This is a genomic window from Bacillus sp. FSL E2-8868 (genome assembly GCF_038005505.1).
Lineage (GTDB): Bacteria > Bacillota > Bacilli > Bacillales > Bacillaceae_G > Bacillus_A > Bacillus_A mycoides.
In genome coordinates this window covers 1-57,671 of sequence record NZ_JBBOTI010000001.1, presented here as the reverse complement: position 1 = coordinate 57,671, position 57,671 = coordinate 1, and the positions used below count along the sequence as shown (strand labels likewise).

Below are 57,671 nucleotides of genomic sequence, written 5' to 3'. Positions count from 1 at the left end.
TTACCATTTATCGCTTCAGTTGTAACGGAATAATATAATAAAGTGAAACCTTAATCAGTGGGATTTTTGTCCATCCCCAATGATTATTGGCCCGCAAATAGCGGGATCAAATAAGCTTCCATGCATTATTGGTGGAAGTTTTATTTCTATCGTAATTTATAAAAACAAAGGGAGAGATGAAGAATGACAAAAACAAAATTTGAAAAAGTACTCCTCATCGTAAATCCGAAAGCAGGGCAAGGCGATTTACATACGAACTTAACAAAAATCGTACCACCACTTGCCGCGGCTTTTCCTGACCTACATATCCTTCATACGAAAAAACAAGGTGATGCAACAAAATATTGCCAAGAGTTTGCTAGTAAAGTAGATTTAATTATCGTCTTTGGTGGTGATGGAACTGTATTTGAATGCACAAACGGCTTAGCCCCTCTTGAAACTAGACCTACACTTGCAATCATTCCAGGCGGAACTTGCAACGACTTCTCTCGCACACTTGGTGTTCCGCAAAATATTGCAGAAGCAGCGAAACTCATTACAAAAGGACATGTAAAACCAATTGATGTCGCAAAAGCAAACGGACAACACTTCTTAAACTTCTGGGGCATTGGACTCGTATCTGAAGTATCAAACAATATTGATGCAGAAGAGAAAGCAAAGCTTGGTAAAATTGGTTACTATTTAAGTACCATTCGAACTGTTAAAAACGCTGAAACATTCCCAGTAAAAATTACTTACGACGGACAAGTGTATGAAGATGAAGCTGTCCTTGTCATGGTTGGAAACGGTGAATATCTCGGGGGTATCCCATCCTTTATTCCGAACGTAAAATGTGATGACGGAACACTTGATATTTTCGTAGTCAAATCAACAGGCATTCAAGCGTTTAAAGATTATATCGGAAAGAAACTATTTGAAGACTCAAATGAAAATGACATCTTCCACGTCAAAGCTAAATCCATTCATATTGAAACAGAAGAAGAAAAAGAAGTAGATACAGACGGAGAAAGCTCGCTTCATACACCGTGTCATATTGAACTATTACAAGGACACTTTACGATGATTTATAATCCTAATATTGTGTAATGAAAAAAACGAGTGATATCACTCGTTTTTTCTCTTCTAATCTAATTATATCGTTGTATAATTTCTTGTATTTCTTTCACTCTCTCCAAAGTAATTCCATTTCTTTGTTCTATCGCTAAAGGGTGATTGGTTGGCTCTAATTCAACATACGGCGCCATTCCAACTTCTCTTATATGTATATTTGTCTTTAAATTTAGTGTTTCTGGATAAACTGGTATTTCTACAGATAACCAGCCAAAATGAGGATCGCTATTTTCTCGCCCTCTTTCATCCCACTTTTCTAGTACTTTATCATAACTTTCTTTACTAAGTGAGACCCACAAAGCCCAGATGAAATTTTCGTGGTAATCAATTATAGGAAGTTCTAAACACCCTCTAATGAAGTAATGTTCATCGTCCATTATGCAAAGATCTGATGTTAAATGGAAGTGTCCCTCTCTTTCATGAGGTGCTACCTCGTAGTAATAATATGGTGCTTCACTTCCATAACATAAAGGGAGTGTAAAGCGATTCATTTGTATCTTTTCTCCGGACTTTCTTCTTCTTTTCATCTTTTGTTATTCTCCTATTTTTTATATAAATTTAACTCTCAATATTATCTAAATGAGTCTTATAATATTCATAACACTCTACTATAGTAGGAAGAATCCCTCTTTCTAATCTATCTTCTCAATTTTCCAAACTAAATTAGCCGGATCGTTTTTCTCCAAAAAGGTTAACATCCACATAGTTTTCCCTTTATCGTTCATCAACATCACTTTATAGTTTAATTTCCAAGCCACGTCACTAACATGATTAAACATTTTATACATGTCTTCTTCTCTAATAAGTTTTTCTTTTCTAATTAACCTTCTAGTTCTATACTCCCTTATTTCTAAGTAAATATCAGCATAAGCCACTTCATGCTGACAAATTATACTACATACATATTTTTTATTTGGACTACTCTTCTTTATATATGCCAGTTCATTTTTATAATCCAAATCCAGTATCTTATTGTATGCTTTTTCTAACGCCTCTATATCCCAATCATATTTCACAGCTAAATTCTTCATTTCAGAGTGTACAATACGAAGAGCTAATTCTTTTTTCTCTCGATTTGATAAATACGAAAAATCCTTTTCACTCCCATAATCTACAAAAACATTAATATATTCAGGGGAAATCTGATATTCCTTCTCCCACTGATTTAATAATGAAATATCATCCACACAGTGAATCAAGATACCTTTTTCATAGTCCGTTCTTAACTTTGGCATATGTCGCCAATATAAAGAAGTAATACAGCTCGTTTCTTTAAAAAAAGATATTTCTTCATCGTAGTTGCTTGAGGATGTTAATTTTAATATCTCTATGCTACTTATATTCTCTTTTCTTTTTAGAAACATTAATTGGATATCTCTTATAATTGGCATTTACTCTCTCCTTCTTAATACCACTACGATTATATAATTAATTCTCTAGCACCAACTAATCAATTTCAACCCAGCCCATTCCCATAGAGAGAAATAAAAGCCCCACTACAAAAAAGAGCGCACCAATTAAAAAGTAGAATGGTGCTCCGTGCAGCGGATCACTAAATAACCCTAGAATATTTTGTGCCACTACTGTCCATTTATCTTTCTTTGAATCTTTTTCTTTTATTTCTTTTACAAACCTATAAATACTTAGGCCAATCAAAAGGATGCCTATTAATAGGCATCCTACTATGATAAGAATTTCCAAATATAACACTCCATTTAAACCTTGCTATGTACACCCTATTTTAACTAAAAAAGCGAAAGAGAACAGCATTTTCTCTTTCATTTTTCTGAAATCGCAATGTGATTTTTCAACGTAAAAAATCCAAAACCATACAAAGTGATTTTGGATTTTTTATAGTTAAAATGTTACATTGCATTTCGAACAAAAAGGAGCAGAATTGCCTCTCCTAATTTTCGCATCACATTTTGGACAATATACATATCGTTCTTCTATCTTTTGTCGCTCTATCCTATGTAAGGATACTATTCTCATACTACACATAAATCCAATTAAAATAAGACTAACAATGAGTAGCATCATTCTTGCCCCCTCCCACTACACTTTACCATAAAATAACAAAACCGATTCCTTCATTAAGAATCAGTTTTATACTTACAGTCCTAACTTAGCCTTCGCCCCATCAGGAATTTTATCTATCGTTACTTGCACTTTATCACGCAAGAACTCGCCTCTAGTAAGCACATGCCAGTACGAACCTTTTTGTAATTCATCTACTCCATCGATTGTAACTTCTTTTTCCTTACCATTTTCATCATAAGCTTTCACTTTATATTCACGACCTTTATCTCCACCTAACTCTTTGCCATCTGTATCAATTATTGAATAATAATCCTCTATATCAAGAAAGGGATTCATTTGATCTAGCTTAGCGCTCCCATTTAATAAATATACCGCTCCTGCCATGATGACAAGTAACGATGCAAGGATAAATCTTTTCATCTATATTCCACCTTTCATTATGTTTTTCTATAGGACGTTTCTAAATATAGAGTGTATTTCTTAATAAAAACTTGTACGGTTTCTTAACATTTTCTTAAACTAAAAGGGAACTATTAATTAGCAAGATCAAAAAAATAAAAAGTGACCCTTTACACCATTATTGACATTTTTACACCATACAAGAGAGGAAGATGTATGATGGACAAGCAAGAATTTATTGGATTAGTCAATTCAAAATTAAAACTCATTCGTGTTGAGAGCGATTTATCACAAGATAAAATGTCAGAAATTATTGGTTTATCAAAGAAAACATTAGTAGAAATTGAAAAGGGTAGACGCACGCTAACATGGGCAGGCGCAGTTTGTGTCGTAACACTCTTCGAACAGAGCGATACAGTCCAAATGACATTCGGGGATGATGTGAATGAAATTATAAAAACGATCGCTTTTACACACTACAATACGAACTTCCCGAAGACTTTAGGAGGAAAAGTATGGTGGCGACAAATAAAAGAATTAAACGGTTACCAAATCCAACAAAATATTTTATCACAACATTATAGAATTTTAGATACAGAAGACCGCAGAATATGTCATTCATTCGAATTGGATGACATTGAACAAAGATTTACGGAAATGGCAAACTCGTCTCAATAAAATAAATTTCGGAGTATAATTCAAATGAAATAACAGACAAATATCACGATTTTAAATACGTTAATCATTAGCACCTTAGTATTTAATTTGTTTATTTTCACATCGAGAATGAGCTTTTTACCTTGGTATATTGAAGATGGATGGGGATATTTAGGATTATTATTTACATCCTTTATTTTCTTACTTTGCTTCTTTCAATCTTCGAAGCTTCATAAAGATGGAAAGTTAACTACGCTACAAAAGTTCATTCCACTTGCTTCTGCCGCACTTTCAATCTTTGTTCTTATCACTCCATCAAGTGATTTTATGACTATATTAGCCAATCTGATCAATACAATCATATTAACAATTTATATAATTGTATTTCAGACAATGCCTAATGTAAGCAATAAGAAGCTATTACATTAAAGGGGAGAGTTATTCTACAAAATAACTCTCCCTAAGTATAAACCTCTATTCTACTTACTCATCACTGTATTTCTTCTTTGCTTATACAAATAAGCACCACTCGCAATAACAAAAACAATCCCGCCAAAATACGCGCCATACTTTATCGCAACTGCTACAATACTTTCAATATGTTGTCCAAATAAAGAACCGAGCACAAAATAAACAAGTGTCCAAACGAACCCTGTCGTATAGGAATATAAAGCATACGTCTTAAATGACATGTTATTCATTCCAACTAAATACGGCACAATATGTCTTACAACAGGTATGAAATAACTTGTAACTAACGCATAATGACCGTATTTTTCAACCATCTGTTGCGATTTTAAAAGATATTTTGCTTTTTTCTTTTTCATTAGCTTATCAAGTACTTTCGTACCAAATACTTTTCCTATTATATAACCTAAAGAAAGCCCTGATACAACGCCTAAATATGTTAAGACAAAAGCGGGAATTACATTTAATATGCCTAATGATGATACGAAACCACCACTCATTACAATCATTTCATCTGGAATCGGCATACCGATAATACCAAGCCATAAACAAAAAAATAGTGCCCAATAACCATACTGCTCAATGTATGACATTAATTCATGTAGCTCCATTATGCATATGCTGCCCTTAGCTCTTTTTTACAGCTAAAGACGTAAGCTGGTGGGAAATTGAACCACACTTTTTCTAGTGTAATTTCAGGGAAGAAATGCTGTATAAATCCTTTTTTCACAAGTGAATATTGGAATGTAATAAATTCTCCATTCTCATGTATCGTTTCCATTACACTGTTTAAAATGCGCTTTGAAACCTCTTCTGGTAAAGAAGTGAAAGGCAATCCCGATAAGACGTAATCAATACATTCTATATTCAATTGTTCCATATACTTCTTTATATTTTCCGCTGAGCCGTGTATAACAATCACGTTCTGCTCATCTTTAAATTTTCTCTTTAACTCTTTGAAAAATACTTCATTAATTTCAATAAGAAGAAATATTGTCTCCTTCTTCTTTCTCTTTATAATTTCTTTCGTAAAGGCTCCTGTACCAGGCCCTAGCTCTACAATGCATTTCGCTCTATTAAAATCAATTACATCTACCATTTTCTTTGCTAATATCTTTGAACTTGGCGCAATCGCACCAGTATGTTTCGGATGTTTAATAAATTCATTTAAGAATGTTATGAGCTGCATATACTCTCTCTCCATTCGTTCAATAGTTTTCAACTTGTGTTTAAGTATAACTATCGTTTCTTAACAAATATTGAGGAGATTTCTTAAGATTTTATGAAGATGAAGGAAATCTTCATCTTTACTATAAACAAACATAAAAAATTGAATTCCAAAGATAAGCGAATCAAACATATACAAATAAGTCAGCTTGTTTATTTACCATGAATGATCATGTTCCTACTCCGATTTTGTATAGCGAAGTTACTATTTTTATGTTAGAATCCTCTAAGATATTTGAAATTAGTATAGAAATCATTTTTGGAGGCTTTATGAATAATCAAAACGATAATAAATCAAATGCATTATTTGCAGCTATACAAATAGTGCTACCACTTTTATTACCTATTCTTGTCCCTACATTTTTAATAGTGGGAATGAAAAAGTGGATGCCCGATGAAGTTAAGTATCCAAGCATAATATCATTGTTCGCATTATGTATGGGATTTTTCATAGTAGGAATTCTCTTCTCTATTGTTTTACGTTTATGTAAATTATCTGAGGAAAAATTAAAGGAATTAGGATTTTTAGGATTTACACTTTCGGCTGTTAGCACATTTCTAAGTTTTTATGTAGGTTACTTTTGGTTGGCAGACCTTAACTTCACATCAGTTGAATTATCACCTCATGCCGTATTAATTTTCGCTATTCTATGTACCTTGCTATTGGAAGGTATTTTTAAAGTAATGGACATGTTTGATAGTTCGGACGAAAATAAAGCTCACGTATAGACAAAAAAGCATTCGACTAACATGTTAGTCGGATGCTTTTTTACTAAGATAAAACAACTCTTTCATTACTTCGCGCTCACAATCTTATAATAAGAGCGAACTGTTAAGAAGTAATATCCGATATAAATAACGCTGTATACTCCGATACTAATTAGAAGCGGAATCATAATTTCAAATGGTAGTATGTTCCCTAAACCTTTTAATGCAAACAAACTGTGTAGAATTCCGATTACTAGTGGAATTGCAAAGATAAAGCTCACTTGTTTTGCAATAGCTTTTTTCATTTCTTGTTTCGTTACACCGACTTTATGAAGGACAACGTAACGCTCACGATCTGCACTTGCTTCTGTTAGCTGTTTGAAGTAAATAATAGAACCTGTTGCTAGTAAGAATACAAGTCCTAAGAACATTCCGATGAACATCATTAGTCCAGTTGCTTCAAGTCCCATATGGAAACCAGTATAGAAGTCTCTAAATGGTGGTGCCATTTCTGATTCACTAGCTGGCATCACTTTTGTTAATTTTTCTGTTAATACTTTACTGTTTCTTTCATCTTTTACATCAATATTTTTTACAACACGTGTTCCAAATGCTTGCTTCGCCTGTTCATACATTTCATCTGAAACGACAACAACTAATTCACCTAAGTTCGTAATTGCATTATTATTTGCACCTTGGATCGTCAATGTCTTCGTTTCATTTCCAATTTGGAATACCGCTTTATTTCCTTTATATTCAGGGCTAAACTCATACCCTTCAATATAAGAACTATCATATATAAATGCTTCGCCAGTAGCTATATTCACTGTTTCCGCATCGATTTTTTTCGCAAGTTTGTTGAATTCAGATTGAGATATAAATTGATATTTCTCTGAGATACTGTAGTTCATATTAAAGATGAAATCGACTTTAGCTCCTTCAAACTTTCCTTTTACAGGAACCATCTCAACTTCAAATTGATCTTTTACAGGGTGATTCTCTTTCTCTTCAGCAAAAATCGCATTTACTTTCTTATCTAGTTCTACATCTTTCTTCTCATAAGAGTAGCTGTATGGTGCAACTGCTTTTGATTGTGTAAATGTGTTGTAATACATCGTAACTGACGTACCAACCGCCGTTAATGTTACTGCACTTAAAATAGAAATTGTCGCAAGTGACTTTGCATTTCCTTTAATACGATATAGTAACTGTGACGTCGTTATCATATTCATACCGTTATAAAACGATGATTTATTATTTCTTGCACGTTTCAATACGAATACTGTAAAGAACATAAATAGTAAATACGTACCTAATACTGTCGCAAGTAATATATAAAGTGCGACTGCCATAAAGTTTGCATACATAACTGCCTTCATAAACATTAACGCTAAGAAATAACCTGAGCCGATTAAGAAAACTGAAATTAACGCCATAATTACGGATCCTTTTGGCATTGCTTCTCCTTCACGCTCTGCGCGGAAAAGTTCAATTAACTTAAAGCGATAAATTAAACGATACCCTTGAAGTGATGTATATAAAATAATCACAAAGAAAATAATTGCTGTATCAATAATCGCAGCCATCGGTACTTCAAAATGAACATTTAAGTTTAATCCCATCATACTTACTAGTAGTTCAAGGAATAGTTTCGAAAGGACGCTACCGATCGCAATCCCGATAATTAAAGACATTAATCCCATTAACATATTTTCATAAAAGAGCATTTTACCGATCTGTCTTTTTCGGATACCAAGTAACGAATATAGCCCAACTTCTTTTTTACGTTTTCTTGTAAAGAAACCGTTCGAATATATAATAAACACTGCTACGAAAATGATTAGCATTACACTGGAAACTTGGAATGCACCGCTAATCTTTTTTGATGCTTCCGCTGCTTTTTCCATTTGTGAATTATATTGCAGTGCTTTAAATGTAAAGTAAATTACGATACTAAATATCATAGATGCAAAATATACAAAGTAGTCTTTAAAGTTCCGCTGTATGTTGCGGAGGGCAATGCTAGATAAGGTCATCAGCCATACCTCCAGAAATGGAAGACATTACGTCAACGACTTTTTGGAAGAACTGTTTACGTGTTAATTCACCACGGTGTAATTCTTTATATAACTCACCATCTTTAATGAAAATAACTCGTTTACAATAACTAGCCGCAAACGCATCATGCGTTACCATTAAAATTGTAGAATTATCATATTCATTTAACGACTTCATACTTTCTAATAAATCTGTCGCTGATTTAGAATCAAGTGCTCCAGTCGGCTCGTCCCCAAATATCATACTAGGACTTGTAACGATCGCACGCGATGCTGCGCAGCGCTGCTTCTGTCCACCGGATACTTGATATGGGAACTGACTTAAAATATGATCAATACCGAATTTCTTTGAGATTTCAAGAACGCGGCGATCAATCTCACTCGCTTTCACCTTTGATAACGCAAGAGGTAACGCAATATTCTCTTTCACCGTTAACGTATCTAATAAGTTATAATCTTGGAAAATGAACCCTAAATGATCACGGCGGAATAACGCTAGCTTATCATCGTTCATCTTCACGATGTCTTTTCCATCAATTAAAATCTCACCGTTCGTCGCATTATCAATTGTAGAAAGAACATTTAAAAGAGTCGTCTTACCCGAACCAGAAGGTCCCATAATTCCAACGAACTCACCTTCTTTTACTTGTAAGTTAATACCTTTTAAAGCTGCAAATTTATTCCCACCTGTGTCATATACTTTTTCAATATTTTTTGCTTCTAACACTGTTTTCATCTCGACATCCCTCATTTCTTCTATTCTCTATTTTCAACTATATACACTCTCTACTCTTGCCACTATCGATGTTTCTTACACAAACATGACAGTTATGTAAGGCACATAAGTAAAGACATCAGAATTTAACCTAATGTACTAAAGTACTTTGTTACTATAACATTGGGATATCATGCCATCCATTCATTCTCCTTACAGGAACATTACAATTTTGTAAGGTTAAAAATGCCCCCACAAAGTTGTGCATGAAATGTCGGATGGAGCTATTTCGTTCCTGATATTCTATATACAAAGGAGGTCATATAATGGATTCACTTAAAAATATGAATGCGGCAATGCAGTATATTGAAGACAACCTTACACACGAAATTGATTTTAAAGAAGTCGCAAAAATAGCTTTCTGCTCCGAATATCATTTCAAAAGAATGTTTTCTTTTCTAGCTGGCATATCACTATCAGAATATATTCGCTGTAGACGTCTTACCCTTGCTGCCTTTGAACTAAAAGATAGCAATGCAAAAGTCATTGATGTCGCTATAAAATATGGCTACAACTCACCAGATTCATTTACACGTGCATTTCAAAATTTGCACGGAATAACGCCTTCAGAAGCTCGAAGTACTAGTCGTTCTTTGAAAGCTTATTCACCAATGACCTTCCAACTATCCATTCAAGGAGGAAATGAAATGAACTATCGAATTGAAGAAAAAGGGCCATTTCAAATCATTGGTATACAAAAACGAGTACCGATTGTTTTTAACGGTGTAAACGAAGAAATTGCTTCTATGTGGAAAAGTTTAGACAGCCAATCAATCGAAACATTAAAGTCCCTTTCAAATATTGAACCTACCGGAATTATTAGTGCTTCTACGAATTTTTCTGAAGGAAGAATGGAGGAAAAAGGCGAACTCGATCACTATATTGGAGTAGCCACAACGAAAGATTGTCCAAAGCAATTCAAACAACTTGAAGTCGCAGCTTCAACATGGGCTATATTTGAAGCTGTCGGTCCATTTCCTGATGCATTACAAAATGTGTGGGGACGTATTTATTCCGAATGGTTCCCTTCTTCGAATTATGAACTAGCGGAAGGACCCGAAATATTATGGAATGAAAGTAAAGACGTATCCTCACCGAATTTCAGAAGCGAGATATGGATACCTGTTTTAAAAAAGTAATATAAAGGTCTAAAATTTTTCAAAATAAAGAAGCTGCTCTTCCTCTTTAAAGGAAAAGCAGCTTTTTATTTTATACTTCTTCTCGACTCGTTCTTATACAAGAAAATAGTAATAATCGCAAGCACTATAATAACTACCAAAGTAAATACTCTATAGTTCGAGATCGTAGCAGTACCGATTAAAAAGGCAGGTATAACAGCCATAATTAAGCCACCAAACATACCGACAAACGATCCTACACTTTGTTTTACTATTTGAGTTTCTGATACCCAATCATAATAACCAAATCGATTATTAATAAAAATCCCCCATACTGCCGAAAAGAATGAATATGTTATCGGTGTTATTACGATTAAAAGAGAACTCCAAATATCTAGTTTTAACCCTATTATTAGTAATACGGAACTGATAAGTGATGCAGGTATACTTAATGAAAGATTCATAAGTATTTTACTGTCATAAATCATCTTTGGCGTAATAGGTAACGACTTAATAATCCATACATTTTTTCCTTCTAATGACAATGACACACATGTTGTACACGTCATCGAAATCGCTGCTGCAATAGCAAATGGCGCAACCTTTTGCAACAGGGTCTCAATTCCAGGGTACGCTATTAATTGACTTGGTCCTACTACAACTATAGCTAGCGAGAAAGCTATAGCCATCACGACTCCCATTCCACTATTTATGACATACACTGTAGAAGAGAAGAAACGTTTCAGCTCTTTTTTATACAATGCGACCAATACACTTTCTTTTCTCATGCCATGAATCTCATAATTTGAAAGCATATGATAAGTGGTAATCTCTGTATTTATTTGCTTATATTTTAACGAAAGTATTTTTACAAAAAGATAATACCAAATAACTGATATCCCAACGAATAGGATGAAAGCTACAATATCAGCATGAACAATTGCTTTTTGAAACATGTTAGCTAATGGATACACTTTAGTTAGTTGCTCTGAAATAATTGCACCTATTCCGTTCATATCATTAAGACTATATTGAGCATTTCCGCTTTTTAGCATAAAGAAACCGAATGTAATAATTACTATAAAACTTAAAGTCGTAGTTATTTTATTCGTATTTTTAAATTTAGAAGCGATTGCCGTAATAGCAGCTCCAAAAATCGCTGCTATTGTTGTTGGAATTAAAGATGCTATAAACATACTGATGAACCACATAAAGTAAAAAGAAACTGATGGCCTCTCATGTATGCCATAAACAACTCCCATTGGTAGCATGATTATGATTGAAAAGATCGTATTCAGCAAATATAAATACAAAAACCTACTTGTAATAACTGTACTTACACGAATCGGTAATGACATTAAAAGATCGTAATCCTTAAAAGCAAAAATCTCTCCATTTGCCTTAAATATAGTGAAAAACAACGTCAATACACTGCTGATAACTAGTGCATAAACTGGGATAATTTCACTTATTCCTAGCTTCACCAACCCATATGCCGAGGCCCCACAATATAGCATTAACATGACACCAACTAAGGCAATAGATGCTGACAGTAAAATCTTATTCTGCTTCTTCTTTTTATCTTTTTCGTATTTAAAAGTATTTAAACCAAGCTGCGTTATCAAGCGGATTTTTAAAAGACCTAGACTACTAATATTCATTAGCAAGCTCCTTCATAAAGAGCTCTTCCAATGATCCTTCCTTTATTAAAGAATTCACTTCCCCTGAAAGTGCTAATTTCCCTCTATTAATCATCGCTATTTTATTACATAACTTCTCCGCCACATCTAAAACATGCGTAGAAAAGAAAATCGCACTTCCCTTTTCACAAAGCTCCTTCATAATACCTTTCAACACTACAGCAGCCTTTGGATCAAGACCGACGAAGGGTTCATCTAAAACTAATAATTTCGGTTTATGCAAAACCGCTGATATAATCGCCACTTTTTGTTTCATACCATGTGAATAAGAAGATATTAAATCACCTAGGTACGGTGTAATCTCAAAAGCATCTCCATACTTTTGTATCTCCTTTTCCCGATCTTTTGCAGACACTTTAAACACATCCGCAACAAAGTTTAAATATTGAATTCCTGTTAATTGCTCATATAAATCTGGATTATCGGGAATATACGCCATTACTCTCTTACATGCAATCGGATCCTTTTTTACTGAATATCCATCAACAAAAATTTCACCCTCTTCAAAATCTATAACTCCAACTAACGACTTAATTGTTGTACTTTTCCCCGCACCGTTATGCCCAATAAATCCAAAGATATCTCCTGCTTGAACAGTAATATTTAACTGATCTACTGCTTTCTTACCACCTTTGTATGTCTTGCTAAAATTTATAATTTCTAACATGTGATTTCCCCCAAACTATCTCTCGGATAAAAAACAAAATATTCAGATTATCAAGCTTTTAATTTTACTCAGCAAGTTTTGTTTGTTATCCTCACTGAGTATTAGAACCTGTTAACACATAAAAACTATAAATATATAATTTGATTAGTGTAGTTCAATCGCTTATTGCTTACAATTGCATTTCTTTTTTATACAAAACATAAGAATATAAATTCGTTATGATGACAGCAACTACTATAATTCCAAGCATCATATAAGATCTCCAATCAGCTGGCGCGAAAACACTTATAATCATAATAAGTCCTAAAGCTACAAATACTTTTCCACTAAATCGATGTGTTTTCCGCCATACTTCTTCATTACTTAACGTCCAAGGATTACGCATCCCAACGAAAAAGTTAGGCTTACACTGCGGTAAATAATTACCCATCACTAAAAATAAAACACCAACTAATAATTCTGGAACTCGATTAATGAATAAATTATATCCTAGTCCACTTGTAATAATATCTATATTTCCTACAAATAGTAGCAATAGTATCCCGTTATTCATCATCATAAAAGCTTTAGAAAATTTCTCGTAATTTGCTTTCCTTGGATCAATCTTTGGTATCACATTTAGAAATACATATAACGCAATCATAATTCCAACCATAGAAATCATTCCGTAAAGTTTAGAAGAATAGCCATCTACCTTACCACCACTCCAATGTGTCGCGATTGTATCCGGCAAATGTGGCCAAGCAAACGCCCATGCGATACAAGTTATAAGAACTAATATAATTGCAAAAAGATGTTTTTTCATTTCCCCTCTTCCCCCTTATTCGTAAACGTAAACACCCAAGTCAATAAATCTTGAAATACAGTTGTGTTTAAAGAGTACATAACGAATTGTCCTCTTTTTTCATCTTGGATAAGTTCAGCATTTTTAAGCGCATTTAGGTGATGAGAAATACTTGGCTTTGTCATATTGAACTGTTCAGCAATTTCGCCAGCTGTTAAATCGCCTTCTTTTAATAAATCTAAAATTTTTCGCCTTGTCGGGTCTGCTAATGCTTTAAATGCTTGATTCAATGTCTTTCTTCCTTTCGATAATTAGACATTTAGATATTTATCTAAATGTTAAAATATTTTCAGTTAATTGTCAATTGTATCCCTAGCCCTTTTTACTTTTTCCACTTTTGACCTATATTGTTTACTAGCTTATATTTCAACATAATGAAAAGACGAGAAACACATGATACACTATAGCTACAATTGTTTTTTTAGGAGGAATATACATATGTATAAAATTTTAATCGTTGAAGACGATCCAAATATTTCATCATTACTACAATCTCACATTCAAAAATATGGCTATGATGCTGTTGTTGCGGAGAACTTCGATGATATTATGGAATCGTTTAACGCTGTGAAACCACATCTTGTTTTACTTGATGTAAACTTACCAAAATTCGATGGTTTCTACTGGTGCCGTCAAATCCGTCATGAATCTACTTGTCCAATTATTTTCATTTCGGCACGTGCTGGTGAAATGGAACAAATTATGGCGATTGAAAGCGGTGCGGACGATTATATTACGAAGCCGTTCCACTATGACGTTGTAATGGCGAAAATCAAAGGTCAATTACGCCGTATTTACGGTGATTATGCACCAAATATTTCTGAACGTATCGTTGAAGTTGAAGGACTAAAACTATTCCCTGAGCGTCCCGAAATTCATTTTGGCGCTGAGCAAGTTCTTTTAACGAAGAAAGAGGCAATTTTAGCAGAAATGTTATTATCTAAATTCCCGCGTACAGCGAGTCGTGAAGATTTACTAGCCGCTCTTTGGGACGACGAAAGCTTCGTTGAGGAAAATACATTAAACGTAAACATCACGCGTCTTCGTAAAAAGTTCAATGAGCTTGGTATTGAAAATGCTATTGAAACAGTACGTGGACTTGGGTATCGTTTTAACGCAACTTGGAGTGAATAAGCATGAAGCTATTTTTACGTGATCATTTTGCATTTTTCCTACTATATGTATTAAACTTCGGAATCATTTTCGTTCTTTATGATGCAGTAGACGGATTTCAAAATAATAAGTTTTACTTCATCGTTTTAAGTTTATACTTATTCATCTGTTTCCTCGCTTATCGTTACGTTCGTAACCGTAGAATGTATCACAGATTAAGTGAACCACCAGAGAAACTGGAAGATGCGTTTATTGAAAGAGCGACTGCTCCTATGCCACACGGTGTAAACGAGCTCGTTCGTACGCAATATCGTCTATTCCAAAAAGACCTACAAACATTCGAAGTAAAACAGCAAGAACACCAATTATTTATTAACCATTGGGTGCATCAAATGAAAACGCCTGTTTCTGTTATGCAGCTTATGGTGCTTGAAATGGAAGATGAACATTTAATCCCTAAATTCAAAAAAGAGCTAGAGCGATTAAATCAAGGGCTCGATATGGCTTTATACATGGCAAGATTAAATAACTTCCATGAGGACTTCCATGTTGAGACGATTTCATTAAAAGATGCTGTAACAAAAAATATTAACGGATTGAAAGAATTATTCATTCGAAACGGAGTCTTCCCCGTTTTAGAAGTTCATTCAGATTTAAAGGTTGCTTCTGATGCGAAATGGCTAAAGTTCATCATTTATCAGTTAATGACAAATGCAGTTCGCTACTCTGGTGAGCGCGGAAAGAAAGTTTTCTTATCAGCTTATCGCAATGGTAAAGATATTATTTTGGAAGTTCGTGACGAAGGCGTTGGTATTCCGCAAGAAGATATTCGAAGAGTATTTGAACCTTTTTACACTGGAAAAAACGGTCGTGCATTCGGAGAATCTACTGGTATGGGGCTTTATATTGTAAGTAAAATTTGTGATTATTTAGGTCACTCTGTGAAACTAGACTCTGAAGTTGGTAAAGGAACGACGATTAAAATCATCTTCCACAACGCTGCAAATAATCAAGCAGAAAATACAGAGAAGGTGACCGAAGCATGACCATAACATATGCTAGCAAAATGTATGAGAATTTACTCTCATACATTTTTTGCAATAAGACTACATATCGGCCTGCTAACGGGAGGCATATATTATGACATTTTGGCAGTTTGCATTTAAAAATGTAACGCGCAACTCAAGAGCTTATTTTGCCTATTTTTTAAGCAGTTCCTTTTCCATTGCTGTGTTCTTTTCGTTTGCTGTTTATTTATTTCATCCGAAATTACAAAACTCCAATATGATCTCTGAAGTTTCAGGATTAATGATTTTTTCAGAAGTTGTCATTGTCTTGTTCTCTTTTTTCTTTTTACTATATTCAATCGGATCGTTTTTAAAAGTACGTAAAAAACAATTCGGCGTTTTGACCGTTTTAGGAATATCAAGAAAACAATTACACCGTCTCGTTTTCACTGAAAATATGTTAATTGGTATTTTATCTATCTTTTTCGGTATGCAGTTTGGACTTGTCTTTTCGCAGTTTTTCTTATTAGTAACAGCGAAAATTACACATCTACCAGGGATATATTTATATATCCCTACGAATGCTTTCATTTTAACGACGATTGTGTTTCTTGGTCTCTTTATCGCTGTATCTTCATTTACACCCCTGCTAATTCGTACGAAAAAGACGGTAAACCTTTTAAAAACTAATGCTGGGAAACAAAAGGAAAGAAAACCATCCATATTTATCTCTCTATTTGGCGCTATCTGTTTAATAGGTGGCTACGCTTTAGCGAGCAAACCAATATATTTCGTATCAATAAGCCCACAAATAGGAATGGTTTATATGCTTTCAAGTATTTTCGTCATTCCGGCACTCGTTTCAATCGGAACATATTTCTTCTTTTCGCAAATTAGTTTCTTGCTCATTCACCTGTTGAAAAAGAGACGGAATTTTTATATGAAGCGTATTAATATGCTCTGGATTTCTGATTTAGCTAGCCGCATTCGCTCAAATATTAATATGCTTTTCGTTGTGGCAATGCTATCTACAATTGCTTTTACGATGATTACATTTTTATATGGGTTCGGGAAATTTATGAAGCTTGATGTTGAACGAAATTCACCATTCGCATTTTCATATTTCTCATTTGATGAGAATCCCTTTACTTCCCAGCACTTAAATTGGCTAGAAAAACAATTAGAAGATGGGCAATTCTCTTACGACAAAATTAAAGTAGATTTATACGCTACGCCTGTAGAAGCGAAAAATAATACAGAAATTTATTATGACACATATGCCATAAAGCAAAGTGACTATAATAAACTCGCTACGTCATTACAATTACAAAAACTATTTATAAATGAGAATGAAACATATATATTATCTGGAGCAGCATATGTCCCATTATTTACTTCATTCGATCCAAATTACAATAGAACACATATTACACTCGCTAATACAAATTATAAGCTACAAATAAAAGGGATCAAAATAGATAATACCCTCCCGTCTACTTTTGCTTATGAAACATTAGTATTATCTGATTCTGCCGTTAACAATTTACCAACTAACACTAAACATGTGACAGTCTATAATTACAACGTAGAAAACTGGGAGAATACATACGCTATTGCTGATGAGTTTGTAAAACGAGCAGATAAAGACCGCGCGAGTATCAAGCACGAAGGATCTCTCGTTCGTATTTTTGAATCAGGTAACTCTTTATACAGAATCAAATCCGGAAGTGCTTCCTACTTCCTTATTGGTACATTCCTTGGGATCATTTTCTTTATTGGAGCTGGTAGTGTACTGTACTTCCGTATGTATACAGATTTAACAAACGAGCAAGAAAAATATGTAACGATTACGAAGATTGGCTTAACAGAATCAGAAATGAAGCGTTCAGCGACCATTCAACTTGGAATCTTATTTTTCGTTCCATACATTATGGCTTCTATTCATACGATGTTTGCGACAAAGATGTTGCAAGATATTATTAACTTATCATTGTTCGCTGAAATTACGGTTGTACTTGTGATTTTTGGAACAGTTGAGATTATCTTTTTCCTATTAATTCGTTCACTTTATATGCAAAAATTATCGCAACATATTAAGTTTTAAATAAGCAAAAGGTGAGCTTTATGAAAAGAGTATGCGGACCCCCTCATACTCCTTTCACATTAACTCTATTAGGAGGTTTAGGCGCATGACATTTTGGCAGTTTGCATTTAAAAACGTGACGCGGAACGCCAGAGCTTATTTCGCCTATTTTGTAAGTAGTGCGTTTTCCATTGCAATTTTCTTCTCGTTTGCAGTTTATTTATTTCATCCTAAATTGCATATGACAGGCGTGAATGCTGCTCTGAACATATTAATGACAATCTCAGAAGTTGTCATTGTATTCTTTTCATTTTTCTTTTTACTATATTCAATCGGTACTTTCTTAAAAGTACGAAAAAAACAGTTCGGGATTTTAACAGTACTTGGCATATCTCCAAAGCAATTAAAGAGGCTCGTATTTCTAGAAAACATGCTAATTGGTGGCCTATCCATATTTTTCGGCATTCAATTTGGCCTTGTCTTTTCACAGTTCTTTTTATTAGTTACCGCCAAAATTACGCATGTGCCTGGTTTATATTTATATTGGTGGCCTACAGCTGCTATCGTTTTAACTATAATTATCTTTCTTGGACTCTTCATTCTCGTATCATCTTTTACACCGATGCTAATCCGTACGAGAAAAGCTGTACGTCTTTTAAAAGAAGGAACAAAACAAAAAGAAAGAAAAGCATCTGTACTCATCTCTCTCTTTGGTGCGATATGTTTAATATCTGGATATGTTTTAGCAGCAAACCCACTATATTTTATGTCACTAGGAGATATCGCTGGGCTTTTGTACGCTGCCTCCTGTATATTTGTCATCCCATCACTTGCTGCAGCTGGGACATATTTTTTCTTCTCACAAATTAGCTTCTTACTCATTCGCATATTAAAGACGAGAAGAAAATTTTATATGAAACGTATTAATATGCTTTGGGTTTCTGATTTAGCAACTCGGATTCGGACAAATATTAACATGCTCTTTATCGTGACGATGTTATCGACACTCGCTTTTACAATGATTACATTCTTATATGGGTTTGGGAAATTCACAAAGTTTGATGAAATAAGGCAAAACCCTTTCCCGTTTACTTATTTATCACATACTGAAAATACGTTAGCTGATGAACATTTAAACTGGTTAGAGCAAAAATTTAACGAAGAGCAGTTTGCTTATAAGAAATTTAAAACGGATATATATGAAGTGTCTTCGGCAGAAGATAACACACAGCTCTATTATGCCATTAAACAAAGTGACTATAATGTACTTGCTAAAGCATTAAATTGGGAAACGCTCACCGTAAGTAATAATGAGTCTTATATCCTTATTAAAGACATAGATGATCAATTCATTGGAACAGTTTTTGATCAAGAAAAGAGAAATACTCTGACACTTACTCAAAATTCTTTACAGCTACAAGTGAAAGAATATAAAAGTTATAACCCTTTCCCGAATAGCTTAATATCACAACTTCTCGTATTATCTGATGAAAATGTAGAAGCCTTATCAACCGCTTCAAAACAGATGAGTCTATATAGCTTCAAAGTTCCAGATTGGGAAAAGGCACATAATATCGGTTCAGCATTTATAACAAAAATTGATACTGACAATGCAGCTATTCAGGCAGAACATCCACCGTTTCATGCAAGTGAAGCAAGCGATTCTCTATACAAAACAAAATTAAATGTTGCTTCGTTTTTCTTAATTGGTACTTTCCTAGGTGTTATTTTCTTTATCGGAGCTGGCAGTGTTCTTTACTTCCGTATGTATACAGATTTAACAAATGAGCAAGAAAAGTATATAACGATTACAAAAATCGGTTTAACAGAAGTCGAAATGAAGCAATCCGCTACAATTCAACTTGCGATTCTTTTCTTTGTTCCTTACATTATGGCATCGATCCATACGATGTTTGCGACAAAGATGTTACAAGAGATATTACATCTATCATTATTCGCTGAGATTACAGTTGTACTTGTAATCTTTGGAACGGTTGAAATTATCTTTTTCCTTTTAATTCGTTCCTTTTATATGCAAAAATTATCACAACATATTAAGTTTTAAAAATAGAAAGGTGATTATTATGGAAGAAGTATTACACATAAAAAACGTCTCAAAAGTGTATGAAGGAAAAGTCCCTCATACTGCTTTAAAAAATATAAATTTACATGTAGATAAAGGAGAATTTGTTGCTATCATGGGACCATCTGGTAGCGGTAAATCTACATTTTTAAACGTTATCTCTACAATTGACTCCCCTACTTCTGGTGATGTCGTGATTAATGGAAAAAAACCGCACACATTTCGTAGAGAGAAACTAGCTATTTTCCGCCGCCAAGAGTTAGGGTTTGTTTTCCAAAACTTTAACCTATTAGATACACTAACAATCGGTGAAAATATCGTACTGCCTTTAACTTTAGATAATGTTCCTTTAAAAGAGATGGACGAAAAACTCGATAACATTTCAAAGAAACTTGGAATTGATCATATTTTGGACAAGCGTATTTTTGAAGTTTCTGGAGGACAAGCACAGCGTACCGCGGTAGCACGCGCTGTTATTCATCATCCGTCACTTCTACTTGCGGATGAACCGACAGGAAACTTAGATTCTAAAGCAGCAATTGATGTAATGGAGCTATTTACGAAATTAAATAAAGAAGAGGATGCCACAATTTTAATGGTTACTCACGATCCGTTTGCAGCAAGTTATTGTAACCGCGTTATTTTCATTAAAGATGGTGGGCTTTACAATGAATTACATCGCGGACTATATCGCGAGAAATTTTATCAAGAAATATTAGATGTTTTAGCATTATTAGGAGGAAGGCGTGGATGACGTTTTGGCAATTTGCATTTAAAAATGTCTCGCGTAATTCTAAAGCATATTTTGCTTATTTTGTAAGTAGTGCTTTTTCTATCATGGTTTTCTTTTCATTTACTGTATACGCGTATCATCCACGCTTACAAAATGTACAAAGCTTTCAAGAACGGGATCCTCTAATGAACTTAGCTAGTACAGCACAGCTTGTGATTGTTATGTTCTCGTTCTTCTTTCTCTTATATTCAATTGGAACATTTTTAAATGTACGGAAGCAGCAATTCGGGATACTCACGATTCTCGGTATCTCACAGAAACAATTAAAAAGACTGTTATTTACTGAAAACATGATAATCGGGATATTGTCCATCTTTATCGGTATACAAGGTGGCCTAGTGTTCTCTAATTTTTTCTTATTAGTCACTTCAAAATTAACAAGTGCGAAAGGTCTCTATTTATATTGGCCAACAGAAGCGATTATCGTGACAACCGTAACGTTTATCATTTTATTTTTAATCGTTTCTACATTTACACCTATGTTTATTCGGACTCGTAAAACAGTCCATCTTATTAAAGGGAACAAGAAAGTGACAGCCGAAAAAAGGCCGTCTATACTCATTTCGATATTTGCTTTAACTTGTTTAGGATTATGTTATTATATTGCTGGTTATCCACAAGGCTACGTAACCGAAAAAAATGTGCAAAACGGATCTGTCTTCTTTATTATATTATCTATTTTGCCACTCGTAGTAGTCGGAACATATTTTTTCTTTTCACAAACATTTCTTCTTTTTATCTATATTTTAAAGAAGCGTAGAAAGTTTTATTTGAAACAAATAAACATGTTATGGATTTCAGACTTAGTTGCTCGTACCCGTAGTAATATTAATGTACTCTTTATCGTTTCTATGCTATCTGCGCTTGCATTTACGATTATTATCGGACTATTTGCTGCGAATAATAATACAAAAGCGTCGATACTAGAGCGATATCCTATTCCCTTCACATACAAATTAGAAGGGGATCATTCCCTTGAACGAAAGCACGTTAATACTATTGAATCCGAACTTTCCAATGCTCATTTTCAATATAAAAAATATAAATTTACGCTTTTAAAAGATAATGCTTCAAAAGAAGAGATTGCAATTATGAAAATGAGTGATTATAACGAAATTGCTAAGCAGTTAAAGAGACCTACAATCACCCTTGATTCAAAAGAAGTTTACATTATTTCTGGCTATTCACCAGAGCTATTAAACCTTGTATCAAATCCATTTGTAAAACAAAATACAATTACGCTTGAATCCAATAAAAAGGAGTTTTATATAAAGGGATTTATTAACAAAGGAATAGCGCCACCATTTGCATTAGCAAATTTAGTTATTATGCAAGATTATGCAATCGATACTATGATTCCTCATATTGAAACCATTACAGTTTATAACTACTTCGTGGATAATTGGGAAAATGCAATTATTCCAACGAAAAATATATTAAAAAGTATTAGTAATGACACCGAAAAATATTATGAGGCACATAAAGACGATAAGCATGCATCTCCCGTCCCTTTTAATATTTATACAGCTACTGATGAGTTACTCCATAATAAAGAAAATGCAGTTGCTCAATTCTTTATTTGGGCATTTCTTGGCTTTATCTTCTTTATCGGTGCGGCTAGCGTTTTATACTTCCGTATGTATAACGACTTAACGAATGAAAAACAAAAGTACATTACGATTACAAAACTGGGCTTAACTGAATCAGAAATGTTTCGCTCCGCAACGATTCAATTAGGAATTTTATTTTTCGTTCCTTACATCGTTGCTGGTGTTCACACGTTATTTGCGGTTAAGTTTTTACAAAGCATGTTTTCTTTCTCGTTACTAAAAGAGTTACTGATTGTACTCACCTTTTTCGGGATTATCGAGATTATTTTCTTTTTCTTAATCCGCTCTCTGTACATTAATAAATTATCACAGCATATAAAAATATGAATAAAATAGCCTTGTGCATATTGCACAAGGCTATTTCCAATAGTTTTTAATAATTAGCAGTATCCACCATAGCCGCCGCCATATCCACCATAACCGCCGTAACCACAACCACCGCCGCCTCCGCCGAAGCAGCTAGCACCGATGATAATTAATAAAATAAACAATACGATTAGAAGCGCAAAACCGCCGCCGCAGCCACGTCTACGGTCGCAATCATCATGTCTGCGGTTACAATCATCATGTCTGTGTTCACACTTTTCGCTCATTACTCTATTCCTCCTTTAGTATCATTCATAACAAGTTCAACTTGCTCTAAATGAGGGGATTCCATTTATATTATGTTTTCAGGGCAAATCGGAAGCTTGGCACTCCTAAAAACGGGCTTGTTTCATGAAAAGAGCCCCAACACAAAAAGAGGATACCTTTAAATAGGCACCCCCTTCTTCTAAACAAACATATTAAGTAAAAGCGCAAAGCCGAATGCAATAAATGATAACAATGTCTCCAGCACCGTCCACGTTTTAAACGTTTCTTTTACTGTCAAACCTAAATACTCTTTTACAAGCCAGAATCCTGCATCATTTACGTGAGAAAACATTAATGAACCTGCACCGGTTGCAATAACGAGTAATTCTAAATTTACACCAGACATGTGCTGAATAACCGGTGAAACAATTCCAGCTGCTGTCGTTAATGCTACAGTAGCTGAACCTGTTGCAATTCGGATTAATCCCGCTACCATGAACGCTAAGACGATTGGTGATAATGAAATATGTTCTGCCATTTGAGCGATGGCTGTTCCAACGCCGCTTTCAATTAATATTTGTTTAAATCCACCGCCTGCACCAATTATTAAAATAATGGAACCGACAGGTAGTAAACTTTCATCTGTTAATTTTTTAATCATCTTTTTATTAATTCCTTGTTTTATACCAAGCAAATAAAACGCTGCGAAACATGAAATAAGTAAAGCGATTACCGGACTTCCTACAAATACTAAAAATTCAGTTATTTTTTTCGGTAATGAAATATATGGTGCGACTACTGATAAAATCATTAAAACTACTGGCAGTAAAATAATAAAAAATGAAACTTTACGACTCGGTAAATCAGTTGATACTGTCGTAACTCGAACAAGCTCCGGTTCATTTTCAGGTATAACCCTCTTATGTACCCACTTTGCAAATACCGGTCCTGCGATAATTGCTGTTGGTAACGCGATAATTAATGAATACAATAGTACCTTTCCTAAATTCGCATTATAAATACCGATTGCTGTCATCGCACCTGGATGCGGCGGCACTAGCCCATGTACAATCGATAATCCAGCAATAACAGGTAACGCAATTAACAATATATTTTGTTTCGTTGTTTTTCGAATTGAAATAACAAGTGGTAATAAAATGACGATTCCCACTTCAAAAAACACTGGAATACCTATAACAAATCCGGCGAATAACATTGCCCAAGGTAATTTTTTCACCCCGAAGAATCGAATGAAGAAATCTGCTACTTGCATGCCAGCCCCTGAATCGGACATCATTTTCCCTAAAATTGTTCCGAGAGCCAAAATACCAACTAAATGCCCTAGTACACTACCAACACCAGTTTCATAGGCAGTAACAATTTTGGTCAAGTTCAACCCAGACATAATAGCTAAAAATAGACTAGCAACTGTTAGACTAATAAACGCATGCCATTTCCACCATGATACCCCTAAAATAACAATTGCGATCGCAATTAACGTGACGATTAATAAGTATATATCCATATCCCATTCCCCTTCGATATGAAATTTTTTTACAAAAAAAGAGGGAATTGGTCCCTCTTCACTTTTTACACATCATAATTTACAACGTAATGCTGCATTTCCGTATTGTAGTAGCCTTCACTATATTCAATTACTTCTCCAACTTCATCGTAAGAATAGCGCATACGTTTTAATAACGCTGTTCCCTCTTTTTCTCCTAACGCTTCTGCAACGAAATTAGGCGCAAATCCAACAGCGAATTCATCTCTGAAGTTTTCTAAATGTATACCACGGTCCTCGACTAGATCATAAAGCGATTGTAAGTCAAAGTCCGCTAAGTCTGTACTTGCCATTTGTGCTGAGAAATAGTGCGTATAATGAATGTACGGAGTATCATTTAAAGCATATAGGCGCTCAATACGAAAACTCTCTTTACCAAACAAACGAAATGGTACTGTTCCTTCTTCATTATGAACCACTTCTGCCTTTAGCAATTTCTTTTGTACTTTATAGCCTTCTTCCACTAACACTTCTGTAAATTTCTTTCCCTTTGAAAGCTTTGTCGCAGAAGTATTTCGAATGACTTTCGTTCCTTTACCACTTTTCTTTTCTAAATATCCTTCTTGAACGAGTTCTTTAATTGCGTTTCGCACTGTAATTTTACTCACTTTGAACTCTTCTTCTAATTGTGGTTCAGAAGGAATATTTGTATGAATGGCATAAACACCATGTAATATTCGATCACGAATAATATTTTTAATTTGTAAATATAATGGACCTCTTTTTCTCGTTACGTTCACCGTTACACCCACTACCTTTCTACATCACCTACTGATGCCGTCATTGCCCGAAGTATATCTTTCTCTGATGACATTGGCGTATCACCGACGATTGTATGTGCAAGCATTCCAGCTGCTGACGCAAATGAAACAGCTTTCTCTGGTGCAAACTCTTCTATCTCGCCATGAATAATTCCGCTCGTATAAGCATCTCCAGCACCTATTCTATCATATACAGAAAACGTAAGTGTTTTGGCAAAAGTGAACGTCCCATCTTTACATATGAATCCGCGAAGTGAGTGTGTATTATCGCTATTAATAGAACGATGTGTCCCAGCAATTGTAGCGATATTATATATTTCAGCGACTTTTGGAATAAGATCAACAAGCTGTGCTTCTCGCTTCGTCTCTTCCGTTTTCATTCCGAGAACAAACATCGCATCTTTTTCATTCATCATTACAATATCGGCAAGGCCTAGCATTTCTTCATAATGAGGTTTCGCCTGTTTATACCCATCTTCTCCCCAAAGCGATGGACGATAGTTGCAATCGAAAACGACAGTGCCTCCATTTTCTTTAACTGCCTTCGCCAAAGATTTCATATGATGGCGCACAGTATCATTCATCGCAAGGGTAATCCCGCAAAAATGAACGATATCAATTTCTTTTGCGATTTCTTCAAATTGGTACATCTCTTCACATGCCGTATTGAAACTACTTTCTAATCGGTTCGAATATGTAACGCGGCTTGCGCGTGCTCCAAATCCATTTTCTAAAAAGTACATACCAACATATTTACCGCCTCTTGAAACAAACGGTGCTTGAATGCCTAACTTTTGAATATGTGATACCGCAGCATCCCCAACAGAGTTTTCCGGTAAAGTTGAAATAAGAAAACCTTCATGCCCTAGATGAGAAAGTGCTGCTGCAACGTTCACACCTGTACCTGAAAATGAGTAATTTAATGTGTTTGCTTGCGATAGCAATTCATATCCTGGCACTTGCAGGCGCATCATTACTTCACCGAATGCTGCAATTTTCTTACGCATATTGATCAACTAACTTCTTCACGACCGCTAGTAACTCACGAACATCTTCTGTTTTCGTATTGCCAGTTTCTTTATCAATAATAGAAGAGTACACGTGCGGGATAACTTGCTCTACGTTTGCTTCTAATGCAATACGTACAATTGTTTCAAAGTTTTCTTTATCAATTCCGCCCGTTGGCTCTAATGCAAATCCTTCTTCCGCACATGCTTTCGCAACAGCGCGATATTCTTCTTCATGAGCTAAGCCTTTCATTGGGAAGTATTTCAATGAATTCCCACCCATATCACGTACAAGTGCGATTGCTGTTTTAATTGGAACGATTGCTTTTTCTTCTCCAGCTGCACTAATTGGACCAGTAGAAATATTTACGTACCCTACTTTTCCTGTTGGTGATACTAAACTATTAATCCAGCTATCTTTTCCGCCAAGATTTGCACGCGTCGCTCCAACTGAAGGGAACACTTGGTTAATATGACTACCAGGATAATGCTTCGCAATTTCAGCTACAACTGCTGCTTGGCGATTATCTCCTGCTCCAAGTCCGATTGATACAGCGTCATCAATTTCTTTTCCGTATGCTTTCATCGCAGTTACTGCTTCTTCTACTGTTGGATAATCTTTTGATAACACTCCAACGACTACATAACCTTCTGCTGCCTCAAAGATATCTTTCGCATTTCGGGTATTGTTCGCTAATACATTTAATGCTACGCGGCCTTTATAAAAACGTTTTTGAATGTTTGTCATCTTAGTTTCCCCCTACAATTTCTCTCATTTTTTCTTCAATCACATGTATGTCATCGCCTTGAAGTGGACGTGGATCAATATCAAAGAACCCTTGTCTTACTCCGTAATCACGTGTATAAATTGCGATTTCCCCTTCGCGTAATGCTGTTACAACGTCTTTTGCTGATTTATTTAACTCGTTCTCGTTAATATGAATACGCGCTCTAAAAATTGCTCTTCCTGCCTCATCTTGAACGATCGTTACATTTACACCGTTTAACTCTTTCAGCGGCATAAGTACTTGTAACAACTCTTTTTCTTGCTCACTCTTATCTTCTTTCACTCCGTACTCATCAAGCGCTTGAAGTAAGCCGAAAGTCGTCTCTTTCCCAACTTTCATACTTCTTCCGATGCAATGTAATTGCACTTTTAGCCATTCAATATATTTTCGTTTACCTCCGACAATACCAGAAGTAGGTCCTTCAATTGCCTTTGAACCGCTATAAATTGCAAGGTCTGAATACTTCACATACTTTTGAATATCTTCTTCAGCTGCCGCATCGACGATAAGTGGTACGTTATTTCGCTGCGCAACTTCCCATGCTTCTTCAACAGAAATCATATTTTTTTGTACTGCATGATGGGATTTCACATATAGAATCGCTGCTGTATTTTCACCAATCGCATCTTCAATATGCTCTGCTTTCCCTTCATTTGCGTAACCGACTTCAACGAGCTTACCGCCGCCTAAATAAATCATCGTTTCAACAGGAGCACCGTATTGAACGTTATGACCTTTTAACATAATCACTTCGTTTTTCAGGATTACCTCTTGATGAAGTCGTTCACTCTTACGACGATTTCCTTCTGTAACGATACCAGCGATAGAAAGCGCAATTCCGCTTGATGCTGAATTTACAACAACTGCTGCCTCTGAATCTAGAATTCTCGCAATATGGTCTCCCGCTTTATCTACTAAATCAGCAATTTCCACATAATTTTGTCCACCATGTTTCATCGCATCCATAACTGTATCTGTAGGAGCGGATACACCTAAAATACTCATTCTACCGCTCGCATTAATCACTCTTTTTAATCCGTACTTAGCATTCAATGAATGACCCATTGATTACAACCCCTTTCGTATCAATTCTTCTTTCAGCAATGCGCTGATCCCCTTCTGAATCAATTAACGTAATCGGCTCATCTTTCACCGTAAATAAAGTTAAGTTTGCAATATCGCCTTCTTGAATACGACCAAGCTCTGGTTTTTTCAGCCACTCTGCCGCATTTTTCGTAACTGCATCAATTACTTCTTCTAGCGGATAACCTAAGTAAAGGAATTTCGAAAGAACGTTAGCCATACTGTAAACTGGACCGTGTATACGATTCTTCCGGTAAATATCTGTACTAATCGTATTAAGGGCAATGCCGTAACGCTTCGCTGCCTCTGCTACTTTAAAAGAAAAACTAGCATTACCATGCCCAACATCTAAATGAACACCGCGTTTCACTGCATCTAATAACACAGATATCGGTTTTCCTTCTTCATCAAATAAATTATTTTCTTTCCCATTTAAGTAATGTGTAATGACATCATCTTTTTCTAAAAGAGGTACAACTTCCTCAATACGCGGAGGAGCTGAACCGATATGTACCATAATCGGCAATGATGTTTCACGAGATAAAGAGCGCGCTACGTGCAGCGGTTCAATTCCGCTATCACAAACGACACTTTTACTCATTCTCGCTTTTAATCCAACGATTACATCTTTATACTTTTCTACTGCATCTATTACTTTCTCTTTATCTATCCATTCCATATTGGATAATTCATCAATTCGTTTCAAACCGATGCGAGAAATATTTAAAAAGGCAAATAAATTCGTTTTTGCCTGTTCTCTACTTTGTACTAAATCTGCGATACGATCAGCTCCGCAGCTTCCCGCATCAACAATTGTCGTTACCCCTTGCTTAACGCCAATTTCATCTACCTCATCGCCATACGGATCAAACTCTGGAAAAGCATGAACGTGCAAATCAATCCAGCCACTCGATACGTAAGTACCTGCGTAATCAAGAACCTTTTCACCCTCGCCAGCACCAGCTTTCGTCACCTGTGCGATTTTATTATTTTCAACTACAATGTCAATCTCTTCCCCGTTCACACGCTTCACATTACGTAGCACGAATCGTTCTGTCATTGTATTTCCACCCTTTTCTATAAGAAGCCATAAGAATACGCTTACATTAAAGTTTCATTTTATATCTCTTTCACATATTTAGAGTATCATGAAAAAAAAGAAAAGTAAATATAACGTTATAATGTTTAATAGTAAATAAAAAAACAATCCACAAAATGTTGATAGTACAGGAAATTATATCAATGATTCGACAAGGAATATCGATTTACCGACAAAAAACGGCAATCTATTTCTTATATGCCAAAAGACTGACCCAAAACGGACCAGCCTTTTTCTCTATTCCTGAACCGTCACAATAACCCCGTCCATATTGTTCCCCGAAATTTCATACTGCTTATTCACCGGAACATTCACGTTCATACGATCTGAAACTTTATAATAAGAAACCGTATATTTCTTACCTTCAACCTCAGTTGAAACTTCTTTTTCCTCTTTTAAGAAGTCCAAATATTCCTCTAACGTAATCTTCTTTTTTTGCATAATTGCGCTATGTGGTAAGCCGACATAACGTATGTGCCACGGCTCATATTGAATGCCCGTAATATCACTTTTATTTTTCGGGTAGCGTAAAACAAATCCGTGCTTCCATACGTTCTCTTCAATCCATTTTCCTTCAGGAGCTTTCTCCATTTTCTTTTGAGTAGACCCAACGTCGAGTGATAACCCTAAATTATGTTCACTATATCCTGCTGGAAGTGCATAATCCGATCCCATTTCTTTATATAATTTACTTTGTTCTTGAAAATCTCGGTAACCGCTACTCATTAAGAAATGCTGTACTCCATCTTTCCCAGCTGCATCGACAACGTTCAAAAACTTTTTTACAACACCCTCTGATAAGCGAAGATTTCTATCAAATATTACATAGCCTCTTACTAATTCACTATTGTGATTTACATTGACAATATCGGACCTAACACTATCTTTTTTAACCGGATAATCTTTATTAACTAATAATAGATCACCTTTATAAATTTGTTCCTCTGTAACCTCTATCTTTTCAGTGTTCGCGGCTTTTACTTTGTAATCTTTTTCTGCAATTTTAACATCGATCTCCTTTTGAAATACTGGTGATATATAAAAGCCTACACATGCTGTACATACTATAAAAAGAGAAATAAATACCCACTTTTTCATTTCTAGTTCCTCCTTAACGTAACTTACGTATAGAATAGAAAAAACTATTAAAATAAAAAGTGGGGTAAAGTTTAAATTTTTATTAAATTGCTTTGCTCTCTTCTTTTGGTAATCTCACTTCAAATATCGTTCTAATTACGTTACTTTCAGCAGAGATTGTCCCATCATGCTGTTCGATAATATTTTTTGCGATAAATAGCCCAAGGCCTGTTCCGCCCTGTTGCTCTGACCTCGCCTTATCACCTGTATAAAACATATCAAATAAATATGGTAAATCCTCTTCTGGAATGCTATCGCCGTAATTAATAATTTGTACAACTACCTCTTCATGATCAATATATCCGTTCACATCAACAAACTTTCCATCGTATCCATAGCGAATCGCATTCGTTAAAAGATTTTCAAATACTCGAGCTAACAATTTCCCGTCACCGTTAATAGGTAAATGCGAATCCATATTCAATCTCGCTTCTAAACCTTTTTTTTCTAATAACGGATATAATTCTTCGTCTAACTGTATAAGTAATTCACTTATATCAATTGATCTTTTTTCAATTTGCAACATGCCATAATTCATTCTCGTTATTTCAAATAATTCATCAATTAAGATTTCAAGCCTTTCGGATTTCGTAAAAGCAATTGTAGAAAAATGTTTAATTTGTTCCTTCGTCAAATTCTCATCTTTAAGAATTAAATCTAAATACCCTAAAACAGATGTTAGCGGCGTTCTTAAATCATGAGCTAAGTTGACAATGAGCTGATCTTTACTACTTTCCGCAAAGTCTCCTCGTTCAACCGCTTCTTTTAATTTTTCACTCGCTACATTAATTTCGCGTGCGATATATCCAAACTCATCATTTGATGAAACACGAACTTGATTTGAAAAATCTCCGTTCGCAAGATGATGAATCCCGTTCGAAATCTCATCAAAATATTTTAAATACGGTCTAGTAAGGAAGAAGAAAAACATAATGGACAGAGGAATAAATACAATTAAAAAGAAATTAATGTCCCCAATTTGTCTTACCATTGAACGAAATTGGGCTAAAGGATCCTCATAACGAACTGCTAATTTATAATAGAGACGTAGCCCCTCATAAATTAAATACGTTACGCCACCAGCTAATATCATACTTAACGCAAATAGCATAATCATCTTCGAGCGAAAGCTTCTCATCGTTTTAGCCATTGAAAGTATAACCTACCCCCCACACTGTTTTTATTAACTTATCCTTTCTTTTATCTTCCCCAAGCTTTTTTCGCAAAGTACGGATATGTACCATAACTGTATTTCCACTTTCGTAATACCCTTCAGCCCATACTTGCTGAAAAATATTTTCCACACTGTACACTTTCTTCGGATGACTTGCTAATACATATAAAATATCAAATTCTTTTGGTGTTAATTCAATTGGCTCTCCGTACACATTTACTGTTCTTCGCTCAGGATCAATAGCGACTCCGCCTATTTCTAAAGCAGATTTATTCTCCGCTACTTTCGGCTGATTTAACGTAAGAAATCTACGCAGTTGTGCATTTACACGTGCAACTAATTCAATCGGTGTAAAAGGTTTCGTCATATAATCATCTGCGCCTAATACAAGACCTGTCACTTTATCAAAATCAGATGTTTTCGCACTTAAGAAAATGATTGGCATGTGGTGCTTGCCGCGAATCTGCCTCGTCACTTCATATCCATCCATTTTCGGCATCATAATATCTAAAACCACTAAGTCAATTGGCTGCGTTTGAATAATATGCATGGCTTCTTCTCCATCAGCTGCTTTAACGACGTGGTAACCCTCTTTTTCTAAATGTATCTCAATTAAATCAGCAATTTCCGCTTCATCATCAGCTATTAAAATTGAAATGCGCTTCATTTTAGTCCCCCTACTTTATTCTGTTTTCATACGCTCGATTTTAAACTAGTCTATCCAATTTGTACACTAAGAAAAGGCTACCCGTAAGAGTAACCTTGATAAATGAAATTATATCGGCGATTTTTTAAATATATCGACTTACCGAAAATTAACGACAAAATCATCCCGCTATTTGCAGGTAGTCAGTACTAATAAAAGCTCCCATTCATCGCTCAAAAATAATCCGCTGCTTTGTTATTTCTTCCAACCTGCCTCGATCTACTTCATACTCACGTTCAATACTTTGCGGTACCCTTACTTTTCCGCCTTCAAGCATCACTTCTGGTGAAATGATATCCCTCTCCCAATGTCTACTAGAAGCAGATATATCTCCAGGAATCGTAAAGTTTGGCAATGAAGCGAGTGCAACATTTTGAGCTCGTGAAATCCCCATTTCTACCATGCCACCGCACCAAACTGGTATGTTATGCTCCATACAATAATTATGGATTTGAACGGACTCTGTTAATCCGCCCACTCGCCCTGGTTTAATATTAACGACGCGGCAACTGCCAAGCGTAATCGCAACACGTGCGTCTTCTAAACTATGGATGCTTTCATCTAAACAAATCGGTGTTTCAATTTTCTTTTGCAGTTGTGCATGATCCAGAAAATCGTAATCCGCTAACGGTTGTTCAATCATCATAAGCCTAAATTCATCTAGTCGTTTCAACTTCTCCGTATCCGCTAATGTATAAGCTGAATTTGCATCAGCCATTAACGGGATGTTCGGAAACTCTTTGCGAATTTCTTTCAGTAATTCGTAATCATGTTCTGGCTTTATTTTCACTTTAAAGCGCTCGTATCCTTCTTCCGCGTACTTCTCGATTTGTTTTAACATAGTGGGAATTGTATTGATCCCAATCACAACGCCGACTTCAATTTCAGACCTATTTCCGCCAAGCAATATCGCTAACGACTGCTTTTGACGCTTCGCATATAAATCCCAAACAGCACCTTCAATTCCGGCCTTTGCCATTCGGTTTCTCTTTATATGTTTGAACAAAGACGGTACTTCATTCGGATGAGAAATTTCAGCTTTCAATAAATCTGGTAATAAAAAATCCTGAAGTACATGCAGCGCTGTCTTCACCGTTTCTTCCGTATACCACGGTTCAGAAAATGCAACGACTTCACCAAAACCAATGTATCCATCTGTATCTTCTAATTCAATGACGATACTTTCACGCTTTTCATAAGTCCCGTAACTTGCCGCAAACGGGATAATGAGCGGCATTTCCGTTATATAAAGTGTCGCTTTTTTTATTTCCACCTACATCTCCTCCACTAATTGTCTTAACTCTCGTCTTAACAATTTCTTCGAAGCATTTCGTGGTAATTCCTCTAAGAAACATGCTTTCTTCGGCACTTTATATTTCGCTAATTTCTCTTCGCAAAAACGAAGAATTTCTTCTTCTGTTACCTCTCCACTTTTTACAACAAAAGCAGCTGGTACTTGTCCCCAACTTTCGTCAGCCATACCGACAACACCCGCTTCTGCTACCGCCGGATGAGAGAGCAATACTTCTTCAATTTGAGCTGGATATATATTTTCTCCGCCAGAAATAATTAAATCACTGCGTCGATCTAATACGTATAAAAATCCTTCCTCATCTAAATAACCGAGGTCACCAGTATGAAGCCATCCATTTCTGATCGCCTCATGCGTCGCATCTTCACGATTAAAGTAGCCACCTGTTACGTTCGGTCCTTTTACTACAATTTCTCCTTCAGCACGGGGCGGCACAACTACGCCGTCTTTTTCAATACGAAGCTGACACTGAAATAGTGGTTTTCCGGCTGATCCTACTTTCGTTAACATGTAATCTGCTGTTAACGTACAAATTTGCGATGATGTTTCTGTCATACCGTACGTTTGATACACAGGAATTCCTTTTTCCACACATGTTTCTAATAACGGCTTCGGTGCTGGTCCTCCCCCAAGTAACATGCATCGTAAAGAAGATGGATATGTACCTTCGCCAAGTCGTTCTAATAAATCTGTTAGCATTTTAGAAACGACAGAAATAATCGTAACGCCTCTCGTTTGAAGTGCTTTATGAATAAAATTAGCATCATATTTTGGAACGAGTAAAATGCGCATACCGTACATAATATTTTTCATTAAAAGAGATAACCCGCCAACGTGGAACATTGGCATACAAGCTAACCAACAATCATCATCACGAAGCCCTAAATTAAGCGAAGAACCGACTGCACTTGCCCAGTGGTTACCGTACGTTAAAACAACGCCTTTCGGTTTCCCTGTCGTCCCTGACGTATAAATAATTGTCATCGCTTCTTCTAAAGAGAATTCTTCTTGTATAAATGCTTCCGCCTTCGGTCCTTGCATCACTTCAGCAAATGAACATACTGGAACATTTTCCGTCTCAAACTCTTGATCCGTCACTAAACAAACAACTTCCGCATCATCCATTTGCCAAAGTAGCTCTTCTCTTGAAAGACGCGTATTTAAAAGCACAGCTACTGCACCTATGTAAGATAGGGCGTGAATAACTGTAATCATCTCCATACCATTTTTCATCAGAACAGCCACCTTTTGCGCCCGCTTCACTCCTACATGCGTGAGGTGTTCACAAACAGATACTACTTTTTCATGCAGCTGCACGAAAGTAACCTTCTCCTCTTCAATTTCAATTGCAGTGCGATCAGGTGTTAAAAATGCACGTTGCATTAACCAATTCGGCATCGTCTCCATCACTCATTCTCCTTTCATGAAAGAAAGAGACCTGATATGACATCAAGTCTCTTAGTTGTTTTGTTTCCGGTGTGATCTTTTGGTTGCGTCTCACATTGTGTGCGAGCTGCTTCCGCTTTTCATCACATCCAGCTGCGCCTCCTAGCCCCTTCCGTCTAAGAACCTTCCGCACGAGAAAGTAAAAAACACTTTCTGTGCGAAAGAACCTTAGCCTACGGGGATAAACAGTCGGCTCCGCTTTTAAAACATCCAGCTACAGCAGCTAGAACAGTCGGTCGTTTCACGCCTTCCTGCGAGGCAAAAAGCGCCTCTTTTTCAGGAGTTCCAACGCCCTCTTGTTCTGAACGAGCTGCTTCCGCTTTTGGTTTCATCCAGCTACAGCGGCTAGAATGTTCGGTGGCTTCACTTCTTCCTACGAGGCAAAAAGCGCCTCTCTGTCAGAAGCTCCATCCCCCTCACATTCTAAGCGAGCCGCTTCCGCTTTTGGTTTGATCACGGGAAACGAGGGAATTGACCGAAGTCCGGAGTGCGTTTTTCTTTGAACGCGTCGCGGCCTTCTTTTGCTTCGTCAGTTGTGTAGTACAATAACGTTGCGTCTCCAGCTAGTTGTTGAATACCAGCTAAACCGTCTGTGTCTGCGTTGAATGCAGCTTTTAGGAAACGAAGTGCCATTGGGCTGTTTGCTAAAATTTCTTGTGACCATTGTACTGTTTCTGCTTCAAGTTCTTCTAATGGTACTACTGTGTTTACTAAGCCCATATCAAGTGCTTCTTGTGCACTATATTGACGGCATAGGTACCAAATTTCACGAGCTTTCTTATGGCCTACCATACGAGCTAAATAACCAGCTCCGTATCCACCGTCAAAGCTTCCTACTTTAGGACCTGTTTGTCCGAATACAGCGTTGTCTGCAGCGATTGTTAAGTCACATACGATATGAAGTACGTGTCCACCACCGATTGCATAACCTGCTACCATTGCGATAACTGGTTTAGGGATTGCGCGAATTAGACGTTGTAAGTCTAATACGTTTAAACGTGGGATTTGGTCGTCACCTACATAGCCACCATGACCGCGAACTTTTTGGTCGCCGCCAGAACAGAATGCACGTCCACCTTCACCTGTTAAAATGATAACGCCAACATTTGCATCATCACGAGCGTGTGCAAAAGCATTGATTAACTCCATTACCGTTTTAGGACGGAATGCATTATGTACTTCAGGGCGGTTAATCGAAATCTTTGCGATGCCATTGTATGTTGAATAAATAATATCTTCGTAATTACCTTCTTTTACCCATTCAATAGTCATTACTATTACCTCCTTTTATATTTCTGATCTCCGCTATAAGTGCAACTTCCTTCTTGCTGAAAAAAGTATCACTGCATAGTTTTTAGAAATCCCTTTACTATTGTATCAAACTTTTCCGGTTGTTCCACATGAATTGCATGGCCAGCCCCATCAATTTTGACAAATTTCGCATGAGGGATGCATTTTTCGATGTTTTTTAATAGGCGAAAGAACTTTTCATCGCTTTCTCCATTCAGTAAAAGGACAGGCATTTTTAGGTTTTGCAATTCGTTCCACCATGAAGGTTGAGCCCCTGTTCCCATGCCGCGAAGACTATTTGCAAGTCCTTTTGGATTATTAGCAAGTCGTTCTTTTCGCACCGCTTCTTTTACGTTTTGCACTAAACGTTTTTGCGTTTCAAATAGCGGAATATTTTCCCACATCGATACAAAACTTCGGATGCCTTCTTGCTCAATTTTATCGGCAAGTCGTTCATCTTTTTCCTTGCGTTCTTTTCGCTCCTTTGCACTCTCAAGTCCAGCTGTACAGTTTTCTAAAAGAAGCGAACGCACATATTCTGGATATAAGCATGCCATCGTAATCGCAAGTCTACCACCCATTGAATAGCCAAGTATGTGCGCATTTTCAATATGAAGATGATCCAGTAGTTCTTTCATTTGCAGTGCCACATTTTGAATATCATAATGCATCACATCTTCAGGACTTTCCGTTTTCCCGTGTCCAACAATGTCTACTAGAATGACTTGAAACTGCTCGCTCCAAGAAGGAATAAAGGAACCCCACGTTTCCATGCTTCCCGTAAAACCATGAAGAAGTAGAAGTGGTTCCCCGCTTCCGGCTACTTCATATTCATACGATACACCTTGCAATGTTACTTTCATTTTGATTCACCTTGCAAAGATGTAGTAATAACGTCCATTGTTTTTGCCCATAGTTCACGATGTAATTTCAAGTTTTCTTCGCGATTCGTACAAATTTCCACGACGTGTAATCCATTCGTTTTCGTTCCAGTTTGTACTTCTTCTCGGAAGTTTTCCCAACCATTTACACGGCTAAATGAACCACCATACATTTTGACAACATGTTCATAATCAAGCCCAATTGGTGTTCCAAATAATGATTCGAAATGTTCCTTTTTCTCGTATTGTGGTAAGAATGAGAAAATACCTCCACCATCATTATTTACAACAACAATCGTTATATTTAACTCATGTAGTTTCGCGGCTAATAGTCCGTTTAAATCGTGATAAAATGATAAATCACCGATTACTAATACGAGCGGATCACAAATAATACTCGCTCCTAAAGCTGTTGAAATGATTCCATCAATACCATTTACACCGCGGTTCGCCATTACTTGAATGTTTTTATCCGATGTGAAGAAAAATGAATCGGTATCGCGAATTGGCATACTATTACTCGCAAATAACGTTGCCCCTTCTGGTAATACACGTACAATATCCGTAATTACTTTTCCTTCAAATGCCGTTTCATATGTTTCCATCTCACGAAGCGTTTCTCTCGTTTTCTCGTTTATTTGTTTCCACATTCCGAACCAATCATTCTTTTTCATAACTGGCATTTTCTCTAGTAATGCTCTGCAAAATTCACTGTCACTAGCTTGTACAACTTCTGTCGCAACTAGAGCTGGATCTCTCCATTGTCCAGATTCATCGACAACGATATGAACAGCTTTCGTTTGTTTTTTGATGAACTGCGTTAATGCTTTAGAGACAGGCATTCCTCCGAAACGAATTAAAACATTCGGCTTCCACGTTTCTTTTAACAATTCATTTCGTAAAAATGTATCGTAACAATCTATAACCATCGTTTTATCATGATTACCACTACGAAGGTTAGAAAGTGGATCTGCTAAAATTGGATACCCTGTTTTCTCAGCTACTTTCATAACAACTTCTGTTATTTCTGGATGACTGCCGTCTCCACAAATAATAAGCCCCTTTTCCATATGTGAAAGGCGCCCTACAAGAGAATCTACATATTCACTCGGCATCGTCACGTTCCCTTGCTGAACTACTCCTGTATATTCACCACGCCCTTTATCCCATAAACTTTCTAATGAGAAATCCGGTATAAGCGGCTCGCGAACTGGAAAATTAAGATGAACAGGTCCTTGCGGGGCTAGAAGTGCACTTGCTATCGTACGCTGCGTTGTCATTCGAGCGTAATGATACATTGCTTCACTCGCTTCAGGAAGTGCCATCTCTGTAAATTGCTTCACAAAAGTACCGTATAAATTAAATTGATTCATCGCCTGTGGTGCACCCACATCTCTTAATTCATGCGGTCTATCCGCTGTTAATACGATAAGCGGCACTCGTGAATGAAACGCTTCACATACAGCTGGATAATAGTTCGCTGCTGCCGTCCCTGACGTACATAATAGCGCAACAGGACGTTTTTTTGCTTTCGCAATACCGAGCGCAAAAAATCCTGCTGATCTTTCGTCTACATGTAAATATGTTTTCATTCCTTCATGTTGTTCCATTAGTAAGGCAATCGGCGTTGACCGTGAGCCCGGACTAATGACAACATCACATACATTTAGACGCGTCAGTTCGTCCACGAACGCGCCTAAATAATATGATAATGCTTCTATATGATTGTTCATTTCATTAATTCCTCCAAAGCACCAAGCATCGGTCTAAACTTCAAACTTGTTTCTTCATATTCAAGCTGCGCTACTGAATCAATTACGATACCACAGCCGGCAAACAAGGATGCCTTCTCGCCATTTAATAATCCGCAGCGAAGTGCAACCGCAAATTCACCATTTCCTTCATCATCTATAAAGCCAATTGGTGCACCATATAATCCTCTATCTAAAAGCTCTACATCACGAATTAATTTCAACGCCTCATGACGAGGTGTACCACCAAGAGCTGGTGTTGGATGTAATTCTTCTACCATCGTTAAAAGACTTGCATCACCTTTTGCTTCTACTGGCGTATATAAATGGATTAAATTTTTCGTCGTTAATAAGCCTGGGCTCTCCGGAATATTAACAGATTCGCAATGCTCACTTAGCACACCTCGGATCATGTTAACTACATAACCGTGTTCAGCCAAATTCTTTTCATCATGAAGAAGCGTCTCACCATTTTGTTTACTTTCTTCTATAGAATTGCCATGACCAATTGAACCAGCAAGGCACATCGATGTGAACTTCTCGCCTTCTTTTCGAATCAATCGCTCAGGTGTCGCCCCTAAGAAGCATGCTCCTTTATAATCAAAAGAAAATACGTAACAATCCGGTTGCCCAATGCGAAGCGCTTCTAAAACAAGAACGGAATCAATATGCTGATCCATCGTTAATTTTAGCTCCCTTGCTAATACAACCTTCTGCACGTTCCCTTGCTTCATTTCATCTTGCACTTTTCCAATCGCGTTCATCCAGCCACTCGGATCAACTTCTACTTTAGAAGTAACTGTTAATTTTGATCCTACTAGTGCACATTTACTCTCTTGTAAAATTCTCTCTTCTACAGAAATAATTTCGTTATAAAGAGTTTCTGCACAATCTTCAGCTGAAACGAACTGATTAATCGTTAACCACGCCTTTTCATTTTTTACAGTTAATAAAAATGCTGGTAGTGAAAATATGGTATCATCAAATTCTTTCCAAAGATTCGTTTTTTCTTTTTCTTGGTCAAATGAAAATCCACCAAATAAAAGAGGACCTGTTCCAAATTCGTATCCTTCTCTTTGTACGAATGCTTTCTCTTTTACTTTATCCCACTCGTCACGAGCAGTTTGAAAGCGTTTGTGAGAAGAATTTGCTATAGTGAAAACAGAGCCAATTCCAGCAAATATTACATGCTGAGCTGGGTCTGCAAAATAACATCTATTTTCGAATGCGATCCTTTTTCCTGCTGCATAAAACAGAAGTGGATCCACCCAATCTATTTGTTTTACAAAACTAACTAATGTTTTTTCATCAGTCGTACGCTTAATAGCTGTAACAAGAACTTCTTGTAAGCCTTTTCGTTTCGTTTGAATCACAATTGTCTCCCCCCTATGGGCGAAAAATAGTCATAATTACGCTTGATTTTAAGATACACCTCAAAGGAAAGGCCTGTCAACGTTTAGCATTTCTGAGAAATTCACCTTCTCTTCCTAGAAAATAAACGTTGACACTAAATGATGCTTTTTCTACACTTAATTGTGTACAATATGTGACCAAGGAGGATTCAACATGGAAATGAACGTCGAAACGAATTCCTCTCCTACGGCGCCAAAGCCAAGTAAACAAACAGGCTGGCGAATTTGGTGGAGTTTATTACGTCCCCATACATTAACAGCAGCTTTCGTTCCTGTTTTCATCGGAACAGCTTTTGCAATGCAGGTCGGAGGTATAAATCAAATACATCTTCCTCTTTTCTTTATGATGCTTCTTGCTTGCCTTCTCATTCAAGCAGCAACGAACATGTTTAATGAATACTTTGATTATAAAAGAGGACTCGATCATGAAGGTTCAGTTGGAATCGGAGGTGCTATCGTCCGCGATGGCATTAAACCAAAAACCGTGCTTAACTTAGCATTCGGATTTTTAGGCATCGCAACGCTATTAGGTGTTTATATTTGTATGAACTCTAGCTGGTGGCTTGCTGCAATCGGTCTTGTTTGTATGGCCGTTGCTTACCTTTACACTGGTGGCCCTATTCCAATTGCGTACACACCATTTGGAGAGCTAACAGCAGGATTATTTATGGGTGTCATTATTATTGGTATTTCATTCTTTATCCAAACAGGCGCAGTAACATCAGAAGTGATTTTATTATCTATTCCAAGCTCCATTTTAATTGGTGCAATTTTACTATCTAACAATATTCGTGATTTAGATGGTGATAAAGAAAATGGTCGTAAAACGTTAGCAATTCTCGTCGGACGCGAAAGAGCCGTTGGTGTACTTGCTTCTATGTTTATCGTTGCCTACATTTGGACAATCGCTTTAATCATCGTTAACATCGTATCACCATGGATGCTTATCGTATTCTTAAGTGTACCGAAAGCATTTAAAGCGACGAAAGGCTTTATCGGCAAAAGCATTCCAATGGAAATGGTACCTGCGATGATTTCAACAGCAAAAACAAATACAATTTTCGGTCTCCTAATGGGAATCGGATTATTGCTTGGATACTTCCTATAGAAAGGAGCTGCTTATGCGGCTCCTTTTTTCATATACTGACTTCCCGGCTGAAATTCATCTCATAATTCCTACTCTCAACGCCCATACTATGTAAAGAAACTGAATTGTAGGAAGGTGGACGACTATGTTAACTCCACAACAAATAAATCAATTTAAATCTATTCTAGAAAAACAACAGCAAGAAGTTGAACAAACGATACAAACTCATGAAGATGAAAACCGTGCATCTGAACGTGATTCAGTAGGAGAATTGTCTAGCTATGACAACCATCCAGGTGATATGGCTACAGAATTGTACGAACGTGAGAAAGATTTCGGACTCATCGAATTTTGGCATAAACAGTTAGAAGATACGAAACATGCTCTGCAAAAAATTGAAGCTGGTACGTACGGAATTTGCGAAGTGTCTGGTGAGGAAATTCCATTTAAAAGATTAGAAGCAATGCCAACTGCTACAACGTGTATTCAGCACACTACAAATAAATTAGATATGCAGACGCGCCCAGTTGAAGAAGAGGTGCTAGATCCTTCGTTTCATAAGCACGACGAAGATCATTCTGTAGAGTACGATGCTGAAGATGCTTGGCAAGACGTCGCAAATTACGGAACATCAGAAACACCATCCGATTTAGAAAGACAGGATTCAAAAAACTATAATGGCATGTACGTAAATAGTGAAGAAAATGTTGGGTATGTAGAGGATTTCGAAAACTTTATTGGAACAGATATGTATGGAAAAAACCCACAAGTTTTCGCAACAGAAGAACATGAAGAATATGAACAATTGCTTGATGACTTTGAAGAACGCACCTTTAAAGGTGAATTATCTTCAGATGAGTCTGGTTCTAAAGCATAAAAAAAGCATTCCGAAATTCGGAATGCTTTTTTTCGCTAGCTAATTAGTTTTTTGTAACGTTAGCTGCTTGTGGTCCGCGGTTTCCATCAACGATTTCGAAAGAAACTTCTTGACCTTCTTCTAAAGTTTTGAAGCCGTCGCCTTGAATAGCTGAGAAATGTACGAATACGTCTTCTCCGCCTTCAACTTCGATGAAGCCAAAACCTTTTTCGCCGTTAAACCATTTAACTTTACCTGTTTGCATGTCATGTACCTCCTAAATAAAAATGAAACTATGAATCCACATGAAAAGGTGGATATAAAGGACATGAATGTATAACAAGCTTACAGCCTTTAATACAACGTGCTTTATTTCCGTACCACATTATGTAGCTCAATAGTGTTTCCACTATATCATGCTATATCAAAAACGTCAAATGAGAACACTTTCGTCCCATTGTTTTTTATAATTCTAGTATAACCTTAAATTTTCATTCTATTTTTATTCAAAAATTAATAAAACTACAGTATTCTAATTCCTTGGATTTCTGTACAATATAATTACTACATATGATGAGGTGAAAAAATGCAAGCACATGAAATCGAGTATAAATTATATGGCGATGATATGCAGTTTGTTGAAATTGAATTGGATCCAGAAGAAAGCGTTGTCGCAGAGGCTGGCGCAATGATGATGATGGAAGATCATATCGAAATGGAAACGATTTTCGGTGATGGTTCTGGACCATCTAGTGGTCTATTCGGTAAATTAATGGGCGCAGGTAAACGTCTCGTTACAGGTGAAAGTATGTTTATGACTGTATTTACAAATACAGGTCATGGCAAACGACACGTATCATTCGCCGCTCCTTATCCTGGAAAAATTATTCCTGTTGATTTAACAGAATATCAAGGAAAAGTAGTCTGCCAAAAAGATGCATTTCTTTGTGCCGCAAAAGGTGTTTCTATCGGAATTGAGTTTACTAAAAAAATAGGAACTGGTTTCTTCGGGGGTGAAGGTTTCATCATGCAGAAACTTGAAGGTGATGGTCTAGCTTTCATGCATGCAGGAGGAACGGTATATAAGCGTGAATTAAAACCTGGTGAGAAACTTCGCATTGATACAGGTTGTCTCGTTGCAATGACAAAAGACGTTAACTACGATGTTCAATTCGTTGGAAAAGTAAAAACAGCTCTATTTGGCGGCGAAGGTTTATTCTTCGCAACGCTAGAAGGTCCTGGAACGGTTTGGATTCAGTCCTTAACACTTAGCCGCTTAGCAGCACGCCTTACAAGCCCAGCAGCTCAAAACAGCGGTGAAGGTAGCGTTTTAGGCGGACTTGGTCGCCTTTTAGATGGGAAAGAGTAAAACACTAAAAACAGATAGTGCCCTTCATAGGGAACTATCTGTTTATTTTTGACTGTATAAACCATTTTTAATCATGTAATATTCCATCGTAATACTGTAGTTTCCGTATTGAGATACCTTTTCTCGTTGAAAACTCACCAATTGAATAGCCTTCCTTTTTCCTCATCCTACACTCCTCCTAACAATATGTTTACAAAAATCATACTCCCTCACGTAACTGTAGGTTCAAGCCTTTTTTCAAAAAGAATGAATCAAGTCCCTCACTGCATATATTGAACTATACCTTTTCTTAAGGAGGGCTTTCTTGATGCGTACTCCTTTATCCTTTGATAAAGATACTGCCATATTGTTAGCATCTTGCTGCGATCTAACGTATGAACAATATAAACAAAATGGCATTTTCGAAATACCCGATGGGTTCCAATATGTACAAGGGTTTCAAGGAAAGGCCATTCAAAAGACAGAATGGTTCGGATTCATATTAGAATCTGAGGATACAATTATTGTAGCTTTTAGGGGCACACAAACAGATACAGATTGGATTATCGATTCACTCGTTAACCAAAAGCCATACCCATATGCTTTAAATAGTGGAAATGTCCATAATGGCTTTCTTTCAATTTATGAATCTTGCCGGGATTCCATTATGGATATGCTCGTGTCATTACCAGCCCATAAGAAACTTCTTGCAACAGGCCATAGCTTAGGCGGTGCACTCGCTACACTACACATACTAGATGCACGTATAAATACTGCCTTCGCACAGTACGGTCTTTATACCTTTGCCTCTCCAAAAGTTGGAGATATCGCCTTTCGAAATTATTATAAACTGCAAGTAGCTAGTAGCTTTCGTTTCGTCAATTTATTCGATGTCGTTCCTCTCCTCCCTCCAAGAAATGTCCATTTTAATGATAAAGACTGGGAATATGCACACGTCCATCACAACATGACATTTACGAAAAATACAAAATCCATTACGAATAACCATTCCATTACAACATACAAAACATGTCTGACCTCTCATTTTTAACCAGTAAACAATTGGAAATTTAATATTTGTATACTATAATAATCTATGAAATTACTTTCGGATGAGGGGACCTTACATGCTAAAATTTTTCTTTGCACTTTTTCTTATAATAATTTTTTCGTTTACAGGTTTCTTTACATTTTCATACTTTGCGACAGGGGAATATGACGGAACAGCGATAATATATACCGCTATCCCATTTCTTTCTTAAGCAACATAAGTAAAACGAGCTTAATCTCATTAAGCTCGTTTTATTTTTCTAAGCAAGCGTACCCCTGTTTTAAAAATAAATAAAAGCCCCTTCAACAGGGGCTTTCATCTAAAATAGTTTAACAGTATTACCAATACCCCAAATTTCATTACTGTACTGCAAAATTGTTCGATCACTCGCAAAATGCCCCGATTGTGCAATGTTCAAAATCGACATTTCCAGCCATTTCTCCCTATTTTCGTAGGCCCTTCCGACAGCTTCTTGTCTTTCAGCATATGGGCTAAAATCTCGAAGAACGAAGTATTCATCATTTTGAATAACGAGAGAATCATAAATCGCTTCAAATTCAGCTCCCGACTGTGCAAAGAAACCATTCGTTAGCTGATCTACTACTTTTTTAATGTGCATATTGTGGTGATAATAGTCACTTGCACGATATCCACCGTTTTGGTAGTAATGAAGAACCTCATCCGCTGTTAAGCCGAAAATGAAGCAGGCATCATCACCGACCCGGTCTTTTATTTCAATATTAGCTCCATCTAACGTTCCGAGTGTAATTGCACCATTCATCATAAATTTCATGTTACCTGTTCCCGATGCTTCTTTACTCGCAGTTGAAATTTGTTCACTTACATCTGCCGCCGGGAATATATCTTCCGCTAAAGAAACTCGGTAGTTTTCTAGAAAGATAACTTTCATAAATTGACTTACGTACGGATCGGTATTCACTTTTCTTGCAAGCTCATTTATTAATTTAATAATTTTTTTCGCATAATAATAGCCAGGTGATGCTTTCGCTCCAAAAATAAAAGTACGCGGGTAAAATGAAAAACTAGTATCCTCTTTTAAACGGTTATACAAGTACAAAATATGAAGAACATTTAATAACTGTCGTTTATAAGCATGTAGCCTTTTCACTTGCACATCAAAAATAGAATTTGGATCAATAGTGATCCCCATTTTATTATGAATGCTCTCCGCTAAAATAATCTTACGCTCTTGTTTTACCCCTGCAAGCTTTTCTTGAAAACTAGTATCATGTATGAAGTTTTGCAGTGCTTGCAGCTTAATTGGCTCTTTCTTCCATTCTTCTCCAATCGCTTCCGAAATAAGATTCGTCAGCTGTGGATTCGCCTTCATTAGCCAGCGCCTATGAGCAATTCCATTCGTTTTATTATTAAACTTATCTGGATAAAATTCATAGAACAATCGCATTTCACGCTGCTTTAAAATTTCTGTATGAATTTTCGCCACACCGTTAACGCTATGGCTACCAACAATCGCTAAATGAGCCATTTTCACAAGGTCATGCGCAATAATGGCCATGTCCTCAATACGCTTCCAATCGTACGAATAACGGTCCCAAAGCTCATGACAGAAACGTTCATTAATTTCTTCAATAATCATATAAATTCTCGGTAATAACGGTTTAAAAATGCGAATTGGCCATTTCTCAAGCGCTTCTGATAACGTCGTATGATTCGTATAGGAAATCGTCTGCGTTGTTATGTGCCAAGCTTCTTCCCATGTCAATTTTTCTTCGTCTAATAAAATACGCATAAGTTCTGGAATTGCTAGAACCGGATGTGTATCATTAATATGAATCGCGATTTTCTCATGTAACTGACGAAGACTACCGTGTCTCTCCCTATGCATACGAACGATATTTTGCAAACTTGCTGATACGAGGAAATACTGTTGTTTTAAACGAAGTATTTTCCCCTCATCATGCGTATCATCCGGATATAAAAACTCCGATACTGCCTCTGTTTCACGCTTATATTTCAAAATATCTTTACAATTTTGCGGGAAAGGAACTGGCTCCGCATTCCAAAGCCGAAGCGTATTTACAGTACTCGTTTCATACCCTACAACTGGAACGTCATATGGTACTGCCATAATAACTTCTGCATTTGTATGCCTGAACTCTAAACGTCCATCAATTTCTAGTGGTTCAACGTTTCCAAAATAACTTACTTCTACCGCTTGGTCATACCTTCTTACTTCCCAAACGTTTTCATGAAGAAGCCACTGTTCTGGAAATTCTACTTGATAGCCATCAACAATTTTTTGATCAAACAGACCATGCTTATAACGAATACCACAGCCATGTCCTGGTAAGTTTAAAGAAGCAAGTGAATCGAGAAAACAGGCTGCTAAACGTCCAAGTCCACCGTTACCAAGGCCAGCATCTGCTTCAATTTCTTCTAACTCGTGCAAAGAAATTCCAAGTTCAAAAAGTCCTTTTTCACATACATCTCGAATGCCTAAATTTAATATATTACTGCCTAGTAAACGCCCAAGTAAAAATTCAATGGATAAATAATACATTTGTTTTTGATCTCCAGAACGATAACTTTCATTCGTTGCAATCCATTGACTATTCATATACTCACGTACCATATGACCGAGCGTATTATACTGATCACGAGTTGTAGAATCTTTGAAACTTTTCCCATACATCGTTTCTAATTTTTCTAGAAAAGCGGATTTGAAGCTTTCAACATGAGTAAACATTTTTTCACCACCTCAATGTTATTCCATGAGACTTTTATACAATTTCTTGTATGCAAGAGCAGATTTCCCCCAGCTATAATCTTCAGTCATCGCTTGCTTTACAAGCTTATCCCATACCGGTTTATCTTGATAAAACTCAATTGCACGAAGAATCGTATGTAACATGTCATGCGCATTAAAATTCGTAAAGCTAAAGCCATTCCCAATTCCAGTGTCCTCATCGTAAGAATGTACAGTATCATTTAATCCGCCTGTTTCTCTTACAATTGGAATCGTGCCATATGCTAGCGCAATAAGTTGTCCAAGTCCACACGGTTCAAACAGCGATGGCATTAAAAACAAATCGCTTCCCGCGTACACTTGGTGCGCTAACGCTTCATTAAACCCAATATATACTTTTACCTTTTCTGGATACTCGTATGCCATCCATTCAAAGAACTGCTCGTATTCAGAATCGCCTGACCCTAAAATAATACATTGTACATCTTCTTCCATTATTTCACGGAATACAGTACGTACTAGATCAAGCCCCTTTTGTTTCGTTAATCGTGTTACCATCGAAATAACTGGTGTATCTTCTTTTTCTGGTAAACCAAAATAACGCTGCAATGCGCGTTTATTTTCATTCTTTTCATCTAGCGATTCTGCACTATACTGAGCCGTAATATATGGATCTGTTTCTGGATTATATACGCTCGTATCAATTCCATTTACAATGCCACTAAGCTTATCATTATATTTTCGTAGCAATCCATCTAACTTCTCACCGAAAAACTCATATTGAATCTCTTCTTTATATGTCGGGCTAACCGCTGTAATTTGGTCAGATGCGATAATACCGCCTTTCATAAAGTTCACGTTTCCATAAAACTCAAGCTGTTCACTATGAAAATATTCATGACCAAGCTCCAGTAAGTCGTACATCACTTCAGGAGGAAATACACCTTGGAACTGCAAGTTATGAATCGTATATACCGTTTTAATATGCTCATATAACGGGTTATCTTGATACTTTTCACGAAGTAAGAAATTAACCATAGCTGTATGCCAATCATGGCTATGAAGAACATCTACTTCGAAATCAAGATGCGGAATACACTCTAAAACTGCTTTTGAAAAATAAGAAAAACGCTCCCCATCATCATAATGGCCATATAGAGAATCTCTCTTAAAATAATATTCATTGTCTATTAAGTAATACGTAATCCCGTCCTGCTCACCTTTTAAAATCCCGCAATATTGATTTCTCCATCCAAGGGGAACGCTAATTACTTTATGAAGCGTACATCCTTCTCTTAACTCTTTCGGGATAAGACTGTAGTTTGGAAGTATAATGCGAACATTCACTCCTAATTTTTTTAATTCTTTTGGAAGCGCTCCTGCTACATCAGCTAGACCTCCGGATTTAATAAACGGTACACATTCTGATACTGCAAATAAAATATTCACCTGTTGTTCCACTGCACGAAAAGCGTATACATCATAAATCGCTCTTCTTACAGCTTCCTCCCTTCAAGTTTTCATATAGAGTAAAACCTTAATTAGTGGGGGTTTTCTAAATCCCCCACTAATTATGCACCTGCTATTTACGAATAACTGTTGATTGTACTATTTTGTACACTACCTTTTTCTACAACATATGGCTCATCGGCATTTCCTTTTAACACTACGCCGTCACCAATTTTCACGTCTTTATCAATAATAACACCGTCTATTATGCAATTATCTCCAATTTGGCTCTTTTGCATAATAATACTATTACGAACAATTGAACCTTTTCCAATTTTAACAGAACGGGAGACAACACTATTTTCTACTTCACCCTCAATAATACTGCCGTTTGCAATCATCGTATTTTTCACTACTGCACCCTTCACATAACGAGTTGGTGGCTCATCTTTTACTTTCGTAAAGATTGGTGCTTCTTTCTTAAATAATTGCTTCCAAATAGAAGGCTGCAAAATTTCTAGGCTATGTTTATAGTAACTTTCAATAGAATCAATAATAGCTACATATCCTGTATGTTCGTACGTAGTAATATGCAGTGATTTCCCGCTCTTTTCTCTCACTACATCAAATAAACTGTATTGCTCCACATCTTTATATGTCTCAAATAAGTCTAGCAATAATTGTTTCTTTAACACATATGTTTGAAGCGAAACCCCTTCATGACAAACTTCAGTAATATCTGCAGACGTATGTATATGTCGCTCTAACACCGCTTGAAAGTTTAACGCTGTTACAAGATGGCTATTCGTAATAACAACATATTCTTCTCTGCTTCTTAGAAAATAATCAATATGTCTTCTAAAATGTGCAAAAGATCCAAATTCGTCATGATCACATTGGCAGTTCGGTGGGAATAAAAACAGTCCATCACGCTTTCTATCTAAATCCCACTGTTTTCCTGAACCGACATGATCCATTAAAGAACGATTTTTATGACTTGTAAAAACCGCCACGCTATGAATATTAGAATTCACCATATTTGAAAGCATGAAATCAATGAGGCGATAACGGCCTCCAAACGGTAACGCCGCTAATGAACGATGCCCTGTTACTTTCTTTAAGGAAGGAAAACTTCCCGTTGCATTAATAATTCCTAACATTTTTTCTCCCATTCATTTCATCCCCCTTTTCTATTTTCCTTCAGCAATTAGTACTACATCATCAACATTTTTTTCTGGACGAATTATTGTCCCATCTTCAATAACCATTTCCGATCCAACGATCGCTCTTTCAATCACAACGTTTTTACCAATCTTTGCCCCCGGCATAACGACAGAATCGATTACCATACTACCTTCTTCCACCGTCACTCCTTGGAATAAAACAGAATGCTTCACGTCCCCTTCAATGACGCACCCTTCATTAATAAGTGACTCTTCTACTTTTGCCTTTTCTGCAATATATTGAGGCGGCTCGTTTGGATTTACAGAATAAATGCGCCAATTACGATCGTTCAAGTTCAACGATGTTTCATCGCGAAGTAAATCCATATTCGCTTCCCATAAGCTTTTCACCGTTCCAACATCTTTCCAATATCCTTCAAATGGATAAGCCATCAACTTCTTCCCTTCATCTAACAAGAGCGGAAGTACATCTTTTCCGAAGTCATTACTAGATTCAGGGTTTCTTGCATCCATCTCTAAATATTCTTTTAAAATAGCCCAGTTAAAAATATAAATTCCCATTGATGCAAGATTACTTCTTGGAAATTGCGGTTTCTCCTCAAATTCAACAACTTCCATCTCTTCATTTGTATTCATGATGCCAAAGCGACTTGCTTCATCCCACGGCACTTCAATAACAGAAATCGAAACGTCCGCTTCTTTCTCAATATGGTAATCTAGCATTTTGCTGTAATCCATTTTATAAATATGATCGCCTGATAAAATAAGGACATATTCTGGTTCATACTGACTTAAATAGTTTAAGTTTTGATAAATAGCACTTGCCGTACCTGTATACCACTTCACACCTGAAGACTCCGCATAAGGAGGTAACACAGTGACTCCACCGTTTACACGATCAAGATCCCAAGCATTTCCGATTCCAATATAATTATGAAGTTCTAACGGTTGATATTGTGTTAAAATCCCCACCGTTTCAATACCGGAGTTTGCACAGTTACTTAACGTAAAATCAATAATGCGATATTTACCACCAAATGGAACAGCTGGCTTGGCTAAATTTTTTGTTAATGCACTTAAACGACTACCTTTTCCCCCTGCTAGTAACATTGCTACGCACTTTTGTTTTTGAGCCATCTTGTTTTTTGCTCCCCTTTCTCGTCTTCACTGGTCGTAATATGGATACGCCAAATGGTGGAATTGTAATTTCTACATGTGCCGCTTGATTATGATATGGCTCTAAAATCGTCTTGAGACGTTTCTTATTAACTTGCCCCGATCCGCCATATTGCGCCGAGTCACTGTTTAAAATTTCGTTATAGTACTCGAAATCTGGTACACCTACTTTATAGTTTTCATATGTAGCTTTCGTAAAATTACATACGACAACTAACGCATCTTCCTGCTTATCCCCTTGGCGGATAAACGAGAAAATACTTTGCTCATTATTATTAGCATCAATCCACTGAAATCCTTCAGGCGAGTGATCTAACTGCCAAAGTGGTTTTGAGCGCTTATACAATGCTATGAGCTCTTTAAAGTAATCATGCATATTACGATGCATTTCAAAATCATGTAAATTCCAATCTAAATCTTCAAGGTCTTTCCACTCATCAAATTGCCCGAATTCTCCACCCATAAAGAGTAATTTCTTACCTGGATGAGTAAAGAAATATCCATATAATAAACGAAGCTGAGCAAACTTATCCCAGTAATCTCCCGGCATTTTATTTAATAACGACTTTTTCCCATGAACGACTTCATCATGAGAAAGCGGCAATATGAAGTTTTCAGAGTGAGCATATATTAAAGAGAATGTCATTTTCTCATGAATGTATTTCCGGTACTCTGGCGCACATTCCATATATTTCAGCACATCATTCATCCAACCCATATTCCATTTATAATTGAATCCAAGTCCACCCTCGTATGTTGGAGCTGTTACAAGTGGCCAAGCTGTTGAATCTTCCGCTGTCATAAGAAACTCTTCATCTTCTGCAAACACGGCTTCATTTAACTCTCGTAAGAAAGAAACAGCATGTTCATTGCTTTGCTCTTTTCCTTCTTTATTCCAGTACAGCATATTCGCAACTGCATCTACCCTGAAACCATCAATATGGAAATGCCTCATCCAAAATAACGCATTTGAAATTAAGAAATTACGTACTTCTCTCTTCCCTAAATCAAAATTAACAGTTCCCCATACAAGGTTTTCTTGTACGTCTCTATCTTTATATTCATAAGTCGGTGTCCCATCAAACAAATATAAACCGTGAGCATCTTTACAAAAATGCCCCGGTACCCAATCTAAAATGACACCGATTCCATATTTATGACATTCATCGACAAAATACATCAAATCATGTGGCGTGCCGAATCTACTTGTCGCTGCATAATATCCTGTTCCTTGATATCCCCAAGAACGGTCATAGGGATGCTCAACAAGCGGCATAATTTCAATATGTGTAAATTGATGTTCCACCACATACGGAATGAGCTCCTCGGCCATTTCTCTGTAAGAATACAGAGCGCCATCTTCTTTCTTTTTCCAAGAACCGAAATGTAATTCATAAACTGTCATCGCTTCTTTATAAATCGATTTTTTCTTTCTCTTACGAATCCAGTTTTTATCATTCCATTCATATCCCTCTATATCAAAAACTACAGATGCCGTATTTGGTCTTACTTCTGCATATACTGCGTAAGGATCTGCTTTTAAAATAACGTCACCATCCATCGTTTCAATCGCATACTTATATATCTCATTCTCTTCAATATGCGGTACAAACAAGGACCAAATCCCCTCTTCTGTCACTTGTAGCATCTTATGTTGCTCATAATCCCATTCATTAAAATCTCCAACAACACTCATTGCTTTCGCATGAGGAGCCCATACTGTGAATCGTACACCTCGCATCCCATCTTCCGTCACAATATGTGCCCCAAAGATGTTATAACTGTCATAGTACTTTTCTGTATGAAACTCATCTCGTTTCACTTCTTCACAATTTATTACATCCAATATGTTCACCTCACTAAGATGACAGAAATTTTTTACTCTTTATCATTTCTGCGAAAAACTGAAATATCCTTGTTATTTTTTAAAAAACATTCGTTTTTTTCTTGAATTTCACTTAAAATGTTCACATTTTTCGTGTAAATTATCGAATTTTGACGAATATTCATTGCAAGCGCTTCATTTCCCTTACTGTTTCTCGCCTTTCATTGTTGCTCAATATTTATTTTATTGGTTTCTCTCTGTATTTCACGCTCTTTCCACTTAAAATACAAACAAAATAATCTTTCATAAAAAAATGTTTCTCAACATTTTTTGTCACAAAATTTATTGAAATGTAAAATTCATAAGCATATACTTGTTCTCAATAACGAACAGCATACTTCGCAACTACAATTCATACTGAATTACTATGTTTACTTATTTCATGCTCGTTGCGAATGTTTGCTGTAAAGTGAAACTTTAATCAGTGGTGGGTTGCGGGCAGCCCTACTCCCACCTAACTTCTTTGCTCCAGCCGAATTTTGAGGTGGGAATTTTACTGCCCACAAATAGCGGGATAAAAATCAAACTAGGGGGCTTTCTTATGTCATTGAAACAAAAAGTAGGAATGGCAGTTGTCACTGCATCACTAGGCTTATCACTTACATCTGGCAGTGTATTCGCCTATTTCAGCGACTCCGAAACATCGGGTAATTCATTTCAAGACGTCTAACACCGAAAAAATAACATATAAAAGCACTCTATTCGAAAATAGAGTGCTTTTTTCTATAAATGACCCTTATCCAGCAAAAGGGGTATATTGGGGATATACAAGGGAAACCGGAAAGGAATTTATATTAATTTATATAAATTCAGAGGTAGGAAGCACTTTCCCGCCTCTGAATTATTAGCGGTTATTATAGTACTGGTGCCATTGTTTCTTTTAATACTTTTACAGAATGAGCGAACTTCACTTTTTCTTCTTCGTTTAATTCAAGTTCTACGATTTCACGTACACCTTCGCGGTTAATAACAGCTGGAACACCTACGTAAGCATCTTTCTCACCATATTGACCTTCAAGGTATGCAGATACAGTTAATACGCTGTTCTCGTTGCTTAAGATCGCTTTAGTTACACGAAGTAGTGACATACCGATTCCGTAGTAAGTTGCGCCTTTACGCTCAATAATGTGGTAAGCTGCATCGCGTACATTTTCAAAGATTTTATCTAAATCTTCTTGGTTATACTGTTCGTTGTTCGCTAAGATTGTTTCTAGTTTTTGTACACCTACAGTAGCGTGGCTCCATACTGGAAGTTCAGTGTCACCGTGCTCACCAACGATGTAAGCATGAACGTTACGTGGATCTACATCTAAGTAGTCACCTAACATGTAACGGAAACGAGCAGAGTCTAAAGTAGTACCAGAACCGATTACGCGCTCTTTCGGTAAACCAGATTCTTTCCAAGTTACGTAAGTTAAAATATCAACTGGGTTAGTTGCGATTAAGAAGATTCCATCGAATCCGCTATCCATAATACCGCGAACGATTTGTTTAAAGATCTTTGTATTTTTCTCAACTAAGTCTAAACGAGTTTCGCCTGGCTTTTGTGGTAATCCAGCAGTGATAACTACTAAATCTGCATCTTTACAATCTGCATAGCTACCGCTCCAAACTTTTGTTGGTGCTGGAGAGAATGGTACCGCATGGCTTAAGTCCATTGCTTCTCCTTCTGCTTTTGCTTCATTAACATCTACTAGTACGAATTCTTCAGCTACACCTTGGTTGATCATTGAGTAAGCGTAACTACAACCTACAGCTCCTGTTCCTACTAATACTACGCGATTGATACCTTTTTTCATGTTAATTTCCCCTTTCAATTGTTTACATCTATTTTTTATTATTGTTTAAGTAATTAATTAAAATACTAATTTAATGTTGTTTAACTTCTTTACATACATATTGTAGCACGGATTATTGTGAATTCCTTCACAAATTATGACCTATTTGTGAACTTTTTCACATAGAGTGTAAAGTTGTTAGAATGCGGGTGAAATCCATCTCAATGGAGGCGTTTTCTTTAGATTGTGAAAGGTTTTTTCTTAAAGTTTTCTTGGTAAGTGAAATTATATCGAACACAACTTTGGTTATATCGACGTTTCGACAAGGATAGCTTCTTCTATCTATATTATTTATCCCGCTATTTGTGGGCAGTAAGACTCCCACCTCAAAATTTGACTGGAGCGAAGAAGTTAGCCTTCACATAATTCTTATCATTTAACTTTTGTAAATCCGCAGCAATACTTTTAGAGGTTTTTATAAGGGGTTACCATACATTGCCATCAACTTAAGAAATTGGTATTTCCCCATATCGAAAAAAATGAGCTGAATTATTATAAATAACTCTGGAAAGATAAAATTTTCATTTTGGGGATACTTCAAAATATTAGCCTGATGGACATAGGTATCACCACATGTCCATGGATTAAAGAAAGAGCCTATTATTAAACTGTACCCTACTCTTTGGGTCGGAAGAGGTGCTATAGATGAATGTAAAGACATATAGGGCCCAAGTGTTTTCTTGGTCTAAGGAGGCCAAGGTAGAAATAGTAGAACTCATTTCCGCCGGCATAGGTATGGCCGGACCCGTTCTGTTCGCCACAGTTCTAGGCTATCCCGCTCTTGGTTTTGCTGCATCGGTCGGCAGTTTGGCAGTCAGTAGCGTGAAAGTCGGTTCGAGTTTTATAAATCACGGGAAAAGGTTGGCATCAGCGCTGATATCAGTAGTGCTCGCTGCGATTGCTACTGTTCTCTCTTTCGGACATGGCTATCTAACATTTGGAGTCTTGATCCTGCTGGTAAGCCTTGCTGCGTTAATTGGCGGATATAGTCGTGCCTTGGCGGTGGCAACAACACGCTTTGTCGTATTCCTGATTATCATCCTCAATATGGTCGACCAGACGGAGTACCGGATGGAACTAATTTTTTCAATCTTAGCGGGGGCGATTTGGACCGTCAGTATCAGCTTGGTGCTAGGCATCTGGGTACACCGTTGTTTTAAATCATCGCTGGATGGAGCTGTGAAAGGGCCAACATCGAAAAAAATCATTCTATGGTGGAACTCTCTTGCACACCTATCCAGTTGGCAATTCCCAATCAGGCTCGCATTATGTCTAGGTATAGCTGAGGGATTGCGAATACTTTGGCCCGAGCACCACTTCTATTGGATTGCAATTACCGTAGCGATCCTTACTCAGCGGAAAATAGAACTCTTTCCAATCAAAACAACACAACGAGTGCTTGGTACAGTAATCGGCGTGATTGTTGCGAGCTTGCTTCTCGCAACTAGTCTACCAATTTGGGGGTTAGTTATAAGTATCGGGCTATTCGCAGGTGTTCGACCTCTTCTAAAGGTTCGAAATTATCTTGTATACTCTGCAACCATGATCCCGCTCATTATTTTGATCATGGAAGCCGGCAAGCCGTTCCAGTTTATCATTCTGTTCGACCGTGTATTTGCAACCCTTATCGGTGCAGTCATCGTGATTGCAGTGAACTTGATATTCAGTAGAGCGATGGCGAAATCAGTGTAAAGGTGGTTATCTAGCGAAAGATGCTTTAATATTTTAGGTATCTTTTCCAGTAGAACAAAATCCCCCCTATAATGACCTTTTCATACTCCATCTTTTATAAAAAAAAGCAGACTACTAAAAGTCCGCTTTAGATAACATATATACAACAAAAAAGAGATAGCAGATTATGCTATCTCTTTTAGTATGACCCGTACGGGATTCGAACCCGTGTTACCGCCGTGAAAGGGCGGTGTCTTAACCACTTGACCAACGGGCCAAAATCTGGCAGAGAAGAAGGGATTCGAACCCTCGCACCGCGTTCGCGATCTACTCCCTTAGCAGGGGAGCCCCTTGAGCCACTTGGGTACTTCTCTATAATATGGCTCCGCAGGTAGGACTCGAACCTACGACCGATCGGTTAACAGCCGATAGCTCTACCACTGAGCTACTGCGGAATAATTATGGTGGGCCTAAATGGACTCGAACCATCGACCTCACGCTTATCAGGCGTGCGCTCTAACCAGCTGAGCTATAGGCCCATAAAAAGCGGGTGAAGAGAATCGAACTCTCGACCAGAGCTTGGAAGGCTCTTGTTTTACCACTAAACTACACCCGCATTAAATTAAAAATGGTGAGCCATGAAGGATTCGAACCTTCGACCCTCTGATTAAAAGTCAGATGCTCTACCAACTGAGCTAATGGCTCATTTTGAAAGTGGTGCCGGCTAGAGGACTTGAACCCCCAACCTACTGATTACAAGTCAGTTGCTCTACCAATTGAGCTAAGCCGGCTTGCGATTTCAAAATGGTGGCTCGGGACGGAATCGAACCGCCGACACGAGGATTTTCAGTCCTCTGCTCTACCGACTGAGCTACCGAGCCTTTATGTAAAAAAAATGGCGGTCCCGACCGGGGTCGAACCGGCGATCTCCTGCGTGACAGGCAGGCATGTTAAC

The 57,671-nt window shown here is 36.8% G+C and carries 54 protein-coding genes, 8 tRNA genes and 2 pseudogenes (1 of these 64 running past the window's edge); 18 read left to right on the top strand and 46 right to left on the bottom strand.

Annotated features, from left to right (window positions below; all coding sequences use genetic code 11):
- Both hpt and NSS74_RS00315 read left to right on the top strand, forming a co-directional pair.
- A protein-coding gene (gene hpt, locus NSS74_RS00320) for a hypoxanthine phosphoribosyltransferase (RefSeq protein WP_000687585.1) crosses the window boundary here: on the top strand, positions 1 to 33 show its end. 495 nt of this gene lie to the left of the window's left edge; 33 of the gene's 528 nt are visible here — the last part of the coding sequence; its start codon lies beyond the left edge, outside the window; it ends in the stop codon at positions 31 to 33.
- A gap of 150 nt (positions 34 to 183) precedes the next feature.
- On the top strand, positions 184 to 1,086 hold the full coding sequence (locus NSS74_RS00315) for a diacylglycerol/lipid kinase family protein (RefSeq protein WP_061688364.1): 903 nt from the start codon (positions 184 to 186) through the stop codon (positions 1,084 to 1,086).
- A 41-nt stretch (positions 1,087 to 1,127) separates the two neighbouring features.
- Here the strand turns inward: NSS74_RS00315 and NSS74_RS00310 are convergent, their stop codons facing one another.
- The 5 genes from NSS74_RS00310 to NSS74_RS00290 form a co-directional block, all read right to left on the bottom strand.
- Positions 1,128 to 1,637 (bottom strand): DUF2199 domain-containing protein, encoded by a 510-nt coding sequence (locus NSS74_RS00310; protein ID WP_340813078.1) that lies wholly within the window; start codon positions 1,635 to 1,637, stop codon positions 1,128 to 1,130.
- A gap of 105 nt (positions 1,638 to 1,742) precedes the next feature.
- Positions 1,743 to 2,501: a hypothetical protein gene (locus tag NSS74_RS00305; RefSeq protein WP_215600773.1), complete on the bottom strand. Its 759-nt coding sequence runs from the start codon at positions 2,499 to 2,501 to the stop codon at positions 1,743 to 1,745.
- A gap of 55 nt (positions 2,502 to 2,556) precedes the next feature.
- On the bottom strand, positions 2,557 to 2,811 hold the full coding sequence (locus tag NSS74_RS00300) for a hypothetical protein (RefSeq protein ID WP_340813076.1): 255 nt from the start codon (positions 2,809 to 2,811) through the stop codon (positions 2,557 to 2,559).
- A 156-nt stretch (positions 2,812 to 2,967) separates the two neighbouring features.
- Positions 2,968 to 3,147 (bottom strand): hypothetical protein, encoded by a 180-nt coding sequence (locus tag NSS74_RS00295; protein ID WP_033709536.1) that lies wholly within the window; start codon positions 3,145 to 3,147, stop codon positions 2,968 to 2,970.
- Between the two features lie 75 nt (positions 3,148 to 3,222).
- Positions 3,223 to 3,570, bottom strand: a complete 348-nt coding sequence (locus tag NSS74_RS00290; RefSeq protein ID WP_340813075.1) for a YxeA family protein — start codon at positions 3,568 to 3,570, stop codon at positions 3,223 to 3,225.
- 198 nt (positions 3,571 to 3,768) lie between these two features.
- Between NSS74_RS00290 and NSS74_RS00285 the strand changes: the two genes are divergently transcribed.
- Both NSS74_RS00285 and NSS74_RS00280 read left to right on the top strand, forming a co-directional pair.
- Positions 3,769 to 4,227 (top strand): helix-turn-helix transcriptional regulator, encoded by a 459-nt coding sequence (locus tag NSS74_RS00285; protein ID WP_149191146.1) that lies wholly within the window; start codon positions 3,769 to 3,771, stop codon positions 4,225 to 4,227.
- 42 nt (positions 4,228 to 4,269) lie between these two features.
- Positions 4,270 to 4,635 (top strand): hypothetical protein, encoded by a 366-nt coding sequence (locus NSS74_RS00280; RefSeq protein WP_235675279.1) that lies wholly within the window; start codon positions 4,270 to 4,272, stop codon positions 4,633 to 4,635.
- Positions 4,636 to 4,685: 50 nt separating this feature from the next.
- Here NSS74_RS00280 and NSS74_RS00275 read toward each other — a convergent pair whose 3' ends face one another.
- Both NSS74_RS00275 and NSS74_RS00270 read right to left on the bottom strand, forming a co-directional pair.
- A complete protein-coding gene (locus NSS74_RS00275) occupies positions 4,686 to 5,285 on the bottom strand; it encodes a DedA family protein (RefSeq protein WP_002191018.1) in 600 nt (199 codons plus the stop codon).
- Positions 5,285 to 5,863 carry a class I SAM-dependent methyltransferase gene (locus NSS74_RS00270; RefSeq protein WP_340813073.1) on the bottom strand — a complete coding sequence of 193 codons (579 nt, stop codon included), beginning with the start codon at positions 5,861 to 5,863 and terminating at the stop codon, positions 5,285 to 5,287. The genes NSS74_RS00275 and NSS74_RS00270 overlap by 1 nt, the downstream gene beginning before the upstream one ends.
- 308 nt (positions 5,864 to 6,171) lie before the next feature.
- Between NSS74_RS00270 and NSS74_RS00265 the strand changes: the two genes are divergently transcribed.
- Positions 6,172 to 6,630, top strand: a complete 459-nt coding sequence (locus tag NSS74_RS00265) for a hypothetical protein (RefSeq protein ID WP_001064712.1) — start codon at positions 6,172 to 6,174, stop codon at positions 6,628 to 6,630.
- A gap of 65 nt (positions 6,631 to 6,695) precedes the next feature.
- Here NSS74_RS00265 and NSS74_RS00260 read toward each other — a convergent pair whose 3' ends face one another.
- Positions 6,696 to 8,645: an ABC transporter permease gene (locus tag NSS74_RS00260; RefSeq protein WP_033731526.1), complete on the bottom strand. Its 1,950-nt coding sequence runs from the start codon at positions 8,643 to 8,645 to the stop codon at positions 6,696 to 6,698.
- On the bottom strand, positions 8,632 to 9,402 hold the full coding sequence (locus NSS74_RS00255) for an ABC transporter ATP-binding protein (protein WP_000859658.1): 771 nt from the start codon (positions 9,400 to 9,402) through the stop codon (positions 8,632 to 8,634). Before NSS74_RS00255 ends, NSS74_RS00260 begins: the two co-directional genes overlap by 14 nt.
- Positions 9,403 to 9,707: 305 nt before the next feature.
- Here NSS74_RS00255 and NSS74_RS00250 point away from each other — a divergent pair, with 305 nt between their 5' ends.
- The gene (locus tag NSS74_RS00250; protein WP_002143541.1) at positions 9,708 to 10,580 is read left to right on the top strand and encodes an AraC family transcriptional regulator; all 873 of its coding nucleotides are present in this window, start codon (positions 9,708 to 9,710) and stop codon (positions 10,578 to 10,580) included.
- Positions 10,581 to 10,645: 65 nt separating this feature from the next.
- Here the strand turns inward: NSS74_RS00250 and NSS74_RS00245 are convergent, their stop codons facing one another.
- The 4 genes from NSS74_RS00245 to NSS74_RS00230 form a co-directional block, all read right to left on the bottom strand.
- Complete coding sequence (locus tag NSS74_RS00245; protein ID WP_340813072.1) at positions 10,646 to 12,220, bottom strand: permease; 1,575 nt, start codon at positions 12,218 to 12,220, stop codon at positions 10,646 to 10,648.
- Positions 12,210 to 12,926, bottom strand: a complete 717-nt coding sequence (locus NSS74_RS00240; RefSeq protein ID WP_002089208.1) for an ABC transporter ATP-binding protein — start codon at positions 12,924 to 12,926, stop codon at positions 12,210 to 12,212. Before NSS74_RS00240 ends, NSS74_RS00245 begins: the two co-directional genes overlap by 11 nt.
- 169 nt (positions 12,927 to 13,095) lie before the next feature.
- Positions 13,096 to 13,731 carry an SdpI family protein gene (locus NSS74_RS00235; RefSeq protein WP_061688374.1) on the bottom strand — a complete coding sequence of 212 codons (636 nt, stop codon included), beginning with the start codon at positions 13,729 to 13,731 and terminating at the stop codon, positions 13,096 to 13,098.
- Positions 13,728 to 14,000, bottom strand: a complete 273-nt coding sequence (locus NSS74_RS00230) for an autorepressor SdpR family transcription factor (protein WP_002089211.1) — start codon at positions 13,998 to 14,000, stop codon at positions 13,728 to 13,730. The genes NSS74_RS00235 and NSS74_RS00230 overlap by 4 nt, the downstream gene beginning before the upstream one ends.
- Positions 14,001 to 14,208: 208 nt before the next feature.
- Between NSS74_RS00230 and NSS74_RS00225 the strand changes: the two genes are divergently transcribed.
- The 6 genes from NSS74_RS00225 (at position 14,209) to NSS74_RS00200 (ending at position 22,786) form a co-directional block, all read left to right on the top strand.
- On the top strand, positions 14,209 to 14,904 hold the full coding sequence (locus NSS74_RS00225) for a response regulator transcription factor (protein WP_000276730.1): 696 nt from the start codon (positions 14,209 to 14,211) through the stop codon (positions 14,902 to 14,904).
- Between the two features lie 2 nt (positions 14,905 to 14,906).
- A complete protein-coding gene (locus tag NSS74_RS00220; protein ID WP_002015836.1) occupies positions 14,907 to 15,929 on the top strand; it encodes a sensor histidine kinase in 1,023 nt (340 codons plus the stop codon).
- A 94-nt stretch (positions 15,930 to 16,023) separates the two neighbouring features.
- On the top strand, positions 16,024 to 17,994 hold the full coding sequence (locus NSS74_RS00215; RefSeq protein ID WP_061688375.1) for an FtsX-like permease family protein: 1,971 nt from the start codon (positions 16,024 to 16,026) through the stop codon (positions 17,992 to 17,994).
- A gap of 85 nt (positions 17,995 to 18,079) precedes the next feature.
- Positions 18,080 to 20,038: an FtsX-like permease family protein gene (locus NSS74_RS00210; protein ID WP_061688376.1), complete on the top strand. Its 1,959-nt coding sequence runs from the start codon at positions 18,080 to 18,082 to the stop codon at positions 20,036 to 20,038.
- A 19-nt stretch (positions 20,039 to 20,057) separates the two neighbouring features.
- On the top strand, positions 20,058 to 20,810 hold the full coding sequence (locus NSS74_RS00205; protein WP_000393251.1) for an ABC transporter ATP-binding protein: 753 nt from the start codon (positions 20,058 to 20,060) through the stop codon (positions 20,808 to 20,810).
- The gene (locus NSS74_RS00200) at positions 20,807 to 22,786 is read left to right on the top strand and encodes an FtsX-like permease family protein (protein ID WP_002143552.1); all 1,980 of its coding nucleotides are present in this window, start codon (positions 20,807 to 20,809) and stop codon (positions 22,784 to 22,786) included. Before NSS74_RS00205 ends, NSS74_RS00200 begins: the two co-directional genes overlap by 4 nt.
- A 53-nt stretch (positions 22,787 to 22,839) precedes the next feature.
- On the opposite strand, the gene NSS74_RS00195 is transcribed toward NSS74_RS00200, so the two are convergent.
- The 17 genes from NSS74_RS00195 to NSS74_RS00115 form a co-directional block, all read right to left on the bottom strand.
- Positions 22,840 to 23,052 carry a YjcZ family sporulation protein gene (locus tag NSS74_RS00195; protein ID WP_002129632.1) on the bottom strand — a complete coding sequence of 71 codons (213 nt, stop codon included), beginning with the start codon at positions 23,050 to 23,052 and terminating at the stop codon, positions 22,840 to 22,842.
- Positions 23,053 to 23,231: 179 nt separating this feature from the next.
- Positions 23,232 to 24,557 (bottom strand): gluconate permease GntP, encoded by a 1,326-nt coding sequence (gntP, locus tag NSS74_RS00190; RefSeq protein WP_002167483.1) that lies wholly within the window; start codon positions 24,555 to 24,557, stop codon positions 23,232 to 23,234.
- Between the two features lie 65 nt (positions 24,558 to 24,622).
- The gene (locus tag NSS74_RS00185) at positions 24,623 to 25,348 is read right to left on the bottom strand and encodes a GntR family transcriptional regulator (protein ID WP_002015828.1); all 726 of its coding nucleotides are present in this window, start codon (positions 25,346 to 25,348) and stop codon (positions 24,623 to 24,625) included.
- Complete coding sequence (locus tag NSS74_RS00180; protein ID WP_149191024.1) at positions 25,348 to 26,364, bottom strand: sugar kinase; 1,017 nt, start codon at positions 26,362 to 26,364, stop codon at positions 25,348 to 25,350. Before NSS74_RS00180 ends, NSS74_RS00185 begins: the two co-directional genes overlap by 1 nt.
- Positions 26,357 to 27,112, bottom strand: coding sequence for a 2-dehydro-3-deoxy-phosphogluconate aldolase (dagF, locus tag NSS74_RS00175; RefSeq protein WP_002191030.1), 756 nt, complete (start codon positions 27,110 to 27,112; stop codon positions 26,357 to 26,359). The genes NSS74_RS00180 and dagF overlap by 8 nt, the downstream gene beginning before the upstream one ends.
- Before the next feature lies 1 nt (position 27,113).
- Positions 27,114 to 28,217 carry a DgaE family pyridoxal phosphate-dependent ammonia lyase gene (locus tag NSS74_RS00170; protein WP_061688378.1) on the bottom strand — a complete coding sequence of 368 codons (1,104 nt, stop codon included), beginning with the start codon at positions 28,215 to 28,217 and terminating at the stop codon, positions 27,114 to 27,116.
- Positions 28,195 to 29,295, bottom strand: a complete 1,101-nt coding sequence (locus NSS74_RS00165) for an amidohydrolase/deacetylase family metallohydrolase (RefSeq protein WP_061688379.1) — start codon at positions 29,293 to 29,295, stop codon at positions 28,195 to 28,197. The genes NSS74_RS00170 and NSS74_RS00165 overlap by 23 nt, the downstream gene beginning before the upstream one ends.
- Positions 29,296 to 29,571: 276 nt before the next feature.
- Complete coding sequence (locus tag NSS74_RS00160) at positions 29,572 to 30,432, bottom strand: M15 family metallopeptidase (protein ID WP_061688380.1); 861 nt, start codon at positions 30,430 to 30,432, stop codon at positions 29,572 to 29,574.
- Between the two features lie 82 nt (positions 30,433 to 30,514).
- The gene (locus NSS74_RS00155; protein ID WP_088040333.1) at positions 30,515 to 31,621 is read right to left on the bottom strand and encodes a sensor histidine kinase; all 1,107 of its coding nucleotides are present in this window, start codon (positions 31,619 to 31,621) and stop codon (positions 30,515 to 30,517) included.
- Positions 31,614 to 32,312, bottom strand: a complete 699-nt coding sequence (locus tag NSS74_RS00150; RefSeq protein WP_002015820.1) for a response regulator transcription factor — start codon at positions 32,310 to 32,312, stop codon at positions 31,614 to 31,616. Before NSS74_RS00150 ends, NSS74_RS00155 begins: the two co-directional genes overlap by 8 nt.
- 205 nt (positions 32,313 to 32,517) lie before the next feature.
- Positions 32,518 to 33,624, bottom strand: coding sequence for an o-succinylbenzoate synthase (gene menC / locus NSS74_RS00145; RefSeq protein ID WP_016102880.1), 1,107 nt, complete (start codon positions 33,622 to 33,624; stop codon positions 32,518 to 32,520).
- Positions 33,625 to 35,070, bottom strand: a complete 1,446-nt coding sequence (locus NSS74_RS00140) for an o-succinylbenzoate--CoA ligase (protein ID WP_063226033.1) — start codon at positions 35,068 to 35,070, stop codon at positions 33,625 to 33,627.
- A 212-nt stretch (positions 35,071 to 35,282) separates the two neighbouring features.
- Positions 35,283 to 35,441 carry a hypothetical protein gene (locus tag NSS74_RS00135; RefSeq protein WP_187770538.1) on the bottom strand — a complete coding sequence of 53 codons (159 nt, stop codon included), beginning with the start codon at positions 35,439 to 35,441 and terminating at the stop codon, positions 35,283 to 35,285.
- A gap of 121 nt (positions 35,442 to 35,562) precedes the next feature.
- On the bottom strand, positions 35,563 to 36,381 hold the full coding sequence (menB, locus tag NSS74_RS00130) for a 1,4-dihydroxy-2-naphthoyl-CoA synthase (protein ID WP_002089233.1): 819 nt from the start codon (positions 36,379 to 36,381) through the stop codon (positions 35,563 to 35,565).
- 68 nt (positions 36,382 to 36,449) lie between these two features.
- Positions 36,450 to 37,262, bottom strand: a complete 813-nt coding sequence (menH, locus tag NSS74_RS00125) for a 2-succinyl-6-hydroxy-2,4-cyclohexadiene-1-carboxylate synthase (protein ID WP_002129651.1) — start codon at positions 37,260 to 37,262, stop codon at positions 36,450 to 36,452.
- Positions 37,259 to 39,013, bottom strand: a complete 1,755-nt coding sequence (gene menD / locus NSS74_RS00120) for a 2-succinyl-5-enolpyruvyl-6-hydroxy-3-cyclohexene-1-carboxylic-acid synthase (protein WP_061688385.1) — start codon at positions 39,011 to 39,013, stop codon at positions 37,259 to 37,261. The genes menH and menD overlap by 4 nt, the downstream gene beginning before the upstream one ends.
- The gene (locus tag NSS74_RS00115; protein WP_061688386.1) at positions 39,010 to 40,404 is read right to left on the bottom strand and encodes an isochorismate synthase; all 1,395 of its coding nucleotides are present in this window, start codon (positions 40,402 to 40,404) and stop codon (positions 39,010 to 39,012) included. Before NSS74_RS00115 ends, menD begins: the two co-directional genes overlap by 4 nt.
- A 193-nt stretch (positions 40,405 to 40,597) precedes the next feature.
- On the opposite strand from NSS74_RS00115, the gene NSS74_RS00110 reads away from it, so the two are divergent.
- Entirely contained in the window at positions 40,598 to 41,551 is a 954-nt protein-coding gene (locus NSS74_RS00110; RefSeq protein WP_002015811.1) for a 1,4-dihydroxy-2-naphthoate polyprenyltransferase, read from the top strand.
- Between the two features lie 124 nt (positions 41,552 to 41,675).
- Positions 41,676 to 42,407: a yteA family sporulation protein gene (locus tag NSS74_RS00105; RefSeq protein WP_061688387.1), complete on the top strand. Its 732-nt coding sequence runs from the start codon at positions 41,676 to 41,678 to the stop codon at positions 42,405 to 42,407.
- Between the two features lie 43 nt (positions 42,408 to 42,450).
- Here NSS74_RS00105 and cspD read toward each other — a convergent pair whose 3' ends face one another.
- A complete protein-coding gene (cspD, locus tag NSS74_RS00100) occupies positions 42,451 to 42,651 on the bottom strand; it encodes a cold-shock protein CspD (protein ID WP_001193051.1) in 201 nt (66 codons plus the stop codon).
- A 321-nt stretch (positions 42,652 to 42,972) separates the two neighbouring features.
- Between cspD and NSS74_RS00095 the strand changes: the two genes are divergently transcribed.
- Positions 42,973 to 43,755, top strand: coding sequence for a TIGR00266 family protein (locus NSS74_RS00095; RefSeq protein WP_002191043.1), 783 nt, complete (start codon positions 42,973 to 42,975; stop codon positions 43,753 to 43,755).
- A 79-nt stretch (positions 43,756 to 43,834) separates the two neighbouring features.
- On the opposite strand, the pseudogene NSS74_RS00090 reads toward NSS74_RS00095, so the two are convergent.
- A pseudogene (locus NSS74_RS00090) lies at positions 43,835 to 43,921 on the bottom strand (MerR family transcriptional regulator); the annotation flags it as partial.
- Between the two features lie 141 nt (positions 43,922 to 44,062).
- On the opposite strand from NSS74_RS00090, the gene NSS74_RS00085 reads away from it, so the two are divergent.
- Complete coding sequence (locus NSS74_RS00085) at positions 44,063 to 44,785, top strand: lipase family protein (protein WP_002089241.1); 723 nt, start codon at positions 44,063 to 44,065, stop codon at positions 44,783 to 44,785.
- 319 nt (positions 44,786 to 45,104) lie between these two features.
- Here the strand turns inward: NSS74_RS00085 and glgP are convergent, their stop codons facing one another.
- The 5 genes from glgP to glgB form a co-directional block, all read right to left on the bottom strand.
- The gene (glgP, locus tag NSS74_RS00080; RefSeq protein WP_016095894.1) at positions 45,105 to 47,513 is read right to left on the bottom strand and encodes a glycogen phosphorylase; all 2,409 of its coding nucleotides are present in this window, start codon (positions 47,511 to 47,513) and stop codon (positions 45,105 to 45,107) included.
- 18 nt (positions 47,514 to 47,531) lie between these two features.
- The gene (glgA, locus tag NSS74_RS00075) at positions 47,532 to 48,962 is read right to left on the bottom strand and encodes a glycogen synthase GlgA (protein WP_002167471.1); all 1,431 of its coding nucleotides are present in this window, start codon (positions 48,960 to 48,962) and stop codon (positions 47,532 to 47,534) included.
- A gap of 137 nt (positions 48,963 to 49,099) precedes the next feature.
- Positions 49,100 to 50,134, bottom strand: a complete 1,035-nt coding sequence (glgD, locus tag NSS74_RS00070; RefSeq protein ID WP_002089245.1) for a glucose-1-phosphate adenylyltransferase subunit GlgD — start codon at positions 50,132 to 50,134, stop codon at positions 49,100 to 49,102.
- An 18-nt stretch (positions 50,135 to 50,152) separates the two neighbouring features.
- Entirely contained in the window at positions 50,153 to 51,283 is a 1,131-nt protein-coding gene (glgC, locus tag NSS74_RS00065; RefSeq protein WP_002129671.1) for a glucose-1-phosphate adenylyltransferase, read from the bottom strand.
- Positions 51,231 to 53,168, bottom strand: a complete 1,938-nt coding sequence (gene glgB / locus NSS74_RS00060; protein ID WP_002015795.1) for a 1,4-alpha-glucan branching protein GlgB — start codon at positions 53,166 to 53,168, stop codon at positions 51,231 to 51,233. The genes glgC and glgB overlap by 53 nt, the downstream gene beginning before the upstream one ends.
- 580 nt (positions 53,169 to 53,748) lie before the next feature.
- Between glgB and NSS74_RS00055 the strand changes: the two are divergent.
- Positions 53,749 to 53,868: pseudogene (locus tag NSS74_RS00055) on the top strand (TasA family protein); the annotation flags it as partial.
- Positions 53,869 to 54,061: 193 nt separating this feature from the next.
- Here NSS74_RS00055 and NSS74_RS00050 read toward each other — a convergent pair.
- Entirely contained in the window at positions 54,062 to 55,006 is a 945-nt protein-coding gene (locus NSS74_RS00050) for an L-lactate dehydrogenase (RefSeq protein WP_002089250.1), read from the bottom strand.
- 684 nt (positions 55,007 to 55,690) lie between these two features.
- Here NSS74_RS00050 and NSS74_RS00045 point away from each other — a divergent pair.
- On the top strand, positions 55,691 to 56,737 hold the full coding sequence (locus tag NSS74_RS00045) for an FUSC family protein (protein ID WP_061688389.1): 1,047 nt from the start codon (positions 55,691 to 55,693) through the stop codon (positions 56,735 to 56,737).
- 184 nt (positions 56,738 to 56,921) lie between these two features.
- Here NSS74_RS00045 and NSS74_RS00040 read toward each other — a convergent pair.
- The 8 genes from NSS74_RS00040 to NSS74_RS00005 form a co-directional block, all read right to left on the bottom strand.
- Positions 56,922 to 56,993 (bottom strand) — tRNA-Glu (locus NSS74_RS00040).
- Positions 56,994 to 56,999: 6 nt separating this feature from the next.
- A tRNA-Ser gene (locus NSS74_RS00035) sits at positions 57,000 to 57,090 on the bottom strand.
- Positions 57,091 to 57,096: 6 nt separating this feature from the next.
- Positions 57,097 to 57,171 (bottom strand) — tRNA-Asn (locus NSS74_RS00030).
- 7 nt (positions 57,172 to 57,178) lie between these two features.
- Positions 57,179 to 57,255, bottom strand: a tRNA-Ile gene (locus tag NSS74_RS00025).
- Between the two features lie 6 nt (positions 57,256 to 57,261).
- Positions 57,262 to 57,332 (bottom strand) — tRNA-Gly (locus NSS74_RS00020).
- Positions 57,333 to 57,345: 13 nt separating this feature from the next.
- Positions 57,346 to 57,421, bottom strand: a tRNA-Lys gene (locus tag NSS74_RS00015).
- 10 nt (positions 57,422 to 57,431) lie between these two features.
- Positions 57,432 to 57,507, bottom strand: a tRNA-Thr gene (locus NSS74_RS00010).
- A gap of 14 nt (positions 57,508 to 57,521) precedes the next feature.
- Positions 57,522 to 57,597 (bottom strand) — tRNA-Phe (locus tag NSS74_RS00005).
- Positions 57,598 to 57,671: the final 74 nt, after the last annotated feature.

What these genes read in the sequence shown, in the direction of transcription:
- NSS74_RS00085 (WP_002089241.1), top strand. Translation starts at nt 44,063, where the DNA reads ATGCGTACTCCTTTATCCTTTGATAAAGATACTGCCATATTGTTAGCA.
- NSS74_RS00245 (WP_340813072.1), bottom strand. Translation starts at nt 12,220, where the DNA reads ATGAATATTAGTAGTCTAGGTCTTTTAAAAATCCGCTTGATAACGCAG.
- NSS74_RS00240 (WP_002089208.1), bottom strand. Translation starts at nt 12,926, where the DNA reads ATGTTAGAAATTATAAATTTTAGCAAGACATACAAAGGTGGTAAGAAA.
- NSS74_RS00255 (WP_000859658.1), bottom strand. Translation starts at nt 9,402, where the DNA reads ATGAAAACAGTGTTAGAAGCAAAAAATATTGAAAAAGTATATGACACA.
- NSS74_RS00210 (WP_061688376.1), top strand. Translation starts at nt 18,080, where the DNA reads ATGACATTTTGGCAGTTTGCATTTAAAAACGTGACGCGGAACGCCAGA.
- NSS74_RS00170 (WP_061688378.1), bottom strand. Translation starts at nt 28,217, where the DNA reads ATGGGTCATTCATTGAATGCTAAGTACGGATTAAAAAGAGTGATTAAT.
- NSS74_RS00225 (WP_000276730.1), top strand. Translation starts at nt 14,209, where the DNA reads ATGTATAAAATTTTAATCGTTGAAGACGATCCAAATATTTCATCATTA.
- glgC (WP_002129671.1), bottom strand. Translation starts at nt 51,283, where the DNA reads ATGGCTCAAAAACAAAAGTGCGTAGCAATGTTACTAGCAGGGGGAAAA.
- NSS74_RS00260 (WP_033731526.1), bottom strand. Translation starts at nt 8,645, where the DNA reads ATGACCTTATCTAGCATTGCCCTCCGCAACATACAGCGGAACTTTAAA.
- NSS74_RS00155 (WP_088040333.1), bottom strand. Translation starts at nt 31,621, where the DNA reads ATGGCTAAAACGATGAGAAGCTTTCGCTCGAAGATGATTATGCTATTT.
- menD (WP_061688385.1), bottom strand. Translation starts at nt 39,013, where the DNA reads ATGAACAATCATATAGAAGCATTATCATATTATTTAGGCGCGTTCGTG.
- NSS74_RS00235 (WP_061688374.1), bottom strand. Translation starts at nt 13,731, where the DNA reads ATGAAAAAACATCTTTTTGCAATTATATTAGTTCTTATAACTTGTATC.
- glgD (WP_002089245.1), bottom strand. Translation starts at nt 50,134, where the DNA reads ATGGGAGAAAAAATGTTAGGAATTATTAATGCAACGGGAAGTTTTCCT.
- NSS74_RS00195 (WP_002129632.1), bottom strand. Translation starts at nt 23,052, where the DNA reads ATGAGCGAAAAGTGTGAACACAGACATGATGATTGTAACCGCAGACAT.
- NSS74_RS00215 (WP_061688375.1), top strand. Translation starts at nt 16,024, where the DNA reads ATGACATTTTGGCAGTTTGCATTTAAAAATGTAACGCGCAACTCAAGA.
- NSS74_RS00200 (WP_002143552.1), top strand. Translation starts at nt 20,807, where the DNA reads ATGACGTTTTGGCAATTTGCATTTAAAAATGTCTCGCGTAATTCTAAA.
- NSS74_RS00135 (WP_187770538.1), bottom strand. Translation starts at nt 35,441, where the DNA reads ATGAAACCAAAAGCGGAAGCAGCTCGTTCAGAACAAGAGGGCGTTGGA.
- NSS74_RS00140 (WP_063226033.1), bottom strand. Translation starts at nt 35,070, where the DNA reads ATGGAGACGATGCCGAATTGGTTAATGCAACGTGCATTTTTAACACCT.
- NSS74_RS00095 (WP_002191043.1), top strand. Translation starts at nt 42,973, where the DNA reads ATGCAAGCACATGAAATCGAGTATAAATTATATGGCGATGATATGCAG.
- NSS74_RS00105 (WP_061688387.1), top strand. Translation starts at nt 41,676, where the DNA reads ATGTTAACTCCACAACAAATAAATCAATTTAAATCTATTCTAGAAAAA.
- NSS74_RS00110 (WP_002015811.1), top strand. Translation starts at nt 40,598, where the DNA reads ATGGAAATGAACGTCGAAACGAATTCCTCTCCTACGGCGCCAAAGCCA.
- cspD (WP_001193051.1), bottom strand. Translation starts at nt 42,651, where the DNA reads ATGCAAACAGGTAAAGTTAAATGGTTTAACGGCGAAAAAGGTTTTGGC.
- menH (WP_002129651.1), bottom strand. Translation starts at nt 37,262, where the DNA reads ATGAAAGTAACATTGCAAGGTGTATCGTATGAATATGAAGTAGCCGGA.
- NSS74_RS00205 (WP_000393251.1), top strand. Translation starts at nt 20,058, where the DNA reads ATGGAAGAAGTATTACACATAAAAAACGTCTCAAAAGTGTATGAAGGA.
- NSS74_RS00220 (WP_002015836.1), top strand. Translation starts at nt 14,907, where the DNA reads ATGAAGCTATTTTTACGTGATCATTTTGCATTTTTCCTACTATATGTA.
- NSS74_RS00265 (WP_001064712.1), top strand. Translation starts at nt 6,172, where the DNA reads ATGAATAATCAAAACGATAATAAATCAAATGCATTATTTGCAGCTATA.
- menB (WP_002089233.1), bottom strand. Translation starts at nt 36,381, where the DNA reads ATGACTATTGAATGGGTAAAAGAAGGTAATTACGAAGATATTATTTAT.
- NSS74_RS00180 (WP_149191024.1), bottom strand. Translation starts at nt 26,364, where the DNA reads ATGCGTAAGAAAATTGCAGCATTCGGTGAAGTAATGATGCGCCTGCAA.
- dagF (WP_002191030.1), bottom strand. Translation starts at nt 27,112, where the DNA reads ATGACAAACATTCAAAAACGTTTTTATAAAGGCCGCGTAGCATTAAAT.
- NSS74_RS00150 (WP_002015820.1), bottom strand. Translation starts at nt 32,312, where the DNA reads ATGAAGCGCATTTCAATTTTAATAGCTGATGATGAAGCGGAAATTGCT.
- NSS74_RS00290 (WP_340813075.1), bottom strand. Translation starts at nt 3,570, where the DNA reads ATGAAAAGATTTATCCTTGCATCGTTACTTGTCATCATGGCAGGAGCG.
- gntP (WP_002167483.1), bottom strand. Translation starts at nt 24,557, where the DNA reads ATGGATATATACTTATTAATCGTCACGTTAATTGCGATCGCAATTGTT.
- NSS74_RS00250 (WP_002143541.1), top strand. Translation starts at nt 9,708, where the DNA reads ATGGATTCACTTAAAAATATGAATGCGGCAATGCAGTATATTGAAGAC.
- NSS74_RS00270 (WP_340813073.1), bottom strand. Translation starts at nt 5,863, where the DNA reads ATGCAGCTCATAACATTCTTAAATGAATTTATTAAACATCCGAAACAT.
- NSS74_RS00285 (WP_149191146.1), top strand. Translation starts at nt 3,769, where the DNA reads ATGGACAAGCAAGAATTTATTGGATTAGTCAATTCAAAATTAAAACTC.
- NSS74_RS00050 (WP_002089250.1), bottom strand. Translation starts at nt 55,006, where the DNA reads ATGAAAAAAGGTATCAATCGCGTAGTATTAGTAGGAACAGGAGCTGTA.
- NSS74_RS00315 (WP_061688364.1), top strand. Translation starts at nt 184, where the DNA reads ATGACAAAAACAAAATTTGAAAAAGTACTCCTCATCGTAAATCCGAAA.
- NSS74_RS00295 (WP_033709536.1), bottom strand. Translation starts at nt 3,147, where the DNA reads ATGCTACTCATTGTTAGTCTTATTTTAATTGGATTTATGTGTAGTATG.
- NSS74_RS00305 (WP_215600773.1), bottom strand. Translation starts at nt 2,501, where the DNA reads ATGCCAATTATAAGAGATATCCAATTAATGTTTCTAAAAAGAAAAGAG.
- NSS74_RS00160 (WP_061688380.1), bottom strand. Translation starts at nt 30,432, where the DNA reads ATGAAAAAGTGGGTATTTATTTCTCTTTTTATAGTATGTACAGCATGT.
- glgP (WP_016095894.1), bottom strand. Translation starts at nt 47,513, where the DNA reads ATGTTTACTCATGTTGAAAGCTTCAAATCCGCTTTTCTAGAAAAATTA.
- NSS74_RS00275 (WP_002191018.1), bottom strand. Translation starts at nt 5,285, where the DNA reads ATGGAGCTACATGAATTAATGTCATACATTGAGCAGTATGGTTATTGG.
- NSS74_RS00165 (WP_061688379.1), bottom strand. Translation starts at nt 29,295, where the DNA reads ATGACAGAACGATTCGTGCTACGTAATGTGAAGCGTGTGAACGGGGAA.
- NSS74_RS00310 (WP_340813078.1), bottom strand. Translation starts at nt 1,637, where the DNA reads ATGAAAAGAAGAAGAAAGTCCGGAGAAAAGATACAAATGAATCGCTTT.
- NSS74_RS00045 (WP_061688389.1), top strand. Translation starts at nt 55,691, where the DNA reads ATGAATGTAAAGACATATAGGGCCCAAGTGTTTTCTTGGTCTAAGGAG.